Raw genomic sequence first — 57,671 nt, 5'->3', positions numbered from 1 at the left:
AAGATACATCGTTTGACCATGCAGTCATTGTTGCAACGTTGTCCGTTAAACTGATAACGCGAAAACGAGGTTTGCCGGACACACTTGTGCCTTTTCCCAAATCACAGGCAAGGTGCGATGCTGTAGAAGCACTCCCACCGTTACCGATTACAAAAATTTGCTTTTCGGCATAATATGCTTCCATAATAACATCTATGGAACGCTGTACATCTGCCACTGTGAGTTGCGCTAAAACATCTTGTAGATGCGAAATATAACGCTGAATTCTTTCCATTTAGTTTCCTTTTTGTATGGTTGTCAGTTATCAGTTGTCGGTTGTCAGTAGATTTTTAATTTTAAACAACTAATGCAACTGCAGCGAGGTCTCCTAAGGTATCACCCAGCTGTGCAGGTTTGATTTCAACTGCTGCTGCGGGGCGTGCCATCGCGAATTTTGAAACCGTTTCCCGAATCGGATCAAGCAAAAGATCACCGGCAGCAATCGCAATCGTACCCAATAAAACGATGTCGGGATTCAAAACGTTTACCAAATTTGCGATTCCCCAACCCATGTAGTACGCTGTTTCAGAGACAAGTTCCAAAGCCAAGGTATCACCTGCGCGCGCCGCCTCAAGGACATGCTCCGACTTGACATTCTCAATACGCCCGTTGGTAAGGGACAACATTGTTGATGCTTTTTTGTTTACGGGTTGCTTTCGTATTGCAGCTTGTGAGCGGCGTGCGATCGCAGGACCGGAGCAGAGTGCTTCAAGGCAACCCCGCTTTCCACATCCACAAAGCGGTCCGTCGGGTAGAAGTATCTGGTGCCCTACCTCGCCTGCGCTATCGTTAGCTCCATGGTAAATCTGACCATCAAGAACAATACCGCCTCCGATACCTGTGCTCATCGTCATATAGAGGACTGCATTGTAACCACGCCCACCACCGAACCTGTATTCTGCGAGTGCGCTTGCATTCGCGTCGTTCTCGATCGTCACAGGCACCTGAAATTCGGATTCAAGTTTCGCTTTAAGCGGTAGCGCGTCCCATCCGGGTAGATTTGGAGGCGAATAGACGATTCCAGTTTTTGTGTCCAAGGGACCGCCGCAACTCACGCCTATTGCTGAAATAGACGCTTGTTCCACGCCTGCCAGACTGATAGTTTCGCGAACCATATCGAACAGCAAGCCAAGCGCGTATTCCGGTCCCTTTTCTGCAAGTGTCGGTTTACGCACCTTGCCGAGGATGTGTCCGGTACTATCAGCGACAACAGTGGCAAGTTTCGTTCCACCGATGTCAATGCCCACGACGTATGCTTTCATAAGCGGACTTTCCTACAGGCTTTAAAAATTAAGTCTACAACTGGTAATTTAGGGAACGCAGTGCCGGATAAATCTGCTCATAAGCTTTCAACTTTTCATCGTAACGCTGTGCGAATTCCTCACGTGGATAGTACACATCTCGTGGCGTGACCAACTGCTCGACCGCCGTTTCAATAGAATCATATTTGCCTATCGCTGTGCCAGAAAGGATCGCAGTACCGAGGCACACGCCCTCCGATATATCAAGCGCAATAACCTTTTTTCCGAACATATCCGCTTTGAGTTGCAACCATTTTTCAGATTTCGCCCCACCACCGATGGCACGCACCTCATTTATCACAACACCTGCATCTTGTAACATCGTGAGATTCTGTTTAATCTCGTAACTGATGCCTTCAAGAATTGCTTTGATGAGTTCGCCTTTGGTCGTCGAAAGCGTTAGTCCAACAATTGCCCCCTTCGATTCCAGATCAAGAGACGGCGTTCCCGAACCGGTGAAGTGTGGCAGCACCATGGCTGTCCCCGGTGAATCGGGTAATTCCTCCATCAGCAGATCATATACGTCGCGCCCTTCTGCAGCTGCTTGTGCAATTTCTGCTTGTGCGAACGTGTCCCTGTACCATCGCAGCACAACACCGCCACTGGACACAAAACCGAGTGTAACATACAACCCATCAACCACGTGTGGATAACAGGCGAAATTCCCATCTATCATCTCTTGATTGATGACGGGTTCCGTGAAGGCAGGGGCGATACACTCAACGGTGCCGGTCGCGTCCATTACTTCGCCACTCCGTATAATCCCTGCGCCTAACGCACCGCAAGGTTGATCGTGTCCACCTGTAACGCATACCACACCCGGCGGTAGACCGAGTTCGTTAGCGATCTGCGAACTCACTTCACCGATCGGTGTGCCCGATGGTGCAGCATCCGGAAAGAGTGTGGCATCCACATCCGCTAAACCGAGCATTTTTTCCGACCAAGACTTGTCAATAATGTCAAACGCCATTGTGCGTGCAGCGAGGGAATAATCAACCACGGGCGAAACCCCAAGTTTGAAATAGACGAAATCTTCAAAGCCGAGGAATTTCCAAACCTGCCGATAGACATCAGGTTGATTCCGCTGTATCCAGATAAGTTTCGCCAAGGTATGAATATCGCTTATCGGCATACCTGTGATTTGCATCACCTCTAAAGGTGTTACGTGCTGCCGCAACTCATCACAGATGCCGGCTGTCCGTGCGTCGAACGTGGTAATTGCGTTCGCCAAAATCTGCCCGTCAGCGGACACCGGTGTCACCGCTTCACCTTGCGAGGCAACACTGATTGCCTCAATCGGATCTGATTTTGTTTGTGTCGCAACCTGCTGAATGCCAGTCGCTATGTTTTCCCAAACGACGTTCGCGTCCAGTTCTGACCAGCCGGGTTGCGGGTGGGTCAACGGATACTCACCATACGCCTGCGCGAGAACAGTTCCATCCTCGCGAAAGGCGATAACTTTACACCCCGTTGTCCCCACATCAATACCCAAAAGACTCATTGTTTTTTCCTTTTCTCCTTGATACGAGATACGAATATCTTATAATACATCGCGCATTAATGCAAGCATTTGTTTTAGATTCACCTTCTCCTTTTTTCGTTGACAATCCATAGACTGACCGCTGATTGCCGATTGCTTCTAAAAGCACGTTGACAAAATATGCAGTTTTAAAGTAGAATTTAAAACAAGCAACACGTTTTTGGCACGCGAACACATTCAAGCGCAATAAGGAGTCTGACATGCTAACGCAAGAACAGGTTGAATTTTACCATGAGAACGGCTATCTCAAGGTAGAGCAACTCTTCACAACAGAGGAAACAGAAGAACTGGCATCTGAGATGGTGCAGATTATCAACAACTGGGGACAAGAAACAATCGGCTGGCCCGGACCTTGGCGGACGCGCTACCTCAAAGAAGAGGATCAGCAGACAACGAAGGCAGTCTTTATGCACAACCCGCATTTTTACTCCGCTACATGGGGCAGGGTGATTTTCCATGAACGGCTGACCGGTGCAGTACAATCGCTCATCGGTGATACGATCCAGTGGCACCATACCGTGCTACACGCGAAACCGCCGGAAAAAGGCACCCCTTTCCCGATGCACCAAGACTATCCGTTCTATCCACACGATGGACTCGACTTTGTGGATTGCCTCGTCCATCTCGATGATGCTCCCTTTGAAAGCGGCGCGCTGCGGGTGGTGCCGGGGAGTCATAAGGAGGGACCGCGGGAACACATCACGGGTGAAGGCACGGCACCCCATCTGCCGACCGATAAATTCCACCCAGATTTTATCGATTCTATTCCACTCCCAGCGAAGGCAGGCGATGTGATTTTCTTCAGTTATTGTCTCATTCACTGGTCAGAAGTCAATCGGACAGAACAGTGGCGGAAAGCGGTTCGATTTGGGTATCACAAACCAGAGATGCGCCCTGTTGGACGCGCCCCGGAAGAGCCTTACAATAACATTATGGCGGGGGGATTCAAAATAAATCCGGAATCTGGAGAGATAATGGCTTAGGTAGATCTCTGCTGGGCGAGGTTACAAACTTCGCCAGCGTCGGTGGGGTCTTGTTAAGGGGCGGGTTTTGCCCGCCCCTGTTAGTTAAAACGGTCAACGCCGTTTTATGTTGCCCCAGGTGGTTGACAATTTACCTCCCGGTTGAACCGCCAACCCACCAATTGTTTTCATAGCGAGATTCATTTCATCGTTTTCAATTACCCGATCCCACATATAGACTTCAGCAATGACGGCATTTAGCCACTGTCCATCTTCACGGTGTGCGATAAACACAGGACGGTTGCCTGCCTCACAGGGGCCATTGCCGTTATCCCCCGCTTCCGCGACGGGGTCTTTTTTCCCATCTACGTAAACACGTACGCCTTCCTTCAACAGAAATGTGCCGCATTGGTGAATCCATTTACCTTGTGGTGCAGTACCAGCTGTACTCGGTTCTGAAACCCCTGCGCCGGGACACGTCCAAACCGACATTCCCGCACCGAAGTTGTCGTAGATATAGAGCGCGAACTCCCACTGTCCACCGGCACCCTTCATGACGATCGGCTGACGGGTTTGTCCGTGGGCATCGGTCCCAACTTTTAGCGGTTTCACCCAGGCACAGATAGACATGCCCTGCTTCTCTTTAAAATGTGAATCGATGTCTTTCTTCTGACCAGCCATATCAATCTTGACGTAGGTTGCCTTGCCATCAAATTCCATCGCTTTTTTGATGGTATCATGTTTGGCATCAACCCATTTCGGCGCGCTCTTACTAAGTTCCGTATCGAAGCTATTGGGTCCGTGATCGGCGACCTTTTGCCCTGCCCCTTCGTTTAGCGGCAGATACATCCAAAGTCCATCTTCAATATCCGCAGCGTTCGCGAGAAAGGTCGCCGTGGCGAATACCGCTATCAATACCGTAAAAAACATAACCTGACGCATTTTTTCCTCCTCTGGAATTCATAGGGATTCCATAAATACCCTTTGTCCCACGACTATTGAAACCATTTTTTCAAACGGGGATACGGGAAATTGTGGCACGTAAGCCTTGACGGTAACCGCCTAACTTACGAGAGTAAAGTAACATATTTAACTATTAAATTAGACAGATTGTTAATGGATAAGTTCAGATTTTCTACGGGAAGTTTCGGAAACCAGTAACCGGATTCTTCAACAATGAACGAAAAAACGAGGTGCGTGGGTTTCTTTACAACAACAATTAGAAGACTATTTCTGACGCTCGGCACGCGCTTGGGCTACCCGCAGCAAGTTTTGCGTCTCAACGGCATCTGGATTTAGTTGTAAGGCTCTTTCAAAAGCCTTAACGGCTTCTGAATACGCATCCACTTTCGTATGGCACACGCCGAGTTCATGGTACGCCGTCGAGTTTGTGGGATAGATTTTAATAACTGTGCTAAACATTTCCACCGCCTTGGTAAACTGCTCTGTTTCCCGATAGATGTAGCCAAGTTGCATGAGTGCCTCGAGAAAATCAGATTGTAGAACCATCGCCTTTTCAAGTGCAACGATGGCTTCAGGGAACATGCCTTTATGTCTATAAGCAAGACCAATTCCATAGTGTGCATAAACAAGGGTAGTGTCGCGGATTAATGCCTTCTCGTATTCAGCAATTGCTTCGTCCAAGCGTCCTGCGAATCCATAGGCTCTGCCTAAATCAACATAAGCCTCTGCCATGTCCGGACGTAGCTGAATGACGCGCTTATACGCAACAATTGCCTCTGCGAGTTTCCCTTGCATCACATATACCGTGCCTAAGTTATGATGCGCTTGAATTAACGTCGGTTTTATCTCAATGGCACGTTGATAAGCCGCTGCTGCCTCTTGCAATCTTCCGGCACGTTGGTAAGCCGTTCCACTGTTATTGTAGTCCTGTGCAGAGGGTGAAGTGGGTGATTTCGTAAGTGCCGTAGATGCTGGCTTCTTTTGAGTAGAAACCTTCTCGTCACCCTGACATCCAGCAACGAGTCCCAAAATTACAAGAAAGAGGTAACCGGACACTTGCAGTCTCATTTTTCGGATGCTCCTTCGATCACCTCTATAAGTTGATTCGCTTTGAGTTTCTCGTATCGGTCTATTTTGCCGGAGAGCCATAGGACTTCGAGGTGCTCAACAACCTCACTACTCCCTAATCCGAAAGTTACGACCATTTCGCTTTGGGAACAATAACTGCTGCCGGTGCGAACCATCTGCTCCTGCACGCTACCGTCCACGCTTACTCGGACACTTGTTCCGATCCCATCGCGATTACTATGAGTGCCGATAACCCGAACTCGGAGGTAATTAAACGAGCGTTTGCTGTCATTACGTAGGAGCCACACCTTTCCGTGATCTTCGCTAACACCGTTGTTGCTCACAAGTAGATCCAGATCACCGTCATTATCGTAATCGCCGTAAGCACATCCGCGCCCGACACTTGCCTGTGCAAGCCCAGCACGTTCAGTAATGTCCCGAAATGTTCCATCGCTCTGATGTTGGAAAAGCGACGGGAGTTGCGCGTAAGGGATATGCTGCTGATAGCGCAACACTTCCGGCTCAATGTGCCCATTAACGCAAAACAGGTCGAGTGCCCCATCTAAATCGCAATCAAAAAACAGCAATCCAAACGTCAACAGACGATGGCTTATTCTACCAATGTTTGCGCGTTCTGCGACATCGGTGAAATAGATGCTACCCGGCTTTGTATAGAAAAATCCTATTTTTTCGTTGCTAAAGTTGCCGATAGCGATTACAGTGCCGCCGTCGTTATAGAGATCCGCTGCATCAATTCCCATACTGCCGCGCGCTTTTCCGGTCTCACTGAAGGCGATCCCCATCACTACGGCTTCATCGGTAAATGTGCCATCCCCGTTGTTCCGATACAGAAAATTCGGTTCCGTATCGTTTGCAACGGCAAGATCTATCCATCCGTCATGATTGTAATCCAAAAGGGTTACACCAAGCGATTTACCCGTCGGATTATATAGCCCGGCTTGTAATGTCCTGTCGCTGAACGTGCCGTCGCCTTGGTTACGATAGAAACGACAGGATTGTCCGGTGTAAACAGATGGTGTGCAATAGGTGCGGTGTCGCTGCGTTTCACCCGGAAGATTTACTATACAAGGAATATCGGTTTCAGGTGTCCACTCAACATAGTTGCAAACGAACAGATCCAACCAACCGTCCTTGTCAGCATCGAAGAAAGCCGCACTTGTTGACCAACCGGTGTCTCCTACCTTTGCAAATTCACTGACATCCGTGAAGGTTCGGTCCCCGTTGTTGCGGAACAGTCGGTTTTCGCCTACATTGGTAAAATAAATATCAAGGTCGGCATCGTTATCGTAATCGGCAGCCGTTATGCCCATGCCGTACATTGACACGTCTAACCCTGCTGCCTCAGTAACATCAACAAACTGTCCATCACCCGTATTTCGGTAAAGCCGAGGAGTATGCGCAGCATTTGGACGTGTTAGGCTTGTCCCATTCGCAAGCAAAATGTCCAAATTACCATCTGTGTCGTAATCCAAAAAGGCACAGCCCGCTCCCATCGTTTCAGGCATATAGCGTGCGCCTGTTGCACCAGTAAAATGCTGGAATTCGATGCCGGACACATCAGCGACATCTGTAAATTTCACATCTGCCCCAGCCGAAATACAGAGAGAAACAAAGACAGATGAGAGCACAGAGATTTTGAGAAACATCGCGATCAGGGGATCGCTCCTACAGATGGACATCAGGCTTTGTAAAACTCAACCGTTGTTCCCGCCATATCTTCGACCTTTTCTATCAATGCCTGCCGTTCATCATCTTCCATGCCTGTGAAGTTTTTCGCAATGTCAATCTTCTCTTGCATCTGTTCCGCATTATCTGGACCCGTAACAAGTGTACTCACCGGCAGCGACCAAATAAACCGAATTGCTTCGGAGACACTAACACGATCCGGGACGACTTTTGGATTTGGACCGTGCCTACCGTGCTGCGAACCACCGAAGAAACCGCCGTTTGCCAATGCTTTCATACCAATTATACCGATATTCCGCTCAATGAGTATCGGTACCACTCTCTCAATGAAACTCTCGTAATTAACATCTACGAGGTTCATCGCCAATTGACACGCATCGAAAATATCAGTTTGCTCAAGGACCCGTTCATGCGCAGCCGGGCTTGCGTGTCCAGTGAACCCAATATAACGCGTTTTGCCAGTTGCCTTTGCTTCTAACAAAACGTCAAGAACGCCATTATTAATCCGTTCATTTACATCCGCGGGATTTTGCACCGAATGCATTTGCCAAAGATCGAGGCGGTCAGTGTTCAAACGTGTAAGTGAACCTTCAAGGTGCTTCCATGCGTCCTCAGCATTTTCTGCTCTTGTCTTTGTCATAAGAAACACATCGTCTCGATATTTTGGCACAAGCAGTTTTCCTAAGCGGGTCTCGCTGCGACCGCCTTGATAGGATTCTGCGCTGTCAATGAAACGTACACCACCCTCAAGGGCTGTCTCAATCGTCTTCTGGGCTTCCTTCTCCTCCATGTCGCCGATATGCCATCCGCCTATACCGAGCATTGTCACAGCTTCTCCGGTGCGTCCTAATCTTCGGGTCGGCAGGAGGGGCCCTAAGCGGTCACTGTTGGTTGTATCTTCCCCACCACTTTCTGCACATGCAGATGACAAAAGAACACCTGTTGTCAAACTTGCCATCGATTTCAAAAATGCACGTCGATCAATCATGGTTCATACCTCCCTTAGTTTCCTGTGAGCATTTTAAACCCGTTCCAAATTTTTGTCAACGATTTTTGTAGCTATTAGAGATATTGAGTTGTCAGTAGGCGTAAGTTCGTGAAGCGACAATCGTAATTGTCTGAACCAGGATTTACAGGATTCAAGGATTGACGGGATGATTTTTTCTTGATTTAAACAACCGTTCGCGGCTATAATAATCTGGCAATGCAGTATAGTATCAAATTCTTTTCAATAGACATAAGTTGAGCAGTATGAAAGACATTTTACGCAAAAAAATCCCTGATAAACTCGTTGTGCTTACCTTTGACGATGGATGCAAATCGCAGGCGACCTTCGTAGGTCCTCTTCTCAAATCGTATGGCTTCGGTGCAACCTTCTACATTACCGAAGGTCTCAACTTCCTTACGAATAAAGAAGCCTATATGACGTGGGAAGAGGTAAAAGGGTTACACGACGACGGTTTCGAGATCGGCAATCACACCCGTCACCACCGAAACGTCACGCAGCAAACGGCTGAGGAACTCCGTTCGGATTTAGCGCACATTGACGAACGTTGTGAAACTTATGGCATTTCGCAGCCCACGACGTTCTGTTATCCCGGTTACAGTCATAACGAAGCAGCAGCACAAGTGCTCGCTGAACACGGCTTTCATTTTGCGCGACGCGGTGTTGCCCCCGAATTCCCTTACGGTGGGGAAGGAGACCGGGGCCCCGCTTACAATCCGGTGCTACATCATCCGCTCCTGATTCCAACGACAGGAGCCGCCGGTCCCAATTGGAACTTTGACGATTTCACGTGGGCACTCACCCAAGCAACCGACGGGAATATTACGATCCTTACCTTCCACGGTGTGCCGGATGTCGAACACCCTTGGGTTCACACAGAGCCAGAACAATTTGAAGCGTATATGGCACATCTCGCCGAAAACGATTACAACGTTATCGCACTCCGAGACCTCGCCGACTATGTGGATCCCCACTCTTTTTGAGGATTTAGGTGCATTGATTGAATGTGTCCAAACCGCACATACCGACACAATTTTGTTCAATCTTTTTTATATAAAAAAATACGTTGGTTAAAATTGTGCAACATACCTCGGCTATAATTTTTAACGAAAAATGGGTCGGAGATGCAGGAGATAAATGAAAATTCTGATTGCAGGATTGGGCTCTATTGGACGGCGCCACCTGCGAAATTTGCAAGATCTGAATATTAAAAAATTAGTGCTATTACGCTCTGGACGCGCCACGCTTTCTGACGATGATCTCGCTGGATTTCCAACTGAACGAGACATCACAGAAGCCCTTCAACGGCACCAACCCGATGCTGTGGTTATTTCCAATCCGACCTCGTTTCATCTTGATGTTGCTATTCCTGCGGCGGAGGCTGGGTGTCACTTGTTATTAGAGAAACCGATTTCCCATACAATGGAGCGGGTCCCTATCTTGGCAAAGATTGTACAAGAGAAAAATCTTAGGGTACTCGTCGGTTTCCAGTTTCGATTTCACCCAGGTTTACAACGCATCAAGCAACTTCTTGACAGTGGGGTAATCGGTGCGGTGACATCTGTAGATGCACACTGGGGTGAATATCTACCCGGATGGCACCCTTGGGAAGACCATCGAACAGGGTACGCCGCACGCGAAGACCTCGGAGGTGGAGTGCTACTGACACTTTGCCATCCGTTTGATTACCTCCGATGGCTCATTGGGGAGGTACAGAGTGTCTCCGCGATGACAGCACAACAAGGGGGCTTAAACATCCGAGTCGAGGACACAACAAACACGATGCTGCGGTTTGAAAATGGTGCACTTGGCATAGTGCATCTTAATTACATTCAACGCCCATCGACACATACATTGCGTATTACTGGACAACACGGAAGCATCCTATGGGATAACGCCGACGGTGAGGTCCACTGGTACCAAGGCAAGACAGAATCATGGCAAACGGAGACTTTTCACAAGGGACCGACCGGTTTTGAGCGTAACACACTTTTCATTGAAGAGATGAAACATTTCATCGGCTGCATTGAAAACGGTACCGCCCCCTGTGTTAATCTGACGGATGGAATTGCTGCACTCCAACTCGTACTCGCCGCAAAAGCATCAGACGCTCAAAGAAGAGAGATGGACATTTAAAGGGGATGTGAATAGTGAGAGACACATTAGAGGATTGGGAATGGGCGGAGTGGATGTTAGCGCGTAACAACCTCTACATAGATCTGCCCCAGAAAACGTACCACAACGAAAGACTTGTAAATACCACACGTGCAATCAAGGTTTCTTAACATCCTGCAAGCTTTATTATACGGAAATTAAACCAGATATGCTTAAAGAATTCACAAATAGTCTAACCCGATGGGATAGGTCGCTGTTCTACTATATCTTTAGTTTGGGGGATGGAGGTGTCATTCTCAACCGATCGTTTCGTTGCATCTCATGGAGCGCGAATGGGTGTTTGTATCCATTTCTTGGACTCTATATATTCCTGACGCTCAGTCCTGACGTTAGCAAGCCGTTTCTCCTATCCGCAGCACTTGGATTTCCGCTTGAGAGACTCTTATATCATTTCCTCAAACAGGCAATGAAACGCGACCGACCCTACGAGAAGATTATGGACGTTCAATTTCGTGTCCGTCCACCGGATCGATTTAGTTTCCCATCGGGACATACTGCCTCTGCTTTTCTGATGATGACGCTTTTGGCGAATACCTTCCCAGTTTTGCAAATCCCGACCTTTTGTTGGGCAACACTCGTCGGAGTCGCACGTGTATATCTCGGAGTGCATTACCCGACCGACGTTCTCGCCGGGGCACTTCTCGGTATACTCGCTGGACAGATAGGTATGTGGTTCATGATGTAGAAGATCAATTCAGTGACGAAGAAGATCTTATTTATCTGCGGTTCAATTGCAGAATGGCTGTGCTGCGCGCCATATCGCTGATGTCTGTCGCGCGGTCATCAATGGCGAACGGAATCCTACTGGTGAAGTCGTTGGTTCAACACAAAAGCAAACGCCAGCACTCGCTTAATTTTATCAAGAATCCCTCTCTTCGATTCTCAACTTTTACATTTTTTAAACCTTTTCCCCGAAAACTCTCCTCTTAAATATTAAAACCCAAAGGGTCACCTCATGATAGAAAAGTGCATTCACAAAGTACACCTACCAAGGAGATAAGTTTTATGCGCCATAATCTGATAACCTTCAATGACCTCACAGATGAAGAACTCATTCGGTTTGTCCAAAATCAGGATGAAGCAGCATTTGCGGAACTGATGTCGCGCTACAGTCCACGGATATGGCGTATCATTCTTGCAAATTCAAGGCAACGCCGCGATGCTGAGGAAATCCTCATGGACACTTGGATGGCAGTATGGGAAAACATCGGTGGACTCAGGAAAGTCAGCAGCTTTAACGGATGGTTGCGGCAGATCGCCTATAACGCCTGTAACAGATACTACGCCTCCAGCCACCGCTCACGGAGCGAAACTCCGCAGAGCCGTGCCGAGTTGATTGAGTACATTGACCGGGAGGCCTCCCCGCGTTTTAGAGAAGCACAACTACACGCAGACGTAAGGGAAGCCGTTCAGCATCTCCCGCAGCGGGTGCGTCCGACCGCCGTATTGTACTATCTGGAATCGTGGAGTATGAAAGAAATCGCGGAAGAACTCGACTTAGCCATAGGCACAGTTAAGACGAAATTAAGAGAAACACGAGAACTCCTGCGGAAGGAATTTGACATGGCACCTAAAAAAGGAGAAACTATGTCTTCAGAATCTGTTCATCTCAATAAACCTAACATGTCAGAGGACGTGTGCTACATTCCAGCAATGGATCAAACGGAAAGCAATCGGGAAGCAGCTCTATGGGGACTCCCGAATGATGCCCTGGTCCGATTTGGGCGCGGGGCAATCAACGCTATGGCATTGTCCCCAGATGGAAAACATCTCGTTCTCGGAACCGACATAGGACTGTGGTGGTATGAAGTCGCTACCTTGTCACCTATCGCGCTGTGGAGTACGAACTGCAAGCGAATTTCGGCGATTGCGTTCTCCGCATCAGGCGAGTGGGTTGCCACAGGACATGAGGACGGAAGTGTCAAGGTATGGGACGTGCGACAGGCGAATTGTTTCACCCAAGTGGAGAGGCAAGCGCACCAACTTTGTAAAAAGATTAATCAATTGGTTTTTTCTCCAGACAGCAAGCACTTGGCTGCAAATGGAGATTTTGATTATATGGTTGATGTCTGGAATCCAGAAACCGGTGTCCAACTTGCAAAATTTGGTGATGCTGAACTTAGATTTCAGGCATGTTGGGAGAAGCATCCTATTGCTTTTTCACAAGATAGTCAACTGATTGCCTGTGCGAGTCCTCCGGACGACGCTAAGCGGTTGGGAACAGGTTTTTGGTCCATCGCGCCTGAAAGAGACGTTATATCTGTGTGGGATGTTACCAACGGAAAACGCGTCGCATATCTCACAGAATACACGGAATTTTTGTATGCTCTCTCCTTTTCACCGTGTGGGAACTTCCTCGTTGCCAGTAGTGATGGAGAGGAATCCTCTATTTTGACAGTATGGGACACGGAGAATTGGCAGGTCGAAAAAGAGGAACGGATTTATGGCAGTAATCAGTTGATACCTACCTATTCTACAACGGGTGAGAGGCAGATTGTAGCGGTTTCTGATACCGATGTCACCCTCTGGGATACGACGTGCCATGAAAAACTTAATACTTACTACACGCCGGACGGAGGCGAGACACGAAGGTGGTCTTTTAGCGGGACCCAGTTTGCTCTTGCAACGACTCATGAACTAAATGTGTGGACAATTGGTGACCACGATCCGCGCACCGTCTCTTATAATTCGCATCCCGATTATATATCATCATTAGCATTTTCGGCGGATGGGGAAACCCTTGTAGCTGGGTATCCGTTTCCCGAGGGAACGTTTCGCTGTTGGGATGTTGTCACCCATTCACAAACCCCACGCGTTTTCAAATTATCGGGTGAAAAACATTGTTTGTACGCCTCTACTTCAGGACAACTGCACACTACCAGCGTTGAAGGAAACACGATAAAAGTACGGGAATTCGGCAACGACACGCCTATTACCGAATGCAGAATCAAGGAACGTCCTCGGTATTTGGCCGTGGCGTTTTCGGACACAGCCCAATTGATCGCGTACGGGGATTCCGAGAAAAATCTATATGTATGGGATATTCCGCGTGAGGAAATTATCAATACCTTCACGATGCCTGAAACCAATGCTGCCTTCACAGCGTTCAGTCCAAACGGTAAATATCTCGCGAGCGGGCAAGAGATGGGGTCCTATTGCCTATGGGATCTTGAGCGTGGAGAGGAGATACACGCGTTCCATAGTCATGAGATAGAGCATATCGCTTTTTCACCGTGTGGAAATATTATTGCCGGAGAGATGGAAAAAGCGTTTATTTTGTGGGACATCGAAAGTGCTAAAACCTTGCTCACAATACCAAAACCAGAAGAATACGCATATTGGTGGCAGGGCGGTATCGTATTTTCCCCGTGTGGACTTTATCTCGCTACCGGATTGGAGCGAGTGGAAGGGATGGCAAGCGCGCCCATCAAACTGTGGAACACTACCACAGGTGAGAACGTTGCCACATTCGAGGGACACCTCACCCATATCTTTTCGCTTGCTTTTTCACCTGATGGCGCGTTTTTGGCGAGCGGTGGTTATGATGGCACTATTCTTCTCTGGGATATGAAATCTCATCTATGATAGGCAGACTTACTGAAGCGCGGTAGTTACGTTTTAAGATTTTGTAACCACCGCGCACAAAACAACCGATGCTCGTTAATAAGGCGTGCTGTTTGTTGTCAAGGCACACCACCGCGAAGCGAACAGATGATTGAAAAGCGCATTCTGTGCTTCGGGGGTCTTAATTTCCTTTAATGCCAAGGCAGCGTGGAAACGCACATATCGGTCCTCATCTTCGAGTTGCGCGACAAGTGCAGGCATCGCCGGTTCAGCGAGCGTTCCCAATTTCGCTAAGGAACGGGCAGCGTTATCGCGAACAGGAAAATGATCATCGCTCAACCCGTTTGCTAAGACCTGCACAGTTTCGGATAAATCCATCTCCTCAGATATCAACTGTCCGATGAGTCCAAGCCCTTCTGTTGCGTGTCGTCGGACCGACTCGGAGGGGTCTTGTGCAGCGGTTATTAATGCGGGCATCGCCTCTTGTGCCACTTTCCCCATATCCGCCAAGGCAAACGCCGCGCTTGTCCGCACTGAATCGTCTGTTGCTTGCATGGCATCAATGAGCGTCGGAACAGCGGGCGCGCCGGTGAGGCTTAAAGCGTATCCGGCATACTCGCGGATAGCAGCTGATGTGCTGTGTAACATCTGCTTCAAGGCAGGCACAGCATCAGCACCAACGCGTCCCAAGCGATAAGCGGCGTTTAGTCTATCTTTTTCATTATCGCTATCCAAGTTTTCAATGAGGGTGTCCATTTCAGCGTGCGGAACACCGTTGGTAGTGCCGTTCTGTTTACCGTAGTACCAGTCCCACACCGACTCCCATAGTTCTGGGTGATCCAGTTCTTCACCGTTGCCGAGGGTGTCCCAATAGGCAGTCTTACTTTGCCATAAAGGTGTTTGTGGCTCATCAAGTCGGATAAAGAGGAACTTCAACATATACCGTTTTTTGTCGCTCTGATTCGGCATTGCACGGTGCCACAAATCGTAGTGGACAATCGTCACAGTGCCTGCTTCACCAGTGAGTGCGAGATCAGGCTGCTCGTGTGCGCTTTCGCCTGTCTCGTAATACTGCGAACCGGGGAGGACAGCGGTGGGTCCCATGTCTTCTGTGACATCCTGCGGATAGTAGAATGCCATCGTCCAACGACAGCGGTGGCGTCGGATCTGTTCGTCCCCTGCATAACTATCTTTATGAAAATTCTGACCCTTGCTACCCTGTTGATTAAAGTGGCAGTATCGGTGTGGATGCATGACGTAGTCCGAACCGAGCACGCCTTGCATCGCGCCGTGAACAACCGGATGGTCAAAAACTTCTTGAATTTCAGGGATGGCTGGCAGGAGGTTATTCCCCAAATTCCCGGTTTCCTCAAACATTGTGTCCAATTGCTGGCAAATATTCTCATGAAAACTCGGCGGGAAATCGGTTTTTACCTTGACGTACCCGTTGATGATGAAATCCTGCATCTCTTTATCGGTGAGGGGCAGTGCTGGTTTGTTCATCTTGCGTGTCCTCCTCTATTTCTTACGGCGGGGAGTCAAATTCCATTAGGGCATCTAAGGGGTGTTCTCTAATACGGTGTCCCACGTGTTGTTATTGTGCACCACCGCGAAGCGAAGAGATGGTTGAAAAGTGCCTCCTGCGCCTCTGGGGTCTTAATCTCCTTCAACGCCAACGCCGCGTGGAAACGGACATATCGGTTCTCATCTTCCAGTTGTGCGACAAGTGCAGGAATTGCCGGTTCAGCACGTGTTCCCAATTTCGCTAAAGAGCGAGCCGCGTTATCACGAACCGCATAATGATCATCCTGCAATCGGGTTGTTAAGACCTGCACCACCTCGGATAAATCCATCTCTTCGGAGACCTGTTGTCCGATGAGTCCCAATCCTTCTGTGGCGTTTCGTCGAACCCATTCGTCGGGATCCTGTGCGGCACGTGTCAACGTAGGTAACGCTTCCTGTGCGGCTTTCCCCATATCCGCCAAGGCAAACGTAGCATTTGCTCGTACGGAGTTGTCTGTCGCTTGCATGGCATCAATAAGCGTTGGAACGGCGGGTTCCCCGGTGAGGCTCAAAGCGTATCCGGCATATTCACGGATGGCATCAGATTTACTATACAACGTTTGCTTCAAGGCAGGCACAGCAGCGGTGCCAACGCGTCCCAAGCGATACGCAGCGTTCAACCGATCCCGCTCATTATCGCTATCGAAGGTTTTTATGAGGGTATCCACCTCAGCGTCCGAAACACCGTTGCTCGTCCCGTTCCCTTTCCCATAAGACCAGTCCCAGAGCGATTCCCACAATTCTGGATGCTCGGATTCTTCCCCATTGCCGAGGGCGTGCCAGTCGTCGGTATCGCTTTTCCATGAAGGTATCTGTGGCTCATCAAGTCGGATAAAGAGAAACTTCAACATATACCGTTTCTTGTCACTACTATTTGGCATCGCGCGGTGCCACAAATCGTAATGGACAATGGTCACTGTCCCCGCTTCGCCAGTGAGTGCGAGATCAGGTTGTTCGTGTGCGCTTTCGCCTGTCTCGTAATACTGCGAACCGGGGAGGACAGCGGTGGGTCCCATGTCTTCCGTGACATCTTGTGGATAGTAGAACGCCATCGTCCAACGACATCGGTGCCGACGAATTTGTCCATCACCTTCATAACTATCTTTATGAAAATTCTGACCTTCGCTGCCTTGTTGGTTGAAATGGCAATATCGGTGCGAGTGCATCGCATAGTTTTCACCGAGCACTCCTTGCATTGCCCCGTGAACAATCGGATGGTCAAAGATTTCTTGAATTTCAGGGATGAGCGGAAGTACATTGTTCCCTAAATTTCCGGTTCCCTCAAACATTGTGTCCAATTGTTGGCGAATATTGTCATGAAAACTCGACGGGAAATCGGTCTTTATCTTCACATAGCCATTGACGATGAAATCCCGCATCTCTTCATCAGTGAGTCGCAGTGCATGTTTGCTCATTTTGCGCGTCCTCCTCTATTTCTTGCTGTAAGTATAACAGAAATCGATGAGGAAATCAAATTCCAATACGGTAGTACCAGGATCATTCAATTCTCGGTTTTGATTTTGGTTTTTGTTGACAGGTGTTAACGTTTTTTCGTCCAATCGCGAGCCCAGCTCGCTCCTACAAGGGAATTATATTCATATCGGTAAAGTAAATGTTTAAAATTGAATGGCCCTGCTCAATATGACTTCATTTTTAACTCCTTTGTGTAGGTTGGAGGCGGCAATGCCCTTGCAGTTCAATTAAGTGAGGCGTTTTCAGAAAAACATCTCACATGTGATGCCCATCGCTGCTCTGCGTCTGTCCTATTTGTAAAACATCTCCTCCGTGTCGGTCTGGGGGTCGGCAGGCTCACGATGAATGTTATTCTCTGTTGCGAACTTTCGGAGTGCTTTAGCAAACATTCTTTTATTGTGCATGACGAGTCCACGTTCATCAACGACGACTCGAATGTCAGAGAGCGTCACGGGCGTTGCGGGTGGTAAGTTCTTGAAGTATTCCGCAAAGCCTGCGTTGAGTTCCGACGCAAGTTCTGCTTTGGTCATAAAGTTTGGGTTGTATTTAAAGAGTATCCGGTTTTGACCGTCGCCGGGGTCATGCTCTGTTATCTGCAAGATACGTCCTTCCGAACAGAGTTTCTGAAAGGCAGATGAGACATTTTTTTTGCCGTATTCGTCTTCAAAGATGTCAATCACTTCGCCCCGATCGATTTCTTCGTCGGGATCGAATTCGGCAATGTAATCAAGGATGGCTGTCTCTATGTGAGAGGCATCGCGTGCGGGTTGTGTTTTTTCAATGGGCTGCGTTTTTGGTCGTGCGTGCCTCGATTCGAGGGCAGAGATGCGGGCGTTTTGCCCGGCGATCTGTTGACGCTCCGTGAGGGATTGCTCCTCTTCACTGAGCAGCGTTTCGGATGTCGATGCGGGTGTGTCTTCGGCTGGGTCTGCGGCGGATAAGGACGCGTCGAACCGCTCTCGATAGACCGCCATGAGATGATCGGGTAAGAGCTTCCCATGTATGAGAAACCGTGGCACGCGGGATGCGTCGATACGCAATAGCGTGGAAATCTCCGCGTCGGTCTTGCCCTGCTCCGAGAGGATCAGTACTTCCGCAGCGAGTCGATCGTTCCCCTGAGACGGCTCGGCGGTGCGGGGGTTCGTCACTTCAGATCGTTTTTCTTTCGACATAACGTTTGTGACCTTCCGATACGTTATTGAGAGGTTTGGATCGGCGGCATTCCCTCGGACTTCATCAGCAGATTGATGGCTTCGGTTAAAAGGTCTTGCATGCTACAGTCGTAGTCTAACGCCAACTGTTTCAGTCGTTTATGCACCGACGTGTCAAAATATTCGCCAATCATCCTTTTGCCGGTGCGCGATGTAGCACGACTCGGTTTTTCACTGCCCATATTCGTGGGCGTTGTCTGTTTCGCTGTCTGATTCAAGGCTATTGCCAGATCGGGTGTGTTCCTCATTTGTGGGGTCTCCTATGTTGTGTTGAATACATCGGTAAAGTGAGAAAACTTCTGCGGCGGCTTTGCTTTTCGGGGCGAACTCCTGTGCCGTGAGTCCGGGGGTGATAAATTAAGTCTATAGACGCGGAGTCAAGTCCGCGTAGGATATACAGGTTATCCCTTTGAAAGATTGTTTGGTTTTGGACGTTCATTTCATACTCCCTACAATCCGGCACCTGACAACTATCTCTTATTTTTTGACCGCTCCGAATGTGACCCCACGTAGCAGATGGCTCCGCATCAAGAAGGTGAAAACAGCAACGGGAAGCAGAAAGACAAATGTCCCTGCAGCGATTTTGCCCCAGTCCATACCGCTGGAACCTGTCGCACTCGTAATCGACGGAGGTGCGGTCACGGCTCTACCCCCGACCTCTGTGAGAACGAGCGCAAACGCGAACTCGTTCCACGCCGTAATGAGACAGAATACGGCAGTTGCAGCGATGCCTGTAACCGACTGCGGTAAAATCACCTTCAGAAAGGTTTGGAACCGTGAGTAGCCATCCACGAGCGCAGCGTCCTCGTATTCCTTTGGAATCTCGTCAATAAACCCCTTCATCAACCATACTGCAAACGAGACATTAAAGGTGGTGTAAAGCAAAATCAGCCCGAAATGTGTATCTCGCAATCCAAGTGCGCTATACATCAGATAGATCGGGATGACGACAACAACAGGCGGTAGCATCCGTGTGCTGAGGATAAAAAAGAGCAGGTCATCCTTTCCAGCGATGTCAAATCGAGAGAAAGCATAAGCCGCAAGCGTTCCAAGCCCAACGGCGAGAATCGTGCTACCACCACCGATGATAATACTATTGAGCAACTGATAAAAATATTTGGAGCCACCGTTCGCTAATGCAACGCAAATCGCTATCGTCCCAAAAACGCTCGGCAATACAAAAACAAGCCGCTGTTTCTTTATGGTTTGGGACGTTATACCGTTCGTCTTCTTGAACGGAGCTATCAGGAGATAGGCGATAACTGTGCCGATAATCAGCAGCAGAAAATTGAAACGGGCATCCGTTTGGAGACGGGTCTGCAGTGGTGATAGCGTCAGAAAACTGTAGAGACACGTTAAAACAAAGACAGTGTTCCAAATTAAGCCGAGATTTCGGAGCGACAAGACGCGAGGTAGCGTCCCCTTAAATAGGCTAAAAAAGCCGAAGAGGAGCAATCCTACAAACACCTCCGCTAAGAAGATATAGGTCACGTCCGGCACGCCCTCTGAGGGCATCAATTTCTGATAATTTTCCAGCGAGACCTCAAAAACGAACTTGGGAAGTTTCGTAGTAATATCCGCGAAACCTTTCAATGATGTTGCCAAAATCCAATAAATCGGCGTGATATAGATAATCACAGCCACAGCGACAAACGCTAATATGAGGTAGTGTCCAAAACGCTTCCGATTTCGCATGATGTCCCTATGCCTCTCCCTTGACGCGATTGAGGTATTTCACGTAGATATTGCTCAACGCAACGATAATAATGAGTAAAATGTATGCCATCGCACACGCTTTACCGGTATTGTAGTTCCTAAAAGCGAGCTTATAGAGATTCATTGATACAGTCTCTGTAGCAGTACCGGGTCCACCCTCACGCGTAAGGACATAGACGATGTCGAACATCTTGAAAGCATCCATCGTTCTAAACAGAAGCGCGATAAGTAGGAGAGGAGACACCAACGGCAGTGTAATCCACCGAAATTTGAACCATGCGGAGGCTCTATCGACATCGGCGGCTTCATAGAGGGATTTCGGAACCGCACTCAACCCTGCCAAAGCGATCAGCATCATGAAGGGGGACCACATCCATGTATCTACAATAACGACGGCTAACATCGCAACCTTCGGATTGGTCGTCCAACCGATAGGCGATTTTAGGAAGGGACTCAGGAAAAAATTCAGCAAACCGGCGTTATCCGAAGAGAGGATAAAACGCCAAAAGAGTCCGACGACCACGGGGGATAGCATCATCGGAAGCAGGAGCAACGTTGTAACGAAACCTTTATATCGGAAGTTCCGATTCAGGAGCAGTGCCAACCCGAACCCGATAAAGAATTGTGCGGCTACCGCGAGCAACACGAAGTAAGCTGTGGTTTGAAAGTAACCCCAGATCTCTGGATCAGCGAGGAGCCGTGAATAATTACGAACACCAATGAATCTTGGTGCTGTGGGCATAGAGGCTTTGTAACGATGGAAACTTAGGTATAGGGACCACAGCAGCGGAAAGATGTTCATCAAGATGAGCAAAATCATGGTGGGCATGATAAATGCCATCTTTAGTTGGTAGTCGCTCATCCCACGCGATGCTTGCGTTTTTACACGGGGGAAGGGGGTGGTGGTTTGCATATCTTTTTGGCTATCGGCTGTCGGCTATCGGCTGTCGGTAAGAGAGCCTTATGGCAGGGAAAATAAGCACAATTCCCACGTGCCGACTGCCGAAAGTGAGCGGAGCGAACGCCCCGGGAGCCGACTGCCGACCACCCTTTTTACTCGTCGTAGTAGCCTGCGTCTTCAAAGATCTCCTCATGCTTCCTCGCGATGGAATTCAACGCTTCCTTCGCGGACTTGATCCCAGAAATCGCTTCACTCCAATTTGTCTGACAGGTTTCCAAGAGTTCGGCATATTCCGGTACTGCCCAGAAATCGCGAAGGTATGGGAAACTCGCGGCGAAAGCCTCGTTGAAGGGTGTTGCCGTCTTAAAGGTATCCGATTGTAATACCTCTTTGTGCGGTGTGAAACCCCCAAGCATCGCCCATTTCTCCTGAACAGGCTTCTGCATAAACCATTTCATGTACTGCTTGGCGAGATCCTTGTTTTTAGAATATGAGGAAATGGACATACCTTGTCCACCGATGCTAATATAGTGTCCTTTCGGACCGGCGGGTGCGATAAAGAAACCGCTCTTATCGTGGGATATCTTATTCACTTCTGGATTAATCACTGCGGGGAAAAAGGCGAAGTAATTCATCGCCATCGCGACCTTACCAGAGTTGTAAGCATTCAGTGTTTCTGCCCAATAGTAATTCGGCGCATCGGGTGGTGAGAACTTGAGTAGGTCGGTGTAAAATTCGAGTGCTTTGGCAGCATCTTCCGTGTTGATATATCCATCAACCTTGTAATTCTCTGGATCGCCATAAGCACCCCCAAAACTCCACATCACCTGCTGGAAACCCATCGTGATACCGTCGTATTCCTTGCTATACCACGTCGCGATACCGTAGAGGTCCTGATCTGGACGCGTAAAGAATTCGGCGATATCGCGGAGTTGGCTGTATGTTTTCGGTGGGGCAAGTACGTAGCCATACTTCGTTTGGAATGCCTTCATTTCGTTTGGGTCTTCAAACAGGTCTTTCCTGTAGACGTATCCAGCGGCATCCACCTCTGCGGGCAATGCCCAATATGTTCCGCTACCTTTCGGATACTCAGCAAACGCTGTCATTGCGGGACCGTAGATAGAAGCCACATCAATGTTTTCATTAATCCAATCGGTTAGGTTGATGTAGTTTTTACCTTGAGAGTTCCTACCGAGCCATTGGCTATCGCCGATGACAATATCGTAAAGATCGCTTTTTCCCACAAAAGCCGTGAAAACCTTATCTTGGAAATTGGGCCACGGAATTTGGATTACATCCACAGCAATGCCGGTTTCGGCGGTAAAGTCTTTTGAGAGTTCCTGCAAATAATTAGCCGGATCCCATTCTGCCCAGACAATGGTTAAGGATTGGGATTGATGGTTATCGGCTTTCGGGGCACTAACAAACGCAAGTGCAAGTATTAGTGCTAAGACAAGACTTATGCGAACACTTTTCATGTTTTTTGTCCTCCGTATAAAGATCATGCGAGTTGTTATCAGCACTAAGAGCATCTAATACGCGGTTCAGTGCTTTAACCAAACATTATAAACGGAGTCCAAAATTTTTGCAAGAAAATTTGTTTGCAGTGTAGGTGCAAGGGTCGAACCGACCTAACTGCTTTTATCTAAGTGGAGTGTTTGTTAAAGCTCACCGATGCAGAACACGGTATTCTTTGCTTCCAAACTCCGAATTTCGGAATAGTGGTAAACTTGGGTGACTTCCACTCCATTTTCAATGATGGCAGTGGGACGTTCGATGACGAAGTCAGCGAAGTGCGGTGCGTTGAAAGCAACGTAAGCGAGGCTGAACATCTCAATCTGCGGATCGTATCGCTTTGACAGATCTGGAAATAGAACAATTCCTGTATCAACTTGATAGATGCCTGCATTTTTATCTATGTTCATTGTTTTAACGGGACACTCGATAATTGCTCGCTGCTGTGTATTGGTATCCCATATTTCTGTGTGCGTTACGATGGGTAGACATTTTTGTGTCGCCTCAAAAATGGCTGCGTTGCTATCAAGGACTTGGACCGGCGATGCCTTTTGAACATCAAATAGGGCACCTCCCCAATAATCCTGTGCAGGCCTATACTCGACATAGTTATCGTTGCAGTAAGCATGCCTTCTGAATACGGCTATATGTTCTTTGCCAAAAACAGGGAGGAAGTCATAGTTTGGGTTTATGAAGAGGTTTTTCTCGGCAAAGGTGTGTTCACTCTTACACGAACCACATTGGTAATAATCTCTGAAACTTCCATCTGTGTTATCTATTATGCGGCATCGAGATTCGACCCAAAAGCGGGGTGCATTCCCGTTGCCAACAGAGTTGATGAAAGAGAGTCCATAATCAAGGCAATTCATTGATTTTCCTTTCGGTGCGGTCTATGATTCATTAAACCCATTTTAGCCCAACAGCATTCACCTGTCAATCGGAATTTCTTTAGGACTTACGCAGTTTTCTGATGACCCCTCACGGATCACACCCCGCTGGCGAGGTTTAAAACCTCGCCAGCGAAGGGAGCTGCGTAATTCCTACTCTTGTTTCATCTACCCTATTTTTGCTTTGTGTTGAAAGGTTTCATGGTAAGAATTTATTCTCTTTTTTCTTGACATCCCGCGCACTTTGTGATTAACTATAGGTAAGGACGTTAGCGAGTTGACACTCATTTTTTTCACCAAAAGGAACGATCAATGACAACACAAGAATTGTATGACCTTATGTCAAAAGGGTTTGACGACATCAAAGCCGAAATGAAACGAGGCTTTGATCAAGTCAACAGCAGAATCGCCGGCGTTGAAAACCGAATCGACAATGTTGACAAACGAATCGACAGTGTTGACAACCGATTGCGAAACGTTGAAACTGATATTGCAGAATTGAAAGGCAGACGGTTGGCATTCAGAGAATTGATACCGATCGGTTGTGCTGTCATTGCCGTTATTGTCTCTATTATTGCTTTGGTGAAATAAGAACCTTTCTTGTTCACGTGCTTTCACGTTACACTTCTACCGGGTCGTGTTCTTCTGTTTTTCGGAGTATGATATTTCCACCGATAGAACGGAGCCGCAGGAGCGATCCGCCACCATTGATGGTTCCGTATAATTGATCAGGTTTGACGGCACCTTCCATCTCCGCTACCACTGGGAATTCCGTTGTCACTGAACCCCCGAGCACTTTTGCTTCTACCGTCGCAGCAATGTCCGGAACGAGCGAGACATTTATACCCCCACCAGCTGTCTCCAAATCCAGCAGCAAGTTTTGGCGTGAAGATGCCTCTTGGAGTTGGCAGCGAATGGAACCGCCAGTCGTTTTCGCAAGGACAGGTCCATCGTTTTCTACCTCTATACCGCCACCAGCAGTTTTCAGGTCTGCGCCCCCTTTGCAGCCACGCAACGTGATACCACCACCGGAGGTTTTTCCATTGATAGCCCCCGTGACATCAGTAATCTGGAGGCTTCCGCCTGTGGTTTTGGTTTTTACATCGCCAATCCCGTCCTCAAGCGCAATATTTCCAGCCGTCGTTTGAAGGAGCGCGTCTCCATTAAATTCCTTGAGATTGATGTCCCCAACTGAGGTTACGCCATCAATGCGTCCGGTAATATCTTGAAAACGGAGGCCAGCACTGAACGTTTCTGCCTTTACGTCCCCTGTCATATTCGCGACAGAAATGTCGTCACATGCAGTTTTCAAATCAAGATTATAGTGCCGTGGTACGAGGATATCAAACTGAACATCAAGATCGTTTTTCCGCTTCTTCCACCGTTTTGCGTTTCCAGTGAACTTCGCCTCAATTTTAACATCGGGACCTTCATGCGCTATCTGAACATCAAGATTCTTGAGGATTTCCGCTGCCCGTCGATTCGCCTTTATCTGCGCGGCGCGTTGAATGCGTACCGAGACGGTATCGTCCTCTGTGCTCTGTACGTCAATCCCGCCGCAGTCAGCGTCAATCGTTAGTTTCCCACCGGAAACGACAGAAAATGTCTCGGCGATGTCTTCCAGCGTACTTTCAGTTAGGAAGTCCGGCACAGCCTTGCGAATCAGATCCCCAAATGGTTTATCTGACAGTTCTTCCGTCAGATTTTCCATGAATCGTTTTCCGAAAAAACTGTCGAGCCATCCTTTGAAATCTGTAGTCGTATCCAATTCCTCATTGAGATACGCTGCGAGTTGATGACAGGCAATTCCGATTTGACTGAAGGACGCATCTTCGTGAAGTTCGTCAAAAAGTCCGTCAGGGACCGCGTCGAGTCCATTCAAGCGCGTAAGCACATTATTGAATTGAATGATGCACCGCGCTTCGCCACCGTTGAATGTCCCCGTCAACGCCGCATCCTCTGCGATCTTCGCGGTGTGCTCCAGCATGTGAAAAAGTCCTTTGAGTTCTTGTTGTCTTTGCTGTTCCATATTTTTTAACTATGGCCTCCTGGACACCGCTCTATTACATTACGCGGTGGTTTCTGGTGAATTCTAACTGGGTTTGGGTTAAAGTGACCGAAGTTTCCATCTTTTTTACCACTTACGCAGTCTATTCTTTTGTAGCATAATCTGTTAGATTGTGCATCATAGCACGCAGCCCAACAGACTATGCTACGGAACATTTTTGAATAATGAACCATTTCAACAAAAAAAGATTATTACATATCCTCACTGTAGCCGTGTCTTTCCAAAATTGTTTTGAGCAGCTCTTTCGCTTTATGGAGCCGCCACTTCACTGTTGTCAGCGGGAGAGATAGGAATTCAGCCATCCGTTTCTGCGGCATCTCTGCCCAATAATAAAGTTCAATAACCTCTTTAAAGTCTGTGGGTAACTCCTGAATCGCGTCCCTGATCCCCTGTTCTGTCAATTCACGCGTCACAATGTCAGCGGGATCCGCAGCTGATGTATCCGCTGTCCTATTTAAGTAAGGCTCCATATCCTCTTGCGGCTCATAGCGACTCATGCTTTTGTAGTACCGCAAAGCACGGTTACGAGTAATTGAATGGAGCCACGCCCCAAACCGGTTCAGATCAGCAAGTTGTGGGAGTGCTTCAAAAGCCCGTAGAAACGCATCCTGCACAACATCCTCTGCGTCGGTCGGATTCCGAACAATTTGTCGCGCGATCGTCAGCATAGCACGCCGGTAGCGGTTTACCAACACGTCAAATGCCTGCGTATTCCCAGCAAGTGCGGCAACGACTAATTCAGCATCATTCGCATCGATTAATTCGAGATTGTGTGATATCGGTTCGCAAGCATCGTCTATAGGCATGAAAACTCTCCCTTCTTGCCTATTAGAGACATGACCACACCAGAAGGATAGTAGAAAATGTATTTTCCGTAAAAAGGAGTGAGTAGTCGTGCGTGGGAAAAAGAAAGAGTATTTAACCGCCTTTCCAAGACGTAGGCATGTCACAGGTCCAGCGGTTTTGTTTCCATGAGTTACGAAGTAGGTCTATAGAGCATCACCAAACAACCGCCGAGTGCAGCGAGCAAGATGCCTGCAACAAACTGCCATCGGACGGCTCCCCAACCACCCGCTGGTGGATGTGACAGTGTCGCAATGACAGCGTTCACAATCGGAGCACCGGCAAAAACAATGGACATCACGACAGCAGGTCTACCACCTGCTCCAAAGGCGAGTAGAACACCGAATGCACCAATCGAACCAACAAGCCCTGCGAGGAACGACCAAGAAACACCCTTCCCTGTAAATTGCCAATCAGACCCATTAAAGATGAGCATCAGAGCAGAACCGATGACCGCTGCGAGAAGGTAGGCAAGTCCCACAAAGAGAAACGCTTTGTAACGCCCATGCACAGGGTCCGCCATAGCCACCTGTCCCTGATGTAGAAAAACACCATAAAGCCCCCACGACGACACGGTCATGAAAACAAAAATTAGCCATGCTTTAGTCATAATTGATTTCCTTTTTGATTTTCTGTAGTAAGGGCACTTCGGAAGCGCGCCAGCAATTGAAACACTAAGTATACTTCTCAAAGACTTTCAGGAGTTGTTCTGCTACGACTGCATCGTTAAACTTCTGGTGCACGTTGACTTTCCCGGTTTCCCCAAGGGACTCACGCCGGTCAGTATCGTTAAGGAGTTCTATGAGACCCGCCGCGACTGCTTCAGCGGATTCCGGCTCAACGAGAATTCCGCCCTCGGTGGCACCAATCATCTCAGGAAACGTGCCATGTTGGGGTTGGACAACCGGTACGCCGTTGGCAAGTGATTCTATGATGGACAATCCTTTGGACTCTCGGTAAACGGTGGGAACAGAAAAAACATGTAAACGGTTGAGGAAATCAATCTTTTGGGTGCGTGTTACCTCACCATGGTGCACGAAACTGTTCGCCAAGTCCCATTCATGAATCTGATTCACGAGTTCCTCAAGATAGGGTTCATCCTTCTTTCCAAGGTATCCAGCGACATGCAGTTGAACGTTATCGGCACCGAACGCCTCCGCGACGATATGGAACGCATCTACTAAGATGTGTAATCCCTTTTCAGGGCAGATACGCGCCAAATAACCAATAATGAAGGGAGGCGGTTCCGATTTCTGAACAGGTGTCCCGTGTCCATCCATGTTTAATCCCAGCGGGACCACGTCAATTCTATCAACAGAAACGTTAAGATACGCGTCTGCCATAAATTGTGCGTAGTATTGACAGGGTGCCACAAAACCATCTGGATCCTCAGCACGTTCTCGGAGAAGTGCTAACGCTTCTGTTTTGTACGGCTCAATGAGATCTTGCAGAAAGATGTCTTCACCTTGAAGTGCGCAGATAACCGGTACATCTAAAGCCTTCTTTATTTCTCTCGTGAAACCGACAAGCATGGAATTGGTGAGGTAGACTATATCCGGCTTATTCTCTTCGGCAAGCCATCTCACTAATTTTGCCAATTCCTTCTTTTGATATCCTTGCTCGGCGCGGAGCATAGATACTGTGAGTTCTCCAAGATCATGGGCATCTGTTGCGCTGCTGAAGCGTGCCAATCCGTTCAACAATGTTGGATTGTCGAGCAGTTTGTCTAATGCCCACGGTGTCCGCCGAAAAATGGAAAGTTTCTGCTGCAAATAGACGTTAACACCTCCGAAAAAGACGCGATCCATGCTCACATTTACCTCATCTGTTCGGGTGGGTGTATAGGTTGGAATCAGGGAAACGTTATGCCCTTGCTGCTTCAAGACCGTGGCTACCATATTGTCGTGGATACAAGTTCCGCAGTACATGCCAGCAGCCCCTGCAGTAATATAAGCGACTTTCATATTTTCTGTAAGAAAGTGAAATGGTTTTCCTCTGTTAAGCGATGGTTTGTAAATGCGACGTTGTGAAACTCATGTATTCCCAAGGGCACAGCAGGAGCATAGACGCACAAACTTTAAAGGTATAGTATACCAGATTCCCCAAAAAAAGTCATTTTTATTTTCCTCTTACGTGGAGACATCAGGCTTTAGGAGGTTCGTTACCACAGCAAATATATGGGACGCTGGCAAAGAAATTTGCTTTTTCCCTGTAATTGTGGTATTATTAATATTTGGATTTAATCGATACTCTAAAAGACATGAAGAAAGGAGACAGACACAATGTCACGAGTCTGTACGATCTGTAGCAAACGCCCGATGACAGGGAATCAGATTAGTAAATCACGACGGCATACAAAAAGGCGTTGGCTTCCAAACCTTCAACGGGTCCGTATCCAAACAGCGGAAGGAACAAGACGGGTTCGTGTTTGCGCGAAATGCCTACGAAGCGGGAAAGTTACTAAAGTTATCTCAGGGATGCCTCAAATTGTATAGAGAGCTGCGATTTGGAAATTACCGCTACTGAGAAAAATTTAGGACTTGCGGTTGACGCGCTGTACACCTTTTAAGTGTCGAATCGCTTGCATGACTTCATCCAGCTGCTGAGCACCTGTCACATCTATCGTCAAATTATCAGAGGCTTCAGAATCAATATGAACGGCGGAAGGCTGAAAGGTACCGCTGCGGATATTCACCTTGGACTGCGCGATAGCAGTAGTGATTTCACCGAGCATACCGGGGCGGTCATTGCACTCGACGAGGATTTTAACAGGATAGATAGGTGGTGGGTGATCGTCATTTTCAGAGAGCGGTTTTTCAAGCCATTTGACATCTAAAAGTCGTTCCGGTTCATCAAGGATGCGGATACAGCCTGCTCTATGGACAGAAACGCCGCGTCCCCGTGTGAGGTAACCGACGACCTGATCTCCCGGAATCGGGTTACAGCACTTCATAATCCGCATCATACCTAAGTCTATATCGTTTTCAAGTTGGATAGCCGGTGGTGAATCTTTCTTTCGCCTCGATTCAATCTCTTCTGCAGGTTTTGTTTCAGGTTTCGGGACCTCAGGCTTCAACAAATTGACGACATGCGTAGCCGATTCATCCGCATTGCCAATCCGGACGAAAAGTTCCTCAAGATTTTTGAGTTTGAGTTGCTTCGCAATGTCAAGCAGTTTCGGAGAATTGAGATAATCACGCGAATTAAGATAGGAAACCCTTAACTCCGCAGCGAGCAATTTCTTGCCCAATTCCAATGCCTCAGCCTTATCCTTTTCACGAAACCAGTGATTGATTTTAGTCCGTGCCGTGGCCGTTTTAACATACGACAACCAACTCCGGCTCGGTCTTCCATTCGGCTGTGTCCGAATATTGACCTGATCCCCGTTCTCAAGCACACGTCGAATCGGTGCAACAGCACCGTTGACCTCCGCGCCGACACACGTGTGCCCAACATCCGTATGAATTTTATAAGCAAAATCGATCGCCGTCGCGCCAGCGGGTAACTTAAAGAGATCTCCTTTCGGCGAAAAGACATAAACCTCATCTTGGAAAAGTTCCAACTTCATGGATTCTACGAAATGATGGGGACTATCTTGTGCCTCTTGTATGTCCTCAAGTATCTGCTTATAACTCGCGAAAATAGAACGCCCCTGTTGGCTCCTCGGTAACCCTTCCTTATAACTCCAATGCGCAGCAATGCCATCTTCAGCAATCTTATGCATCTGATACGTGCGAACCTGGATTTCAATAGGTCTGCCATTATCAACAATCGTGGTATGGAGGGACTGATACCCATTTTTCTTCGGCTGTCCGATCCAATCTCGAAGTCTATCGGGATGGTAATTCCATTTGTTATGAAGCGCGCCGAGGGCGATGTAGCAATCCGCTTCGGTTTTAACGAGGATCCGAAGACCAATTAAGTCCTGAATTTCACTAAAGGGTGTCTTCTTCTGTTGCATCTTCTGGTGGATACTATAGATATGCTTCGTTCTACCGTGGACATCGGCAAAAACATTGCGTTTTTCGAGTTCGCCGCGAATCTGCTTAACCATCTTCTCGCAGTACGCCTCTCGTTCAGTGAGTTTCTGGTTCAGGAGTTCGGCAATTTTTCGGTATTCGATGGGATAGAGATGCTTAAATGCCAAGTCTTCAAGGCGGCCCATGATACGCCAAAGCCCCAATCGATGTGCGATCGGGGCGTAAATTTCCAACGTCTCTTTTGCAATGCGTTGACATTTCTCGCTTGAGAGGAACTCCAGCGTTTCCATGTTATGAAGTCGATCCGCGAGTTTAATGAGGATGACCCGCATGTCTTCCGCTGTCGCTAACAGGAGTTTCCGGTAGGTCTCGGCTTGGCGTTTCCGATGAACTCGCTGTTCAACTGTGTTTTTAGCAGCCGGGGCTTGGGAAGCGATACCGAGTTTATACTGTCCGATCTTTGTGACACCCTCGACGAGATTGGCGATATTGGCACCGAACCGTACTTGCATCTCTTCGCGCGTGATACCTGTATCCTCAAGGACATCGTGCATGAGTCCGGCACAGATTGTGTGTGTATCTAATCGGAGTTCAGCGAGTATCCCAGCGGTTTTGAGACAATGCGTAAAGTAAGGTTCCCCAGATTTTCGTCGTTGCCCCTTATGTGCCTTTTGCGCGAAACGGTAGCAACGCTCCAGAAGTTCAACTTCTGCATCCGGGTTATAGGTTTGAATCTGACTGATTAGCGATTTGACACTCATTTTCTTGACGCAAAAGTATGCGCTCCCACATAGATTCGATGTTCTCTTTTAGTTGAAACTCTATAAAAGACGGACTTGTCTGTTTTATCCACTCCCCTCTCAGATAAGTCGGAGAATGAGACAAGTCACTTTTCTGAGCAGGAAGAAGTTGGACGAGTCTGTGCCCTGGTTCCCCATCCCGTGTAATACACTGCAATTCCTCAAAGATAGCGAGTCCAGTTTGAAGTGCTGGTAGTGCTTCGAGTCCGCCATTCAGCATTTCCGCTTCAGGGTATCCTTCCGCACCGTTGGCTTGTATAGTCTTCCGTATATTTCCATACAACCGACGCAATTCGTCATCCGTCGGATACTTTTTAGAGATCCAATTGTGCATCTCTACTTCATCCGTCTCACTATAGATGAGATGCAAATAAGAGGTCTCAGTCGTCCCAAAAGCGGGTTCACAACGTTTTAAAAAGAGATTCTCGCTTGGTGCGAGGTGACAGAAAACAACGTGCTTAACAAAGGGAAACGCATCCAAATCCGAAAAGGTGCTACTCGACGTTATTGTTCGGAGTTCACCCTTCTCTAATTGTTCCAATAACGCTGCTTCTTCCGCCTCGGATGTTGTATCATCGTGCCGCGCGATCCCTTCAATGTTCTCCGGTAGGAGCCTTGTGAGCAGCAGCTCTAACATCTCTTCGTCTCGTACGTAAATTATACAAGATTCCTCTCGCGCAAGCAACTTTAAAAGGTAATTCTTTTTATTAACGTTCCGTTTGTCAACAAGTTTTACAGAAGACTCATCACTGAGCTTGGGAAATACATCCCACTTCATGTCCCTGCCTTCGGAGTGGACCTCCCAGTCGTCAAGGATGAGTTGTACGGAATAGGTGCCTTGCCACTCGTTAATTTGGGGTGAAAAGGCGATATCGAGCGACATATTGGGGCGTCTGAAAGTGATAAGCTTTTCACCTGCCCCCCATTCAAGGGCACACCGTTTTACCTTACCATCGCTGACGAACATTCGCAGATGGTTTTTGTCTTTTCCGATTTGGGAGGGTCTGCCATCAACTTTGACGCGTCGTGCACCAAAAACGGGTGATGGATTGTCCTTTCCAAAAGGCTCAAATTGTTCAAGCTCCTTTAGCATGTCTAACGTCAAAAGCGAAAGATGTGTTTCAAACTCAAGGTCCAACTTGGGTTGCAGTGCTTCCTCAGCCAGGTGTTCACAAGCGTATGTGTTGAAAGCCGTTTTGAATTTGGGGATATTTTTTGTCTTGAGCGTCAATCCAGCTGCTGCGGCATGTCCACCGTGTTTCACGAGTAATTCTGTGCAGCTGACGAGACTGTCTGCGAGGTTCATTCCATCAATACAACGCCCTGACCCAGTCGCTTCATCGCCGTTAATTGCAAGGACAATGACAGGTTTGTAATAGGTTTCTTTCAAACGGGAGGCAACGATGCCGACAACACCTTGTGCTTTTTCGTTCCACTTATCACTGGCAACAACAATCCCCTTCGTGTCATCTTCTACCTCTTTCTCGATTATCTCTTGTGCTTGTTCCTGGATTTGCCTTTCCAAATCTTGTCGCCTCTGATTTGCCTCGTTGAGTTGAGAGGCAATACGAGTTGCAACATCATCGGAATCGGTGGTAAGGAGGTCAACCACTTTGTGGGCGGTATCCATCCGTCCAGCGGCATTGATACGGGGTCCCAATTTATAAGAGAGCGAGTACCCATCAAGAGACTTGTCAATTTTATGGCCGGCGGCTTCGCATAAAGCATTAATCCCCGGACGTTCGCGTTTGTTAAGTTCGGCAAGTCCCAAACGGCTCAAAACCCGATTTTCCCCAGTCAACGATGCAATGTCCACAACTGTCCCCAACGCTACCAGATCAAGCAGTGATTCAAGGAACGCTCCATCATCTTCTATCAACCCCTGTGCCAATTTGAAGGCTAAACCGACACCAGCAAGTTCGGTATAAGGATATTCGTTCCCTGGAACCTTCGGTGAAATCAGGGCGTGCGCCGGTGGCTGTTCCGCCTCCGGTTGGTGGTGATCCGTGATGATAACATCCATACCGAGCTGATTGGCTAACGCGACCTCCTTGACCGACGTGATGCCACAGTCTACAGTAATTAGCAATTTTGCCTTGTTCTCTTGGTGAATTTTCTTTACCGTGTCCTCGCTTAGTCCGTAACCCTCTCCAAACCGATTCGGAATATAGTAGTTGGCGGGAACATCTATGTGGCGGAATACGTTGAGCAACAGCGCGGTTGCGGTAGTGCCATCGGTATCATAATCACCATAGATACAGATTTTCTCACCGCGTGCGATTGCTTTGCGTATCCGTTCTATAGCTTTGTCCATATCCGCTAATTTAAAGGGACAATGTAGTGCTTCAAAAGTTGGGTGAAGGTAGGTGTGCGCTTCGGTAGCAGTTTTTATCCCACGATTGATAAGCAGTTGCGCGGCGAGCAGAGAGATACCGAGTTCCGATGCCAATGCTAAACTGCTCTCAAAATCTGAATTTCTGAATTGCCACTTCTTGGAGGAGGGCTTTTTCATGATTGTTCCTACCGGTGTTGAGACGGAAAACCTGCACTTTGCAATAGAGTGGGACTTATAAGCAACAATTTTCGATTATGACATACTATCACAAAAACTTTTGATTTGTCAAATTTTTTGCGATGTCACTCTATTTTTCCTTTACCGGTAAGAACACTTCGTAAACGCGACAGGAGTATAAGCAAGGCGTTAATCTGAAACTGGAACTTCAAAACTTTCTTGGGTTCGCATGTCGAATACTGTTGCCCCTGGGGGTGGCTCAATGGAAAATCGGGATTCAGGAATAGGTTCATTAATCCGAATGTTTGTGAATTGCACCGTTGTGGTGGTGGCATCGGTTTTCGTGTCGGTTTCCACGTCAATTACAGTCGTAACCGATTTGGCAGATTCCGGGAACCAGAGGTCAGGCGCGACCTCTTTGAACTTGGAATCCTTCGTTATAGCAATCATGGGATTGGCAAACACATAACGTTCGGGCCGGTAACTTTTCTTAGGGTTCAGCCACAATTCTATCGCGACACCATACGCATTTCCTTTGATATGGTAGACATCACTCTCGTCGAAACGCACCTCTTTAATACTTTCGACCTCAAGTTCATCAATAAGCATTACGAGAGATTCTTTTCCACCACCACTGAGATCCCATCCCCAGAAGCGTGGATCATCAAATGGGTCATCGACGATTTCGCTTCTGCGACTCAGCACAATACCGTTAAATGTTTCCCGGAGTGTCTCAAAAGTTTCGCCATCATAAGCGTATTGCTGAGTTCCTGTAATTGGAATGTTCCGGTCAGGTTCGTACTGAATAACATCTCGTGTGACAACGCATCTCATTTTACGTCCAGAAAACTCGAAAGTTCCTTTCCATGTACCGCTGGGAGCACGTTCCATTTCAGGGAGTCCATCGGAGGCGACACTGGTAGTCTCCCGAAAAAAGTCAACACGTCCGCTTTCAAGCAGGCTATCGTAATAGGCGATTCCTTCGCGGATGAGTTGAAGCAGCTCTCCTTCACTTTTTGACAGCACGGGCGAGGCTGTCGCTTCTTCAATTTCAGCAAGCACCTCGGGATCTATCTCGCTTCGGATTAAGGGAATCTGGGAATTTGAACTATCTTCATAAGATTGGTTCGACTCCGCATCGAAATGATAGAGTCCTATGGTGTGAGTATCTGCGGTGAATGTCTTTGTCGGCACGGCGTAGTTTCCTTTGTAGCGGACGACGCTGCTGATCCGCAACTCGTCAATATAGACCCCTGAGGCGAAACGTGCTTTGAATCCAGGCATCATTGGGATTCCCGATATAACTGGGATACCCCCAAGCACAAGACGATTTTCATTTGGGGCTGGCAGTTCGCTCCCATCAACTCCTTCTGCAATATAACCGTCGCTGCCAACAGTAGCGCCTCTGTTGATTGTTGCTACGTAATGGACCCATTGACGAATTGGCAGGTTACCCCTCATCGTCCCTGAATGTTCAGTCGTTCCTTGCGACAAGATACCGGGTTCTGTATCCAGAATACCGTCTTCGTCCTCGTCCACGGGCGTTCCAATAAGGAAACAGTTGAAACGGTCTGTTTGACCTACAAGTGAAAAGATAACTTGCTTGGACAACGGCTCGTCTACGTAGATCCACGCTTCAATCGTGAGTTCGCCGGTCAGTTCTGGAAACCACGGCGCGTCCGTTTGGACTTGCCCGAGTTTAGGGTTCAGTTCAAGCCAACCGCCACCAGCAGGTGACGGTTCGTGTGGTGCTGCGAACAACATGATCGGAGTCATTAAAATGCCAATTAGAATTGCACTTGTGATAGTTTTCATGGGATAGCTCCTTATGTATTTTTAGAGGGTTCAAGCGCGAAATGCTTTTACTTTGCAACAAAAGCAAAAATCGGAATCTTGACAAGGCGCATCTTTGGGTGGTTCGTCTGGAGTTGAACTTCGCCTTTCAGCACACCCTTTGCTAAAATTGATGGTAATATTAGCGTTAAGTGATAGCGGTTACTGTCGGCTTGCCGTTTTACTGTAATTGTTCCGATATCAGCTTCGATCTTTTCAATCTGGAGTTCGGTACCCGTTAAATTTTTAAGCACTAATACCTTTGTATTTTCTTCGGTAGAATTAATGCTCCCGAAGAAAAATTGGGTGGGCGCGAGTGTGTAAGACTGATTCACTTCCCCCGATATGGGTAGCGTGATAGCTTTCATCTCTCCTTTGTGATCAATGTATTCAACCGTGAGTTTTTCGTTAAACATGCCTCTCGGCATCTGTTCGCTTTCAAAATTCAGTTCAATATCCGCAGTGCGCCACGGATAAACGACGTTGTCGCTACGGAGAACGGGTTGAATCCATTCCTGTGAACTCTTAATATTCTGAATCATCAGAGATGTCTCGCGCGGGTTTTTAAGTCCGACAATCTTCTTTGGCTGTGATGCCCCAATGCTTTCCACATAGATGTTCTCAGGGACAAAGACAACAGGAAACTCCCCAGCACGTCCGAAAGAGATAAAAGTGTACGGACGCTGCGGTGTATCCGTTTGAATATGGACAGTCATAAAAGATGTCCTATAGACTGCAACTGCAGTCGAACCGATCCCCAAAACAGCACCTTTCCCGGCAGGAATGACGCTTGTCTTTGGCTCAGCGATAACCGTATGTCACGTATTCCCTGCGACAGAGATGATTTGTATCGGTGCCTCGCTTCGATTTTTAAGTCGGACAGGAAACTGATAGCCTGCTAAGTCTTGCTCCGCAAAACCGCGCTGCAGTGTGATTAAGGCATCTAAATCCAACAACGTGGGTGACACATTTAAAACCGGTTGCCTTTGCTGACGTTGGCTTCCCGAGAGGGCAAGTACCCGTCCCGTCCAGAGGTCCAAAAATTGATCTCGGGAGACAACAGTAGCTGCCTGATATAGCAACCTATTGGGTGTATCAAAGAGGCGCGCCCACTTTTTGTTTGCGTACTCAACGACAATGAAATGACCAGCAGTAGAGTCCGCATTTGCAGGGTGTTCGTCCTCAAATGTAGTCTTGAGGTGCGCGATGACCGGCGTTTTAAATGCCCGGAGTTCTTCATAAGTGAGATTATGCTCTCGCAATTCGAGTCCGATTTCCTCGGCAGTGTCAATGAGATTCGTGAAATCGGTGTCATGATGTCCCTCAGTTTTCTGAATGAGCATGTTTTCGACTTGCGCCAGTGATACTTGGATGCCTAAGATGTTGGCAAGATGGTAAAGGCTGGTAACATCAGAAGTCTGTTTGTCCTCAGCGGCGAAAGCGATCGGGAGGACAATTAGGATGATAAGAAGGGAGATGACTAAGACTTTCATAGTTTCTCCTTTTACCTGTAAAAAGTGGAAGTTATTTCATCACTTCTACCCGTGCTTCTTCTCCAAGCGAGATGTGAAACAGACCGCGTTGTTCGGTAGCAATGTAAAGTCTGTCGTTGCTAACGATGAGGGATATAACTTTACCCGGAACCTCTGGAGAAATCTGTTGCCACTCGGTTTTTAAGCGATAGACTCCTGTCTCGCCAGCACCATAAACGGTGGCACTGTTTAAAGCGAATCGGTCTATAACAATACGCGTACCCATTGTATCGGTTATCACGCGCCAGTCTTCTCCATTCTGTGAGGATAAAACGCCTTTATCAGTTGCGACATAAACCGTTGCGCCTGCAAAGACTATTTCATTGAAGCGGGTAAAATGAAGCAGAAGATTTGATGTAATCTCCTTCCAACTGTCTCCGCCATCAAACGATTGAAAGAGTTTGCCATCCCGCTTACCCACATAGACAGTTTCCGCTGAAACCGCTAACTTGAACCCCTTATCCAATTCGCTATCAGGTTGTTCACTGGTATCTATCAGACCTGTGTTTCTCCATTCCCGTCTACCGGGTTCCCAACTGAAAAGCCGTCGCTGGCATTCCATGTAGAATACTCCGGCACTGACAGCAAATCCTCCAGCTTCCCAATGTTTTTTTCTAAAATACAACGTAACAGGCACGCTATCGCTTTCTTCATGACCATCAGACGAGTGATCCTGTTTCACTTCTTCAACGCTCGTCCATAACTCATAAGCTAAGGCTTTTCTTGTCCACACATTAAAAGATGGTGATCGCCTTGCAAAAGCGGGTATCTTGTGAACAGGAACAAACGCATTACTATTTAGAGGTAAATGGAAAACGCGTAAGTCGTCTTCTTCAGGTATAATTCCATAAAGAGCGTTGTTAGTTGCTACCAACCTTGAATCAAGCGAGAAATCGCCTTGAGGCTGTTCCTTTTTTTCGGACTTAAGGATAACACCGCCCGAATTAATCGGAACGTTTTTCCACGACGTACCCCCGTCGGTTGATTGGAAAATGTCGCTGCCAGTGTGCATGTAGAGTCTGTCATTGAACGCCACTAAATCCTGCATTCTGGTACCTGCCATCCCGCTCATAAATGGTTGCCACGATTCACCCGCATCAGTTGTCCGATGAACACCGGATGCACTAACATTGTAAAACGTATTCTCATCTATCGCCACAGTTGAAAAGTTATCCAGCGTAAACAAATTTCTGTCGAATCCGAGGTCTGTCCAAGTTTGTCCGCCATCCGTTGAGCGTAATTCAGCGACACCGAGCAGCAAGAGTGTCTCACCGGCAACCACAAGTTTTATACCCGTTGGTGTTCTTACAAACGGAGACCTGTTTTTCGGTGTTACCTCAGTCCACGACGCCCCCAAATCAGTCGAATAGAAAATTTTACTTGAACTCGCGTTGTAACCGCGCACTATTTGCCCGGCATCCTTTAACCTTGATTCAAGCAGTCCTAAAGTAAAAAGATCGTGACCTGTTACGACATAGAGGTTATTCTCATGACTTACTAAGGAATGAATAACCTCGGACGCAGCCACGGACAATTGCTCCCAAGTGCCTGAATTGAGGCGATAAAGTCCCATGTTTGTGCCAGCAAATACTGTATTCCCTATTGCAGCTACCGCCGTAATCGTTTGATCTATCAGTCCATTGTTAAGAAGTCTCCATTGTGCGCCAGCATCGGTAGAGCGGAAGATGCCTTTATCTTCAAGGGCGAGATACATTGCCTGATGGGATTGTGATCCGTGTCCTTGTGCCTCATCTGTTATGATCAATCCAATAGCACGCCCCTTTGGTCGCGGACATAATTCATTCCATGTTTCGCCATCGTTAGTTGAAGTAAACACTTCATCAGTAGAGACAATATAGAGCGTATTCTCAAACTCTGCCATAGGCATCGCGGACTCACTAATTGGAACGCTGGTGTCGATGAGTGCCCAGGCAGTTGCCTCTGCTGTCAATCTGTAGATGCCTGATGGTGTAGCGGCGTAAAGCGTTTTTTCAGGTGTAACAAAGATGTTAAGGGCAGTGCCACCTTGCGGTCCATCTGTTTGGGTCCACTGTGAAGTAGAAAACTTGGCGGAATCTTCCAGTGTATTGGCTGCTAAAACTGTCTCAGAAACTTGTAGACCGTTTCCACTATTTTTACTCGGGATAGAAGCACGTCCGGCTTGATTTCGTACAGCTGGTTTTGCGTCAATATCAAGCGTAATATAGGCATCAATGATTTCAATCGTGGGTTCAGATTGTGCTTCAAAACTATATGGCTGTTGAAAACGGGCGAGGTATTGATTGCTAACACCGAGCAATAACATAATCAAGACGGCAGCTGCGCCAAAAGCCGCCCACGGTAGCAGCGGTTTCCCTACTGGAGAGAGTGTCTGTTTTATATCAGCAACTTGTTGCATAATGCTCTCGGTGAGATTGGCAGGTAAGTGGATATTCCCAAGCGTTTCGCTAATCAAGAGCTGCTCTTCCTTCCGTAAACGCTTTTTCGCTCGCCGAAGCCGACTTTTAATCGTGTTCACCGACACGCCTAAAAACTTCCCAATCTCCTTTGCTGTCATTTCACCGAGATAATAGAGTGTCACGACTGTGCGTTCACTCTCTGGCAATTTTTGGAGAAGCCTTTGGACGATTTCATAATGACGATCAGAGACCTCTGACTCACGTTGCTCCGATATATAATGCGTATAAGAAGATTGCTCTATCTCTTCCATAGATGTGTCTTCCAACGATTGCATCACCGACGTATTTTTTTCGCTCCAATTAATGCAAAGCCGATTTGCGATGACATAAAGCCATCCAGCAAATAGGTTGGGATCTTTCAGTGTTGCGAGGCTTTTGTATACGCGGAGAAAGGTGTCCTGCGTAATCTCCTCAGCAATATGGAAATCCCCAATTTTCCGCCATACAAGCGCATGGACACTTTTTTGGTGCTTCTGAACCAAAATACTGAATGCCTCGTCATCACCTGATAAAATTCTGCGAATTAGTTGAACATCGTTTTCTACCATCAGGATTCTCCACGATTAATGCGTAGCGTTGAAACCGTGTAAATTTAAAATGCTGCTTTACCCTTTATAATTAAAAGACCAGAATTTGATTGGAAAAGGGTGCATAATTTGAAAGAATTGTAATAATTCCAATTTTACAATAAAATCTGAAAATATGTTGACATTTTTGGAGACAAGGTTCCTCCATGCTCCGCTGGTGCTGGCGAGGTTCCTTAAATTCGCCTACCGACAACCGATAACTCTCACTGTGAGGCAAACTGATAACTAATATGGAAGAGATTTTTAACCCCGATTCGTTCTAAAAAGTGAAAGGTTCTGGTATTGTCAGAAATATAACTTGACAAAATAAATCGTTTATGGTATTATTATAGTGTCCTGAATCGCAACTCAGCAGACACAGCAAAAAATCCGCCATATATGACGATGTTTTTGCAACGCCTTCATCAAGGAGGACTAACCTCATCCATTGAGCGAAGTCGCCCCTACATGGTATGGAGATTCTTATTGTAAATCAAGCGGAAAGGAGTTTTCCAACATGACGTATGTGATTTGCGAACCCTGCGTTGACGTTAAGGATAGTTCGTGCGTTGATGTGTGTCCAGTGGACTGCATTCACCCCCTACCCGACGCTGACGAGTTCGAGGAATTTAATCAGCTCTACATCGACCCAGAAGAGTGCATCGATTGCGGTGTATGCGAACCCGAATGCCCCGTCGAGGCTATCTTCATGGAAGAAGATGTCCCTGAAGAATGGGAAGAGTACATCGAAATCAATGCGGAATACTTTGAATAACGGATAGTAGAAGCAATCCTTCGATCGCGACTCACTGAACGGTTGTTGATTTGCGGGACCGCCTGCGGTCGCACAAATTAGCAACCGTTTTTTTTCTAATTTCTAAACGGAAAGCCGTTTTGAGAAGCCATCATGCAGCAATTTCAACCAACTCGCATTGAAAGAACCCGTACAAGTCTGAAAATCGAATGGAAAGATTCGCACCAAAGCGAATTGTCCTACCGCCTTCTCCGCCAAAAATGCCCCTGTGCCCGTTGCGATGCCATGCGAACAGGAAAAGACCCCTTCTATATTGTACTCTCTGATGACTTTTTTGAAAATTTACGCCTTGTGGATATTCAGCGAGTCGGACGCTATGCAGTGCGTTTGGCGTGGAGTGATGGACACCGTACTGGAATTTATACTTTTGAATTTTTGCGCGAGTTGAGTGAAGCACAGCGGTAATTTGATCCAAGCTGCGCCCTTCAAATAAAGACTATTACTCCCACCATATATCTAATTTTTTTTAAATTGCATTTAACCTTTGCGCCGTTCTCTGTGAAGATATCACATTTAGATGTCTTCTCTTTACTTATCTATTTGCTTAAGTCTACCCCAGAGCGTTGTCTGCTTCTCCGAACTCGGCGATACAGAGAGAAATCCTTCCGGTACCCACTCAGGACCATCAGATACTAACTCTCTCGTTGCCTCAATCGGGTCTCCACCGTCACCGTCACCGTCTGCTGTATTCGCTATACAAATAACTGAGTTAGCAAAAAACTCTTCTGCCATAACCACTTTCCCCTCAAGGAGTTTTTCTGGCGGTTGAACTAAAAGATATGCGATCCATTTTCCACTCGGCGACCATGTAGGATCAAAGATTGATACGAGGCCTTTATACAACCGAGTGAGTTGACGCATGTTTTTCCCATCTTTGTCAACACTGAAAAGAGCTTTTCCGCCGACAGCATCTCCTCGTGGAACAAAAGCAATTTCTTTGCCATCCGGTGACCAGGCGCATCCCGTAGAAAATGTATCTGCGAGCTGCCGCCTCCCTTTCCCTTCAGCAGTCATCACAAAAAGAGAGGATTTTGAGATAAAGGCGATCCATCGGCTATCTGGGGACCAAGCCGGTCTTTTGCACTTCCCTTGATTCGTTAGTCGCATCACATTTTTTGCATTCGCATCCATTCTGTAGAGGTCTATCTCCCCCGCGCGATTTGAGGCGAATGCGATCCATTTTCCATTCGGCGACCATGCAGGCCACCAATCGTTCCCATCATCAAAGGTCAACCGACGATGTGTGTTCGTTCTCACATCCATTACGTAAATATCAGGGTCCCCATTTCGATTGGACCTATAGGCAAGCGAGTGTCCGTCAGGGGACCAGGTGAGGTGGCCTATGGATTCCTCTACCGTCAGTGTTTGAAAGAGTTCCCCTCGGGTATTTATGAGTTGGATAGAACGTCTGTCCTCTCTCGTGACAAAAGAGATGACATCCCTCTCAATCGCCCAACCATTACTGACGAACAAACTGCTATTTAGCAGGAACGCCATTCCTAACACCACATAAGTGCATGTGCGTTTCATATCAACAATCCCTTCTATTTCGGTTTCCTCATAAAAAAAGTGAAGGAAACAAATGCCACATGTTCCGCGCACGATTTGCTAAAGGTCCGCCCGACTCAAATTGCAGTAATTTAGGGCTTTACAATGAGATGAGGTCTGCACCTAAAAAAATAGGCGAGGTTGAAAACCTCACCAACGGCAGAAATATAGAAGATGTCCAGGGCACTACTCTGATAACAAACGAGAGACGAGATAACAGTTCGGCGTTTTTTGGGTAGCACCGAGTTCTTTACTAAGGTCCTGACACACTCTCCAGTAACGCGTATAATTAAGTGGACGGAATTGGCGGCGTTTTCCGATGAAGGTTTTGTGGCAACAGGCTAACTCATTGCTGTTTTGAATTGGGTATCCCCAGACGCGGCAGATGACCGGACGGTGTTCATAAACGGAGCAGACACCCCCGATGAGCATAGGGCATTCGCCTTCAGGTGTGCCTTTCACCACTTCAATCGCTTTCATACCGGCATCCGGCATTATATCTTCAGCATCGTAACCGTGCGCTTTTAATTTTCTGATGCTCCGTTCCGCTTTTCGGCGAATATACGTGCGGAGTTCGGCAGGGAGGGCTTCCAACCCTACCTTCAGATCACGAGCTTCAACCTCACTTATCGCCATTGTTGAGGTGTTTCGGCAGCAGGAAAAGCAGTCAGAAGGGCACGGCACGCCTCCCGACTCCGCGCGCAAGCGTTCAACATCGCGTTGGATTTCATCGACGAGTTCGTAATACGCTTCCATAGTAGCTCCTAACCTACGGAAAAGCTGTGGATAGCATGCCGAAAGATAACGACCTTTGCGCCGTTCTCTAAAATGAGCTTAATCTCATACGGACTGACCCAATCTATAGTCCCGCGAAACATTTCACCTTCGCGAAGGTTAACCTGAATCGGGGTGCCATTTTTTCGGGCGTGTTGAACGGCTTCCGTATCAATCTCAGGTGCCTGTGCGTCAGGTGCAAGTTGCGTCAATTGCTGTGCCTTCACAGCGTCATCAATAGCAACAGAAGCCTGAACCCTTTCCGCGTCAACATCTTTATAGCAGTATTTAACATCTGCTTTCGCGACGTGCTGTTTCTTTCCATTGCTGTTGAGCGTCAAGGTAGAGAGCGTCATTTCAAGGACGGTAGCAGGCATCTGCCCCTGTTTATACAACGCGAAAAACATAGACGTTTCAAAATTAATCTGCTTGAGAATGTAAAGGTCACCAAAGCTGAGTTGCTTTGAAGACGGGGCTTGTTCTTCTCGTGCTTGTGCTGTGGAATCGTCAGTATCTCTCGGTGAGGTGTGTTGAGGCTCTGTTTTGGACCCAGAAGGTGCTGCGGGTGTATTGCGGTCTCGGCGACTCCGAACGGGTCTTGATTTATCGTTTTCGCGATTCGTATCGGTTAGTGCCTCATCACTGAGAAATTGTCCCTGATTCTGAGCAGGGAAGCCAGCATAACCCCGTGGAATAATTGCTTTTCCCTGCCGCAGCCATCGGCGTTCTGTCGGTGTCAATAAGACTTCGACATTTTGGGCAACGAGTCCCTTCTCGCCTTCAATAATGTTGTATTTTACGCGCTGCCCGACACGGAGTTCTTCATATTCGGGCTGCTTAATCGCGGAGCTGTGTAAGAAGACATCAGCGTCACTGCTATCTTGCGCGATAAACCCGAAGCCTTTATCGAAATTGTAATACTTAATCCGTCCTGTAGGCATTATATGCTCCTGTGGTCTTGTCCCTTTTCAGACGGGTGACGTTAACCATTCGCGTTCCTGCGCGAGCATTCCTTTTTTCACAAGGGGAGCCTGTAAGCGAGTCCCCAAATCTGTCAGAGCCGTTCAACTTGTTGTAACCTCGTACACTTCAATGTATCCGAGCAACGGTTAGATCACAACTCCTTATTGTAAAAGCACCAGAAAGCCATATACTTAATAGCACTGCAAAATGTAAGGTTTTTCTTGACACAACACTCTTGCTCTTTTATAATAGAGCGAACCTCATCTCGCTTTATAGAAAGCACCGCCTTATAAGATCGAAAAGAGAGGCAAATTGCCAAGACACTATATATTAAATCATAATCCAACACATTTGTCAAGTACGAGACGACAGACTTGCCGGTTTCAGTTTTTAAAGGAGACTTTAGTATGGCAACCACCGATTTGACACATCACATCCAATCCATCCGCCTTGTTGATACACACGAACACATGAAGCGCGAAGCCGAATGGGTGGAAAACGGTCCCGATATCCTCCAAGATCTGTTCGGAAACTATGTTCCAGCCGACCTTGTCACAGCCGGTGCCTCTTCAGAAGCGATGGAAAACCTAATGGATGCTTCTCAAGACATTGCATCACGGTTTGAAGGTATCCGAGACGCGTGGGAAGCAACGCAGTTTACTGGCTATGGTGAGGCAGTCAGCCTCATCGCGAAACACATCTATGGACTTGACGAACTGACAGGCGATGGACTCGCGGGTGCCGATACCCTAAAGACGCTTCGCAATCCCGGCAAACGTTATCATATTTTACACGACATTGCGAATCTTGACCATATTCAAACGGATGACTTCAGTTGGCAGTGCACACCAGACACATCCGGTCCCGATTTTTTCCTCTATGATCTTTCGTGGGCAACATTCTGTAACGGACAGGTTGACCCAAGTGCTATTCACGCTGAAACAGGCGTTGAAGTCAACGACCTCGCTTCCCTTAAACAAGGGATGGCGGCGATTTTCGCCAAGCACGCTCCGTGCGCTATTGCCGTGAAATCGCAGCACGCTTACAATCGCACGCTCGACTGGATCGAAAGGAGCGATGCGGAGGCTGTTACTGCCCTTAACGCTGTACTTACAAAACCTGCTTCAGATATTGACGAAGCAACACGGCTCTGTCTTGGCGATTGGTGTTGGGCGAGAGGTGTTGAACTCACGATTGAACACAACCTTCCCTTTAAAATTCACACTGGCTACTATGCGGGTAATAACCGAATGCCGGTGCGGCGTATCCCTGCTGGCAATATGTGTGCGCTGTTCGCTCGTTATCTTGACGCGAAGTTCGTCTTGATGCACATCGCCTATCCTTACAACGATGAATTGGTCGCGCTTGCGAAACATTATCGTAACATCTGGGTTGACTTCTGCTGGGCATGGAGCATTGATCCGTATAGCTCGCGTGATTTCCTCCGCCGATGTATCCATGCGGTGCCATCAAATAAACTGTTCGCCTTCGGTGGCGATACAGGATGGCCCACCAGTGCGATGGCGTATGCGATTCAAGCGCGGAACGAAATTCGACGCGCGCTCGAAGCCGAAATTGCGGACGGTTACCTCACCGAAAAACAGGCAATGGCGTTTGCAACTCGGATCATGAATACAAATCAGTACGACTGCTTCGATATAAGCGGCACTCGCTCAAACATTGCGAAGGCGGCGTAAACTATGCGTCCCGTAAAGCCTTCAGGCTATCTGTATAAGGCGCGTGCGCGACTCCTTTTTCGGTAATAATTGCTGTGACTAACGCCGCGGGCGTAACATCAAATGCGGGGCTATAGACCTTCACACCTTCAGGTGCTGTCAGCTTTCCGAAGCCCTCTGTTACCTCTTCTGCCGCTCGCTGTTCAATAGGAATCTCTGCTCCCGTTTCAAGGGCGAAATCCAACGTTGAAGTCGGGGCGGCGACATAAAAGGGGATACCGTGTGTCTCTGCAAGGATAGCAACGTTATAGGTGCCGATCTTGTTCGCGGTGTCACCGTTTGCCGCAATCCGGTCGGCTCCGACAATAACGCATTGGATTTTACCCTCTTTCATGACCTGTGCCGCCATATTATCACAGATAAGGGTTACATCGATGCCTGCTTGCATGAGTTCCCAAGTGGTGAGACGCGCGCCTTGCAACAGTGGACGCGTCTCATCAGCATAAACTTGGATCTGCTTGCCTGCTTCGTGTGCACTGAACATGACGGCTAATGCTGTGCCGTAGTCGGAGGTAGCTAACCCACCCGCGTTGCAGTGCGTCAGAATAGTATCGTTTTCATTCAGCAACGCCATGCCGTGCTGCCCGATAGCACGACACATCGCTTTGTCTTCATCAATAATCTCCAGAGCCTCAGCAAGTAGTACCTCTTTAAGTTCAGGAATCTGAAGATGGCTGTTCTTTTCCGCTGTCTGCGTCATTCTATCAAGTGCCCAAAATAAATTAACGGCTGTTGGTCGCGAGGTTGCCAGATAATCGGTAGCGGACTTGAGTTCAGCGGCAAAATCATCGTAGGTCTCCGCGGTGGAATCCCATATTCCGAGCACTGCGCCTAAGGCACCAGCGATGCCGATTGCGGGTGCACCGCGCACACGTAGCGATTTAATTGCTTCCCAAGTTGATGGAAGGTCATCGCAATAAATTTGCTTGAATTCGTTGGGCAACAGCGTCTGATCGATCATCCGAATTCTGCCATCTGCCCACTCAATTGTTGAAACTGCCATTTTTCGGTAAAGTACCCTCCTCTAAAAAAACGAATTATATTTGAAAGAAATAGACAAAAGACTACGGTTGCCGACATATTTTTGGCTTTACTATAAAAGATAATAGCACTTTCCATGCCATAGGGCAATCAAAATTCACGGTTCAGTTTTCTGATATTAAATAGGACATGTTAGGTGCCCAAGTTCGTCGGTTAAACGCAGGTTCTCAGAATAATCAACGGGACAATCGATAACCGAAGGGACCTTCTGACTGAACGCATCTTTGAGTATAGGTACCAGTTCGTCGCTTCCTTCAACTCTATAGCCCTTGGCACCGAAGGCTTCGGCGTATTTAACAAAGTCGGGATTCGTGAAATCGATGTGTGCGGGTCTACCAAAACCGTTCATCTGTTTCCACTCAATGAGTCCGTAAGCCTCATCATTGAAGATAAGCGTCACAAACGGCACCCCGGTTCGCGTTGCCGTTTCGAGTTCCTGTGAGTTCATCATGAACCCACCGTCCCCGCAGATTGCCAAACATTTACGCTCTGGGTAGATAAGTTTAGCGACGAAAGCACCGGGTAGCGCGATTCCCATGGAGGCGAACCCGTTAGAGATAATGCATGTATTGGGTTGATAGCACGGATACATGCGGGCAATCCACATTTTGTGTGCCCCAACATCGGAGATGAGAATGTCATCTTCAGCGAGAACAGAGCGGACATCACTCAGGATTTTTTGTGGCTTCATCGGAAATCCCGCATCATCGCGATGTTGGTCGAGTTGATCGAGTATGATTTTCCGTAAGGTGTTTGAGGCATACTCTGAATCTTTGGGATAGATTTCTTGTGCCATCAAGTGTCTAAGGCTCTGTCGAATGTTACCGACCATTTCGACATCCGTGACATAAGCGGCATCACTTTCGCTCGGTTCCGTATCAATATGGATAAGTTTCTTATTCCGATCAGGATTCCAGAGGCGGGGATGATATTCGACAATATCATAGCCGATTGCGATAACGAGATCTGCCCGATCGAATCCACAAGAGACGAAATCGTTTGCTTGCAACCCGACACTGAGGAGCGAGAGCCGATGCGTCCACGGAATACTGCCTTTGCCCATAAAGGTATGGGCAACCGGAATATTTGTCATCTCAGCGAATTGCGTCAGAATCCGAGAAGCACCTTGGCGGACAACACCATTTCCAGCAAGGATAATAGGCTGCTTTGCATCGTTAATCAGCTGCGCGGCACGTGCCAAACAGGACGCAACGGGTTCTGCCTCACTCGGAAAATCGTGTGGTACGGGTTCCGCGCTGACTTCCATTTTTGCGACATCCTCTGGAAAATCGATGTGTGTCGCCCCCGGCTTTTCTGCCGTCGCGACCTTAAAGGCTTTGCTGACCGATTCGGGTATGATTTCAGGGAGGTGGAGGAGTGTATTCCATTTTGTCATCGGTTTGAAGACGGAAACGACATCCATATATTGATGTGATTCTTTGTGCATTCTGTCGAGACTCGCCTGCCCGGTGATTGCAACGAGCGGTGCCCTATCCATATTGGCATCAGCAACCCCTGTGACAAGGTTCATGGCTCCGGGACCGAGAGTAGAGAGACAAACCCCGGCGCGCCCAGTGAGTCGTCCGTAGACATCCGCCATAAAGGCGGCACCCCGTTCATCGCGGGTCTGAATAAATTGAATATCGGATCCCAATAAGGCATCCATTAAATCCAAGTTTTCCTCACCCGGTAATCCGAAAATATAGTCAACGTTTTCATTTTCTAAGCACTTAACAATCAGTTCTGACGCTTTCATAGGTACACTTCCTTGTGTTTTTTTAGCATACAAAAAATTTGTTTTTTCTCTCTGAATTGCCTATCATTATAATATAACAGATTGAATTCAGAATTACAATTTTAAAGTAGTAAGCATACACGGCGCACCGTACAGCAACACCACAAATAACTATGACAAAAAAATTTATCTATCTCTACATTCTCGTCCTATTCGTCAATTCACAATTCGTCTTTGCGCAAAGCAACTCAGACGACTTTTCCTACATCACCGAAACACCCGGAGAACTGATTGTCCGTTTACATCCAGATGCCTCCAGCGAGCAACTTGAAACATTGAGTAGGCGACTCGGTGCTACGTCTATTTCCCCTATCTTTCCACGGAATACGCTTGCTGGACAACACCCACGACTCCGCCGTAATTATCTCATCCGATTTCCAAAAGGGCGGGCGTTGGAACCCTTACAGCGACGGTACGAACGACACGCTGCAATTGAGGCAGTTGAGACGAACCGCCTCAACCAATTTTGTGCGGAAACGGTGCCGAACGACCCAGACTATACGGAACAGTGGAATTTAAATTTGCTGAACATGCCACAAGCATGGGAGGTTGAACACGGAAAACCACACGTGACAGTGGCAGTTGTTGATAGCGGGATAGCAACCCAACATCCAGAATTTCGTTTGCAGCTTTGGGAAAACATCGGTGAGATTCCACAAAACGGAATTGACGATGACGGAAACGGTTATGTTGACGACAGAAACGGATGGGACTTTAGCGATGCACCGACCCTTCTCGGCAGTGGCGATTGGACAGAACGCGATAATGACCCTGAAGACGAGGGAGGGCACGGGACGCATGTCTCTGGTATCATCGCTGCGAAAACGAACAACGGGATTGGAATTGCCGGAATCGCCCAAAATTGCCGTTTGATGCCTGTAAGGGCGAGTTTCAAATTTGGGGGTGGCACGTATATTCAGAATGACGATGCCGCCGCTGCTATCGTCTATGCAGCGGATAACGGAGCAAACGTAATTAACATGAGTTGGGGAGACACGGTGCGCGCCTTTATCATAGAAGATGCAATAGAATACGCCTACAACCGTGGATGTGTTCTCATTGGTGCAGCGGGAAATTCGGCAGTATCTGGATCTTATTATCCGGCGGGTCTCAAAACCGTCATCTCTGTCGCGGGACTTGGACGGGAAAGACAGATGTGGGACGGTTCTAATTTTGGTGCCACAATTAACATCGCCGCACCGGCTGAGGAAATCCTCAGCACAGCACTTAATGGAGAATACCGAAAGAGGTCCGGTACGTCCATGGCGGCTGCGCATGTCTCTGGCGTTGCTGCGCTCGTCTTGTCTGCGAATCCACGCGCCACCAATACAGAGGTTCAAGAGAAACTGATTGGGACTGCGAACCCACTTTTCATTACTGAACTCGTTGGTGCCGGTTCATTGGATGCACACGCCGCACTCGCTGCTTCAACACCCTTCATTGCACGGATCAACACTGATCGGACATTCCAGCACGCTATCGAAAAAATTGAAATCTTCGGTAGCGCAAGTGGTGCTGAGTTCACCGCGTACTGGTTAGAGTATGGTATCGGCGAAATACCGAACTTATGGTTCCCTTTGGGAGCCGTGCAAACCGAACCGAAGTTGAATGCTTGTCTACATGAGTGGGACACTTCCACTGTAGCAGAAGGCAGGTATACACTGCGACTCAGCGTTAAATTGGTAGACGGAGATATCAAGAGAGTTAAAACAGTTGTTGATGTGAGCCACAGATCACCACTTATTTTAAGGCACGAATCGCAGCCATGGTTTGCAGGGAACAGGTTTGATCCAGTCGTGATATGGGAAACAGAGGAACTCACCACAGGCAAAATAGAACTCCTCACAGCAAATGGAAATATTGATAGAACGGGACGCTCAGACGCAGAGAATCTGCTTCATATTGTTAACTTGTCCGACTTAGGTATCTCGCCGGGTGTCTATATGTACCGCTTGGTGGTGCAAAATCGTGCAGGATTCCAGCGCATTGATGACAATAACGGCAGGCTGTATCAGATTGAAGTGCGGAATACAGTAATTCATTCATCGCATCTCTCGCAAATCGCCTCTGCTGATCGTGGGTTGCACGCTATTGTTTCACCAGTGGACATAAACGGAAATGGAAGATTAGAGCTCTTCGCTGTCGAAATGGATACCGGGACCGCACAAATTTTTGAGATAGGAGATAACAATACCTACGAGCCGATCTTTTCATTCACTGAACCCCTATGGCCCTGGGCGACAGCGGATACAGATGATGACGGGCTTATCGAGATATTGTGCAACGCTTCAGGAACAGCATTTTTGTTGGAGCAACCTGCACTGGGCGAATTTCCAACGCAACGTATCTGGGAAGCGCGAGGGAGCTGGAGTCGGACAATTGTTGATGCGGATGCAGATGGTATGCCTGAAATCTTTGCGCGCGACGATGCGACCAATTCTATTTCAGTATACGAGGCAGCCGGAGATAATAATCATACAGTTATAGCCACTCTTGAAAATCCGACCGGAGGAGACAACGGAATTAGTGCGGATTTTGCTACCGGCGATTTTGATGGCGATGGACGGGTAGAAATTTTAGTCGGGGACAGCGATGGAGAGCTGTTCATATACGAAGCAATTGGAAATAACCAATATAGACAAACGTGGATAAGTCCACTTTCCGAAGGGACTCCGCAACTTTTTGCCGCCGGGGACCTTGACGGCGATGGAAACGCAGAGTTCGCTATCTGTGTGAAGACAGGGACTCAAGTTGGTACTATAGAATTATTGGATAATCGGTACTATCATTGGCTTTTGACCGTTTTCAGCGCAGAAGGTGATGATACATACCGTCCTGTGTGGCAGCAGCGTATTCGTGATATACACGATAGCGGGAATGGGATGACTATTGCCGATGCAAACAGTGATGGACGAAATGAACTTTGTATCTCTGTCCAACCGAATTTCTATCTTGTGCAATATGACGGGACAACGTATCAACCTATCTGGCACCATTCCGCAACAAGTACTTTTAAACCGATTGTGGCGAATCTAAACGGAGATGACGCAAATATACTGCTATTCAATAGCAATAACACCTTGACGGCTTTTAATCGGAACTCAAACGGCGGACGTTCAGAGTCATCCGAATCGGTATCTGTTGTGTTAACCCATCGCCCGCGGCTGCTTACCGGTGTGCTTTCGCCACCGAATCAACTTCTGCTGCAGTTTGATAAACCGATGGGAACCTCAGCGACGCATGCTGGACGGTACCGTCTGTATAGACAAAAAAACATGGAAAACGGTTCGGAGAGTTATACACCGCGCTCAGCAATCCTTGATAAGACCCAGAAACGGGTTGTGCTTACATTCTCATCCGAGGTTTTCCGTACAGGGAATTATTACCAGATTGAGGCATTGCAACTTTCGGATATATACGGTGCTAATCTCGCAGACGATGCCACAACTGTGACAATAACGCTCCCCGCACCAACATTGGCAGCGGCGATTGTCTATCCCAATCCGGCAAAAGAATGCAATCAGGTTACCTTCGATAAAATACCGACGGGAACTCACATTTACATTTACGATGTTAGTGGGAAGTGTATTGCCTCATTTACTCAGACAGAACATGAAAGAGATAGGAGAGTTTGGGACCTCACAGGGGTCAGCAGTGGTATTTATATCTATGTTCTTTCATCTGAAAGGGATCAGCGCGTGGGCAAGCTTTCTATCATCCGCTAAGTTTCGATTACCTCGCTACTGTCCCGCATTGAGCGGAACAAAAGCAGGGTTGAGTTTGAACACGTTTCGGATTGCTTTCACTGCCTTCTTCCGTTCGTTGGCTTTGAGTGCGACCTGTGCGAGGTGATAGTGCAGTTCAACGGCATCGCTTTGCAGATCAATGGCACGTTCTAAAGTTTTCATTGCCTTATTTACCTGCCCCCGTCTTGATAAAACCCAGCCAAGGGTATTGTGATAGGCAGCGACATCCGGATTGAGTGTCACCGCTATATAGGCTAACGCCTCAGCGAGTCTCAGCTTAGGAGCAGTTTGCAAAACGGAACCTATAGACGACAGCGGTAAAATTTTCGAGTTTGCAGCTAAGACATGCGGATAATTGTCTGCATAAAGGCGTGCGAGGTTATTGTATGCCTCGCCATATTTAGGGGCAAGACGTATCGCCTGTTCGTAGGCACGTTGTGCCTCTAATACACGTCCGAGTTTCATGTACGCTATACCGAGGATATTGTAGGTTTCATAGTCGCGCGTCGTTCCTTCCGCTATTGAAGTAAGTGGATACACACCAACAAGTGAGGCTTCAGCAGCAAATACGTCGGGGTTGTCGTCCTCTCTCGCCTCTAAAAACGTTTCATACGCTTCAGCGGCGAGGGCATACTGACCTTCCTTGAAGTATGCGAATCCGAGTTTTCTATAGGAATTAGTCGGTAAGATACCGAGATTCTTACTCAATTCATACGAATTAATGGCTTTCCTATAAAACCCCTCTTGGATGTAGAAATCACCTTCTGCCAAGGAGCGTTTTACCAACTCCGGTAGTTCACCTTCAGAAAGCCCAATGCGAGATAGTGGGCTTAACTCTACGCTACTATACTTCTGATATTGGATAAAACCGATCGTAGCGATAATGAGAGCAGCCCATAAGAGCAGATAAACACGCGTTCGGTATAGCCACTGTTTAGAGAGGTACCTGCCCGGGTGTATCAGCGTGAGGAGAAAATTCTCACGGGGGGGTTCTTCAAGTGCGGTTCCTTTTGGATGATACGGCACAGTATCAGCATTGGGTGCTAATACAGGAAGGTTAACCGAAGAACCCGCGAGACGAGTGGATTGCGCGATGGATTCTGCCAAATCGTCTATTTGCTTGTCCGCTTTTTCTCGTTGTGCCGATTCTGTATCAGTTGCTACCTGCTCTGTAGGTTCTTCAGGATGTGCTGGATCCGTGTTATCGGTTACCTCTTCTACAGATTCCGCTTCATCCATAACCTCAGTCGGTTCCTCAGTGAACTGTGTATAATTCGTTGCCTCAGTTATCTCTTCTGGTGCCGCCACAGTCTCTTCGTATAGGTCAGGCTCTGCCTCACCAGATTTAGCTGCTGATACCTCATCTGTCGCCGCATCCTCTCCGTGTTCTGTGAGCGGATCGTCGGACGCTTCCGTTTGAAACCGCTGTGTGCTGTGAGCCGGTGAAGGATCTGAACCCAGTTCTATTACTTCCGCTTCTGGCGCAACCTGTGAATCTCCAAAACTTGTTGTTGGTGATGGTTCATTTGCATCCATCTGTTCATTACGCGGCTCAGGTTCAAATGTCTCTGGAGATGCAGAAGTGCTTCCGTCAGCATAACGGGTCTGAATGCGTGCAATACTTTTTTTCACCTCTATCCGGGTGAGTATAGAACCGGCGGTGGGGAACGATTCGAGCAGTGGAAGGGCATCAGGTGTAGCCAACTCACCAATCGTCTCAAGCATTGCCCAAAGCGTAAGATCGTTTGACTCGACCTGCAACGCTTCAAGTAGCGGCTCAGCTGCGCGAGTTGCGTCCAGCTGCGCAAGTGCTTTCGCGGCTTCGCGGCGTATCACCGAATCCGAATCAGCAAGGCACTCAATTAGGGGACTTATCCCTTGTGAGTTGCCTTGTGCGACAAGGCTGGCAATAGCACTGCTACGCACAATGCTCGGTTGTGTTGTGTCTGTTACATTCTGGATGAGTTGCTCAAAAGATAACATAGTTTTTCTTTACGCAAATTGAACCCTATTACTATTTTTAATACACTATCCCCATTAATAAAACGATTTTTATACAAATAGGGTTTCAAACCTCCGTAACAGGGCAGGGATTCGTATACAAAAAAAGTATAAATATGGCGAATTTTACAATTAACTTGACATTTTTGAGCTGTAGGAGGGAACTCCAATTCCCGACTCTGCGAGAACTCCGATGACGGCTGAAAGCCAATGTAGGAGGGAACTCCGATTCCCGACGCTTACCGACAATCGATAACTGATAACCCTCTTGTAGGAGGGGTTTCTAACCCCGATTTTAGAACGCGCGTCTAAGCCCTAACGGTGTGATAGGTGTATAGTCCTCGGTTTCCATTTTGACAAAATATTTACTTATGAAAGAGCTAAATAATTCTGTGAAAAAAAGTCCTGTTTCTTGACAAGAGGGGAGGTTAATGCTATAATTTTCAGTAGACTGAAGGACAATCAAATATGAGGGAAAGTCAGGTACAGAAGATATTAACTATTATATCGGACAGCGTGAAGTATTGTATGTAATTATGATGAAATTGCTGAAAGCGAGATCAGGAGGATAAGGATGAACCCTACAGACGGCACTCTCCGTTCCGGATGTTTTTTTGGAAAAAATTTTTTTATTTGTCAGACAACAGATAAAACAGTAAAAGGCATTTTAGAAGAAAAAGGCACATGGAAAGTAAAACTTGAAACTGCCGAAGGACATCCTGAGTATCATCCTCTCGCTTGCCCTTGGGGTAGTGCCCATATACTTGAGGCTAAACACGATGGTAATCAAAAAACATTAGCTTGTAAACGCTGTGGTGGTTTATGGCTCGCTATCATTGAAAAAGATAGTAGACTCGAATATTACCCAAAGTCTGTGACAGCGGATTTTACAGAAGAAGGCGAAATCCCTATTTTAGAAGGTGAACAAGTTAACTTTGTAAAGGACACATATGTAGATATGATGACTGAAATACAATCTCAACCGAGTTTGGTTGAAAGTCGGGAAAGTGCCCGCCAAAAAATAAAAACACAAATTGCCAGGGGTTATCAACTAAGGCACCATGAGATACATTCGGAAGATGAGTTGGAAAAGATCGTAGCCGAATGTAGAAACTGGTCACGTTGCAACAAGACCCTTTTATTGCGGTTATTTACTAACTCGTCAGTAGCCGATGCGTACAGTCCTTTCAGTTATCAGAAACCTTTCAGCTCAGCAACGAATCCTCTCGTAAATCCATCATTGGAAGAGCAAGTAAGCAGGTACCGGGAACGTATTACTAATAGCATTAATAGTTTGAAAGGGCTTTATGATGAACTTGATCTAATTCCTGAGACGACAAAAATTGCTGATGCAGGCTCGCCCGCGCACATTTTCGGTGATAAGATATTCATCGTTCACGGGCATGACGAAGCTGTAAAATATAAGATCGCCAAGTTTGTCACTGACTTGGGTTTAACTGTAACGATACTTGACGAACAGCCGAGCAAGGGCCAAACAATCATTGATAAATTTGAAGAACATGCGGACGAAGCTGGCTTTGCAATCGTTTTATTAACAGCAGATGATGTTGGCGCGCCAAAAGATAAAGCAGGCGAGCTCAAACCGAGGGCACGTCAGAATGTTATTCTGGAACTCGGCTATTTTTTTCGTGCTTTAGGGCGCGAACGTGTATGCGTTTTCTACGAGAAAGGAGTTGAGTTTCCATCAGATATGCACGGTATACTTTATGTCACCATGGATAATGCTGGTGGATGGAAATTGAAATTAGCAAAGGAAATGAAGATTGCAGGGCTACCTATCAATCCGGAGAATCTGTTGTAGAACAGACAAACTTGTTTAGAACTTGAGTTCAATATAAAGCGGTTTCGGGGGACTGTCGTGTAGATTGGGTTAAACACCTCATCAGATTTTGAAATTGAGGTGGAAACTTGGTATTCCATTCCGCTTGGAATCCCAAAATTGTAGCAAAACCGACACGTTTTTTCTTAATCTTAAATTGATACGTATTAGGTTGGCTTCTTTGGCCCGGAGGGGCAACATGTGTGTAGAAATAGGCGTAATGTCACTGTAGATTTTAAGTCAAATCAAAGAAGGGAAAGTTAAATGGCAACGTACATAAACGGACGTTCCGAACAAGCTCTAATCCTCGAAGAACTTAAAAAGTTAAACAACAAACAAGTTTCAGACTCATCTGCACGTTCTTTCGGTAACAAAATCTTCATCGTGCACGGACATGACGAGGCAGCTAAGCACAAGATCGCCAGGTTCATTGAAAACCTAGACTTAACAGCAACGATACTCGACGAACAGCCAAGTAAGGGCCAAACAATCATTGATAAGTTTGAAGAACATGCAGATGAGGCGGGATTTGCAATCGTTTTGCTAACAGCTGATGATGTTGGCGCACCGAAAGATAGAACAGATGCACTCAAACCGAGGGCACGTCAGAACGTTATTTTGGAACTCGGCTATTTTTTGTCTGGATTAGGGCGCGATCGTGTGCGTATTCTTTATGAAGAAGGTGTTGAACTACCATCAGACATTCACGGAATAATCTATGTACAAATGGATGAGCGCGGCGCATGGAAACTAGAATTGGCTCAAGAAATGGCATCCGTTGGTATAACGGTTGATATGAACAAACTTCTGCCGAATAGATAAACTTAATGCTTATGATTCATAATACTATAAACTTACATTGCTGTCATTGAATGGACTGATGAATAGCGAAATAGAGGAGAAACTATGAAGGAGAAAACGCTACCAAAGTTACTTGTGAGTAGAGAAGAAACAGAGAAGAAAATACAAGAACGGATTGATAAAGGTCAACAACTTCATGATCTGCCAATACGTTCACAAATTGAATTGAACAAAGCTAAAGCTGAGTTTAAAAAGTGGTCAAAGTACAACCAAAAGATGTTGCTCAAATTATTTGATAATTCTTCAATAGCAGATGAATGCGGGCCATCTCTATTTGTTGGCGCGTGGACAAATGCCACTCTGAATGATAAAGTAGTAGTCTTTCAATGTTGAGTTTACGATAAAGTTGTTGACTTTTTGAGATTTCG

General features: G+C 47.4%; 47 protein-coding genes (1 of these 47 running past the window's edge). 16 read left to right on the top strand and 31 right to left on the bottom strand.

The features are described from left to right. The 3 genes from OXH39_22120 to OXH39_22110 form a co-directional block, all read right to left on the bottom strand. Positions 1-274 carry the 5' portion of an SIS domain-containing protein gene (locus tag OXH39_22120; GenBank protein ID MCY3553166.1) on the bottom strand. 290 nt of this gene lie to the left of the window's left edge, so 274 of the gene's 564 nt are visible here — the first part of the coding sequence; the start codon lies at positions 272-274; its stop codon lies beyond the left edge, outside the window. 61 nt (positions 275-335) lie between these two features. Then, positions 336-1,301, bottom strand: a complete 966-nt coding sequence (locus OXH39_22115; protein ID MCY3553165.1) for an ROK family protein — start codon at positions 1,299-1,301, stop codon at positions 336-338. A gap of 34 nt (positions 1,302-1,335) precedes the next feature. Continuing rightward, entirely contained in the window at positions 1,336-2,841 is a 1,506-nt protein-coding gene (locus tag OXH39_22110) for an FGGY family carbohydrate kinase (GenBank protein ID MCY3553164.1), read from the bottom strand. Positions 2,842-3,080: 239 nt separating this feature from the next. Here OXH39_22110 and OXH39_22105 point away from each other — a divergent pair, with 239 nt between their 5' ends. Next, on the top strand, positions 3,081-3,863 hold the full coding sequence (locus OXH39_22105; GenBank protein ID MCY3553163.1) for a phytanoyl-CoA dioxygenase family protein: 783 nt from the start codon (positions 3,081-3,083) through the stop codon (positions 3,861-3,863). A 93-nt stretch (positions 3,864-3,956) separates the two neighbouring features. Here the strand turns inward: OXH39_22105 and OXH39_22100 are convergent, their stop codons facing one another. The 4 genes from OXH39_22100 to OXH39_22085 all read right to left on the bottom strand — a co-directional run bounded on the left by OXH39_22100 (position 3,957) and on the right by OXH39_22085 (position 8,568). Beyond that, positions 3,957-4,784: a hypothetical protein gene (locus OXH39_22100; protein ID MCY3553162.1), complete on the bottom strand. Its 828-nt coding sequence runs from the start codon at positions 4,782-4,784 to the stop codon at positions 3,957-3,959. Between the two features lie 285 nt (positions 4,785-5,069). After that, a complete protein-coding gene (locus tag OXH39_22095; GenBank protein ID MCY3553161.1) occupies positions 5,070-5,873 on the bottom strand; it encodes a tetratricopeptide repeat protein in 804 nt (267 codons plus the stop codon). Then, the gene (locus tag OXH39_22090; GenBank protein ID MCY3553160.1) at positions 5,870-7,474 is read right to left on the bottom strand and encodes a CRTAC1 family protein; all 1,605 of its coding nucleotides are present in this window, start codon (positions 7,472-7,474) and stop codon (positions 5,870-5,872) included. Before OXH39_22090 ends, OXH39_22095 begins: the two co-directional genes overlap by 4 nt. 98 nt (positions 7,475-7,572) lie before the next feature. Then, positions 7,573-8,568, bottom strand: coding sequence for an aldo/keto reductase (locus OXH39_22085; protein MCY3553159.1), 996 nt, complete (start codon positions 8,566-8,568; stop codon positions 7,573-7,575). Between the two features lie 263 nt (positions 8,569-8,831). Between OXH39_22085 and OXH39_22080 the strand changes: the two genes are divergently transcribed. The 6 genes from OXH39_22080 (at position 8,832) to OXH39_22055 (ending at position 14,346) form a co-directional block, all read left to right on the top strand. Further along, positions 8,832-9,569, top strand: a complete 738-nt coding sequence (locus OXH39_22080; GenBank protein MCY3553158.1) for a polysaccharide deacetylase family protein — start codon at positions 8,832-8,834, stop codon at positions 9,567-9,569. Positions 9,570-9,723: 154 nt separating this feature from the next. Continuing rightward, positions 9,724-10,722, top strand: a complete 999-nt coding sequence (locus OXH39_22075; GenBank protein MCY3553157.1) for a Gfo/Idh/MocA family oxidoreductase — start codon at positions 9,724-9,726, stop codon at positions 10,720-10,722. 14 nt (positions 10,723-10,736) lie between these two features. Continuing rightward, entirely contained in the window at positions 10,737-10,871 is a 135-nt protein-coding gene (locus OXH39_22070) for a hypothetical protein (protein ID MCY3553156.1), read from the top strand. A gap of 38 nt (positions 10,872-10,909) precedes the next feature. Next, on the top strand, positions 10,910-11,446 hold the full coding sequence (locus tag OXH39_22065) for a phosphatase PAP2 family protein (protein ID MCY3553155.1): 537 nt from the start codon (positions 10,910-10,912) through the stop codon (positions 11,444-11,446). Positions 11,447-11,492: 46 nt separating this feature from the next. After that, positions 11,493-11,615 carry a hypothetical protein gene (locus tag OXH39_22060; GenBank protein ID MCY3553154.1) on the top strand — a complete coding sequence of 41 codons (123 nt, stop codon included), beginning with the start codon at positions 11,493-11,495 and terminating at the stop codon, positions 11,613-11,615. A 151-nt stretch (positions 11,616-11,766) separates the two neighbouring features. After that, a complete protein-coding gene (locus OXH39_22055) occupies positions 11,767-14,346 on the top strand; it encodes a sigma-70 family RNA polymerase sigma factor (GenBank protein ID MCY3553153.1) in 2,580 nt (859 codons plus the stop codon). 75 nt (positions 14,347-14,421) lie between these two features. Here OXH39_22055 and OXH39_22050 read toward each other — a convergent pair whose 3' ends face one another. From OXH39_22050 to OXH39_22015, 8 genes are all read right to left on the bottom strand, one after another. Then, positions 14,422-15,828 (bottom strand): HEAT repeat domain-containing protein, encoded by a 1,407-nt coding sequence (locus OXH39_22050; protein MCY3553152.1) that lies wholly within the window; start codon positions 15,826-15,828, stop codon positions 14,422-14,424. Positions 15,829-15,896: 68 nt separating this feature from the next. Continuing rightward, positions 15,897-17,303 carry a HEAT repeat domain-containing protein gene (locus OXH39_22045; protein ID MCY3553151.1) on the bottom strand — a complete coding sequence of 469 codons (1,407 nt, stop codon included), beginning with the start codon at positions 17,301-17,303 and terminating at the stop codon, positions 15,897-15,899. 348 nt (positions 17,304-17,651) lie between these two features. Then, entirely contained in the window at positions 17,652-18,533 is an 882-nt protein-coding gene (locus tag OXH39_22040; GenBank protein ID MCY3553150.1) for a hypothetical protein, read from the bottom strand. A 23-nt stretch (positions 18,534-18,556) separates the two neighbouring features. Then, positions 18,557-18,820 (bottom strand): hypothetical protein, encoded by a 264-nt coding sequence (locus OXH39_22035; GenBank protein MCY3553149.1) that lies wholly within the window; start codon positions 18,818-18,820, stop codon positions 18,557-18,559. Between the two features lie 229 nt (positions 18,821-19,049). Then, complete coding sequence (locus OXH39_22030) at positions 19,050-20,267, bottom strand: carbohydrate ABC transporter permease (protein ID MCY3553148.1); 1,218 nt, start codon at positions 20,265-20,267, stop codon at positions 19,050-19,052. A 7-nt stretch (positions 20,268-20,274) separates the two neighbouring features. After that, positions 20,275-21,201, bottom strand: a complete 927-nt coding sequence (locus OXH39_22025; GenBank protein MCY3553147.1) for a sugar ABC transporter permease — start codon at positions 21,199-21,201, stop codon at positions 20,275-20,277. 140 nt (positions 21,202-21,341) lie between these two features. Then, on the bottom strand, positions 21,342-22,667 hold the full coding sequence (locus tag OXH39_22020; GenBank protein MCY3553146.1) for an extracellular solute-binding protein: 1,326 nt from the start codon (positions 22,665-22,667) through the stop codon (positions 21,342-21,344). Between the two features lie 183 nt (positions 22,668-22,850). Then, complete coding sequence (locus OXH39_22015; GenBank protein MCY3553145.1) at positions 22,851-23,573, bottom strand: hypothetical protein; 723 nt, start codon at positions 23,571-23,573, stop codon at positions 22,851-22,853. 330 nt (positions 23,574-23,903) lie between these two features. Here OXH39_22015 and OXH39_22010 point away from each other — a divergent pair, with 330 nt between their 5' ends. Continuing rightward, positions 23,904-24,182, top strand: coding sequence for a hypothetical protein (locus tag OXH39_22010; protein MCY3553144.1), 279 nt, complete (start codon positions 23,904-23,906; stop codon positions 24,180-24,182). Positions 24,183-24,210: 28 nt separating this feature from the next. Here the strand turns inward: OXH39_22010 and OXH39_22005 are convergent, their stop codons facing one another. The 4 genes from OXH39_22005 to OXH39_21990 form a co-directional block, all read right to left on the bottom strand. After that, positions 24,211-25,620 carry a DUF4097 family beta strand repeat-containing protein gene (locus OXH39_22005; protein ID MCY3553143.1) on the bottom strand — a complete coding sequence of 470 codons (1,410 nt, stop codon included), beginning with the start codon at positions 25,618-25,620 and terminating at the stop codon, positions 24,211-24,213. 230 nt (positions 25,621-25,850) lie between these two features. Next, positions 25,851-26,465 (bottom strand): RNA polymerase sigma factor, encoded by a 615-nt coding sequence (locus OXH39_22000; protein MCY3553142.1) that lies wholly within the window; start codon positions 26,463-26,465, stop codon positions 25,851-25,853. Between the two features lie 170 nt (positions 26,466-26,635). Continuing rightward, positions 26,636-27,112 carry a hypothetical protein gene (locus tag OXH39_21995; protein ID MCY3553141.1) on the bottom strand — a complete coding sequence of 159 codons (477 nt, stop codon included), beginning with the start codon at positions 27,110-27,112 and terminating at the stop codon, positions 26,636-26,638. A 64-nt stretch (positions 27,113-27,176) separates the two neighbouring features. Then, positions 27,177-28,466, bottom strand: coding sequence for a glycosyltransferase family 4 protein (locus tag OXH39_21990; GenBank protein MCY3553140.1), 1,290 nt, complete (start codon positions 28,464-28,466; stop codon positions 27,177-27,179). 318 nt (positions 28,467-28,784) lie between these two features. On the opposite strand from OXH39_21990, the gene rpmB reads away from it, so the two are divergent. Continuing rightward, positions 28,785-28,997 carry a 50S ribosomal protein L28 gene (gene rpmB, locus OXH39_21985; protein MCY3553139.1) on the top strand — a complete coding sequence of 71 codons (213 nt, stop codon included), beginning with the start codon at positions 28,785-28,787 and terminating at the stop codon, positions 28,995-28,997. 38 nt (positions 28,998-29,035) lie between these two features. Here rpmB and OXH39_21980 read toward each other — a convergent pair whose 3' ends face one another. From OXH39_21980 to OXH39_21955, 6 genes are all read right to left on the bottom strand, one after another. After that, a complete protein-coding gene (locus OXH39_21980; GenBank protein MCY3553138.1) occupies positions 29,036-31,243 on the bottom strand; it encodes a bifunctional (p)ppGpp synthetase/guanosine-3',5'-bis(diphosphate) 3'-pyrophosphohydrolase in 2,208 nt (735 codons plus the stop codon). After that, on the bottom strand, positions 31,203-33,794 hold the full coding sequence (gene recJ / locus OXH39_21975) for a single-stranded-DNA-specific exonuclease RecJ (protein MCY3553137.1): 2,592 nt from the start codon (positions 33,792-33,794) through the stop codon (positions 31,203-31,205). Before recJ ends, OXH39_21980 begins: the two co-directional genes overlap by 41 nt. A gap of 189 nt (positions 33,795-33,983) precedes the next feature. Beyond that, entirely contained in the window at positions 33,984-35,609 is a 1,626-nt protein-coding gene (locus OXH39_21970) for a hypothetical protein (protein MCY3553136.1), read from the bottom strand. Between the two features lie 47 nt (positions 35,610-35,656). Beyond that, positions 35,657-36,343 (bottom strand): hypothetical protein, encoded by a 687-nt coding sequence (locus tag OXH39_21965; GenBank protein ID MCY3553135.1) that lies wholly within the window; start codon positions 36,341-36,343, stop codon positions 35,657-35,659. A 102-nt stretch (positions 36,344-36,445) separates the two neighbouring features. Then, the gene (locus OXH39_21960; GenBank protein ID MCY3553134.1) at positions 36,446-37,120 is read right to left on the bottom strand and encodes a cysteine peptidase family C39 domain-containing protein; all 675 of its coding nucleotides are present in this window, start codon (positions 37,118-37,120) and stop codon (positions 36,446-36,448) included. Positions 37,121-37,151: 31 nt separating this feature from the next. Further along, entirely contained in the window at positions 37,152-40,166 is a 3,015-nt protein-coding gene (locus OXH39_21955) for a sigma-70 family RNA polymerase sigma factor (GenBank protein MCY3553133.1), read from the bottom strand. A 535-nt stretch (positions 40,167-40,701) separates the two neighbouring features. Between OXH39_21955 and OXH39_21950 the strand changes: the two genes are divergently transcribed. Next, entirely contained in the window at positions 40,702-40,959 is a 258-nt protein-coding gene (locus OXH39_21950) for a 4Fe-4S binding protein (protein MCY3553132.1), read from the top strand. 132 nt (positions 40,960-41,091) lie between these two features. Further along, on the top strand, positions 41,092-41,403 hold the full coding sequence (locus OXH39_21945) for a DUF971 domain-containing protein (protein MCY3553131.1): 312 nt from the start codon (positions 41,092-41,094) through the stop codon (positions 41,401-41,403). 123 nt (positions 41,404-41,526) lie between these two features. Here OXH39_21945 and OXH39_21940 read toward each other — a convergent pair whose 3' ends face one another. The 3 genes from OXH39_21940 to OXH39_21930 all read right to left on the bottom strand — a co-directional run bounded on the left by OXH39_21940 (position 41,527) and on the right by OXH39_21930 (position 44,261). Next, a complete protein-coding gene (locus OXH39_21940) occupies positions 41,527-42,528 on the bottom strand; it encodes a DPP IV N-terminal domain-containing protein (protein ID MCY3553130.1) in 1,002 nt (333 codons plus the stop codon). 204 nt (positions 42,529-42,732) lie between these two features. Further along, positions 42,733-43,302: a hypothetical protein gene (locus OXH39_21935; GenBank protein MCY3553129.1), complete on the bottom strand. Its 570-nt coding sequence runs from the start codon at positions 43,300-43,302 to the stop codon at positions 42,733-42,735. An 8-nt stretch (positions 43,303-43,310) separates the two neighbouring features. Further along, a complete protein-coding gene (locus OXH39_21930; protein MCY3553128.1) occupies positions 43,311-44,261 on the bottom strand; it encodes a cold shock domain-containing protein in 951 nt (316 codons plus the stop codon). 429 nt (positions 44,262-44,690) lie between these two features. Here OXH39_21930 and OXH39_21925 point away from each other — a divergent pair, with 429 nt between their 5' ends. Continuing rightward, complete coding sequence (locus OXH39_21925) at positions 44,691-45,980, top strand: amidohydrolase family protein (GenBank protein ID MCY3553127.1); 1,290 nt, start codon at positions 44,691-44,693, stop codon at positions 45,978-45,980. A 1-nt stretch (position 45,981) separates the two neighbouring features. Here OXH39_21925 and mtnA read toward each other — a convergent pair whose 3' ends face one another. Both mtnA and OXH39_21915 read right to left on the bottom strand, forming a co-directional pair. Further along, a complete protein-coding gene (gene mtnA, locus OXH39_21920) occupies positions 45,982-47,022 on the bottom strand; it encodes an S-methyl-5-thioribose-1-phosphate isomerase (GenBank protein MCY3553126.1) in 1,041 nt (346 codons plus the stop codon). Between the two features lie 156 nt (positions 47,023-47,178). After that, positions 47,179-48,816: an acetolactate synthase large subunit gene (locus OXH39_21915; protein MCY3553125.1), complete on the bottom strand. Its 1,638-nt coding sequence runs from the start codon at positions 48,814-48,816 to the stop codon at positions 47,179-47,181. A 152-nt stretch (positions 48,817-48,968) separates the two neighbouring features. Between OXH39_21915 and OXH39_21910 the strand changes: the two genes are divergently transcribed. After that, a complete protein-coding gene (locus OXH39_21910; protein ID MCY3553124.1) occupies positions 48,969-52,580 on the top strand; it encodes a S8 family serine peptidase in 3,612 nt (1,203 codons plus the stop codon). Positions 52,581-52,595: 15 nt separating this feature from the next. On the opposite strand, the gene OXH39_21905 is transcribed toward OXH39_21910, so the two are convergent. Continuing rightward, positions 52,596-54,584 carry a tetratricopeptide repeat protein gene (locus OXH39_21905; GenBank protein ID MCY3553123.1) on the bottom strand — a complete coding sequence of 663 codons (1,989 nt, stop codon included), beginning with the start codon at positions 54,582-54,584 and terminating at the stop codon, positions 52,596-52,598. A 592-nt stretch (positions 54,585-55,176) separates the two neighbouring features. On the opposite strand from OXH39_21905, the gene OXH39_21900 reads away from it, so the two are divergent. The 3 genes from OXH39_21900 (at position 55,177) to OXH39_21890 (ending at position 57,636) form a co-directional block, all read left to right on the top strand. Then, complete coding sequence (locus OXH39_21900; protein MCY3553122.1) at positions 55,177-56,424, top strand: nucleotide-binding protein; 1,248 nt, start codon at positions 55,177-55,179, stop codon at positions 56,422-56,424. A 282-nt stretch (positions 56,425-56,706) separates the two neighbouring features. Then, complete coding sequence (locus tag OXH39_21895) at positions 56,707-57,264, top strand: nucleotide-binding protein (protein MCY3553121.1); 558 nt, start codon at positions 56,707-56,709, stop codon at positions 57,262-57,264. An 84-nt stretch (positions 57,265-57,348) separates the two neighbouring features. After that, positions 57,349-57,636, top strand: coding sequence for a hypothetical protein (locus OXH39_21890; protein ID MCY3553120.1), 288 nt, complete (start codon positions 57,349-57,351; stop codon positions 57,634-57,636). The last annotated feature ends 35 nt before the right edge of the window (positions 57,637-57,671 follow it).

It is taken from the genome of Candidatus Poribacteria bacterium (genome assembly GCA_026702755.1).
GTDB lineage: Bacteria > Poribacteria > WGA-4E > WGA-4E > WGA-3G > WGA-3G.
Note: the sequence above shows the minus strand (reverse complement) of the source record. Positions and strands in the feature narration are given on the sequence as shown.

Bases quoted from the DNA above. Each gene is read 5' to 3' on its own strand.
- OXH39_22115 (MCY3553165.1), bottom strand. From the start codon at position 1,301: ATGAAAGCATACGTCGTGGGCATTGACATCGGTGGAACGAAACTTGCC.
- OXH39_22110 (MCY3553164.1), bottom strand. From the start codon at position 2,841: ATGAGTCTTTTGGGTATTGATGTGGGGACAACGGGGTGTAAAGTTATC.
- OXH39_22105 (MCY3553163.1), top strand. From the start codon at position 3,081: ATGCTAACGCAAGAACAGGTTGAATTTTACCATGAGAACGGCTATCTC.
- OXH39_22100 (MCY3553162.1), bottom strand. From the start codon at position 4,784: ATGCGTCAGGTTATGTTTTTTACGGTATTGATAGCGGTATTCGCCACG.
- OXH39_22095 (MCY3553161.1), bottom strand. From the start codon at position 5,873: ATGAGACTGCAAGTGTCCGGTTACCTCTTTCTTGTAATTTTGGGACTC.
- OXH39_22085 (MCY3553159.1), bottom strand. From the start codon at position 8,568: ATGATTGATCGACGTGCATTTTTGAAATCGATGGCAAGTTTGACAACA.
- OXH39_22080 (MCY3553158.1), top strand. From the start codon at position 8,832: ATGAAAGACATTTTACGCAAAAAAATCCCTGATAAACTCGTTGTGCTT.
- OXH39_22075 (MCY3553157.1), top strand. From the start codon at position 9,724: ATGAAAATTCTGATTGCAGGATTGGGCTCTATTGGACGGCGCCACCTG.
- OXH39_22065 (MCY3553155.1), top strand. From the start codon at position 10,910: ATGCTTAAAGAATTCACAAATAGTCTAACCCGATGGGATAGGTCGCTG.
- OXH39_22055 (MCY3553153.1), top strand. From the start codon at position 11,767: ATGCGCCATAATCTGATAACCTTCAATGACCTCACAGATGAAGAACTC.
- OXH39_22050 (MCY3553152.1), bottom strand. From the start codon at position 15,828: ATGAACAAACCAGCACTGCCCCTCACCGATAAAGAGATGCAGGATTTC.
- OXH39_22045 (MCY3553151.1), bottom strand. From the start codon at position 17,303: ATGAGCAAACATGCACTGCGACTCACTGATGAAGAGATGCGGGATTTC.
- OXH39_22040 (MCY3553150.1), bottom strand. From the start codon at position 18,533: ATGTCGAAAGAAAAACGATCTGAAGTGACGAACCCCCGCACCGCCGAG.
- OXH39_22035 (MCY3553149.1), bottom strand. From the start codon at position 18,820: ATGAGGAACACACCCGATCTGGCAATAGCCTTGAATCAGACAGCGAAA.
- OXH39_22030 (MCY3553148.1), bottom strand. From the start codon at position 20,267: ATGCGAAATCGGAAGCGTTTTGGACACTACCTCATATTAGCGTTTGTC.
- OXH39_22025 (MCY3553147.1), bottom strand. From the start codon at position 21,201: ATGCAAACCACCACCCCCTTCCCCCGTGTAAAAACGCAAGCATCGCGT.
- OXH39_22020 (MCY3553146.1), bottom strand. From the start codon at position 22,667: ATGAAAAGTGTTCGCATAAGTCTTGTCTTAGCACTAATACTTGCACTT.
- OXH39_22015 (MCY3553145.1), bottom strand. From the start codon at position 23,573: ATGAATTGCCTTGATTATGGACTCTCTTTCATCAACTCTGTTGGCAAC.
- OXH39_22010 (MCY3553144.1), top strand. From the start codon at position 23,904: ATGACAACACAAGAATTGTATGACCTTATGTCAAAAGGGTTTGACGAC.
- OXH39_22005 (MCY3553143.1), bottom strand. From the start codon at position 25,620: ATGGAACAGCAAAGACAACAAGAACTCAAAGGACTTTTTCACATGCTG.
- OXH39_22000 (MCY3553142.1), bottom strand. From the start codon at position 26,465: ATGCCTATAGACGATGCTTGCGAACCGATATCACACAATCTCGAATTA.
- OXH39_21995 (MCY3553141.1), bottom strand. From the start codon at position 27,112: ATGACTAAAGCATGGCTAATTTTTGTTTTCATGACCGTGTCGTCGTGG.
- OXH39_21990 (MCY3553140.1), bottom strand. From the start codon at position 28,466: ATGAAAGTCGCTTATATTACTGCAGGGGCTGCTGGCATGTACTGCGGA.
- rpmB (MCY3553139.1), top strand. From the start codon at position 28,785: ATGTCACGAGTCTGTACGATCTGTAGCAAACGCCCGATGACAGGGAAT.
- OXH39_21980 (MCY3553138.1), bottom strand. From the start codon at position 31,243: ATGAGTGTCAAATCGCTAATCAGTCAGATTCAAACCTATAACCCGGAT.
- recJ (MCY3553137.1), bottom strand. From the start codon at position 33,794: ATGAAAAAGCCCTCCTCCAAGAAGTGGCAATTCAGAAATTCAGATTTT.
- OXH39_21970 (MCY3553136.1), bottom strand. From the start codon at position 35,609: ATGAAAACTATCACAAGTGCAATTCTAATTGGCATTTTAATGACTCCG.
- OXH39_21965 (MCY3553135.1), bottom strand. From the start codon at position 36,343: ATGACTGTCCATATTCAAACGGATACACCGCAGCGTCCGTACACTTTT.
- OXH39_21960 (MCY3553134.1), bottom strand. From the start codon at position 37,120: ATGAAAGTCTTAGTCATCTCCCTTCTTATCATCCTAATTGTCCTCCCG.
- OXH39_21955 (MCY3553133.1), bottom strand. From the start codon at position 40,166: ATGGTAGAAAACGATGTTCAACTAATTCGCAGAATTTTATCAGGTGAT.
- OXH39_21950 (MCY3553132.1), top strand. From the start codon at position 40,702: ATGACGTATGTGATTTGCGAACCCTGCGTTGACGTTAAGGATAGTTCG.
- OXH39_21945 (MCY3553131.1), top strand. From the start codon at position 41,092: ATGCAGCAATTTCAACCAACTCGCATTGAAAGAACCCGTACAAGTCTG.
- OXH39_21940 (MCY3553130.1), bottom strand. From the start codon at position 42,528: ATGAAACGCACATGCACTTATGTGGTGTTAGGAATGGCGTTCCTGCTA.
- OXH39_21935 (MCY3553129.1), bottom strand. From the start codon at position 43,302: ATGGAAGCGTATTACGAACTCGTCGATGAAATCCAACGCGATGTTGAA.
- OXH39_21930 (MCY3553128.1), bottom strand. From the start codon at position 44,261: ATGCCTACAGGACGGATTAAGTATTACAATTTCGATAAAGGCTTCGGG.
- OXH39_21925 (MCY3553127.1), top strand. From the start codon at position 44,691: ATGGCAACCACCGATTTGACACATCACATCCAATCCATCCGCCTTGTT.
- mtnA (MCY3553126.1), bottom strand. From the start codon at position 47,022: ATGGCAGTTTCAACAATTGAGTGGGCAGATGGCAGAATTCGGATGATC.
- OXH39_21915 (MCY3553125.1), bottom strand. From the start codon at position 48,816: ATGAAAGCGTCAGAACTGATTGTTAAGTGCTTAGAAAATGAAAACGTT.
- OXH39_21910 (MCY3553124.1), top strand. From the start codon at position 48,969: ATGACAAAAAAATTTATCTATCTCTACATTCTCGTCCTATTCGTCAAT.
- OXH39_21905 (MCY3553123.1), bottom strand. From the start codon at position 54,584: ATGTTATCTTTTGAGCAACTCATCCAGAATGTAACAGACACAACACAA.
- OXH39_21900 (MCY3553122.1), top strand. From the start codon at position 55,177: ATGAACCCTACAGACGGCACTCTCCGTTCCGGATGTTTTTTTGGAAAA.
- OXH39_21895 (MCY3553121.1), top strand. From the start codon at position 56,707: ATGGCAACGTACATAAACGGACGTTCCGAACAAGCTCTAATCCTCGAA.
- OXH39_21890 (MCY3553120.1), top strand. From the start codon at position 57,349: ATGAAGGAGAAAACGCTACCAAAGTTACTTGTGAGTAGAGAAGAAACA.